Consider the following 57,671-nt stretch of genomic DNA (forward strand, 5'->3'; position numbering starts at 1 on the left):
CCTCTTCCCCGTTTTGAAATCTTTGAAAAAATTTTAAGCGGAAATCCAAAGGGATTGGGTGGATTTTATTTCATCTTTTCTCATTCTTATGTTATAATATATAGAAATGTCTCATCACGCGGCAGAGGGGCAGACTCCTGCCGGAACGGAAAGGATGAACCACGTTGAAAATAAAAGATCTATTACAAAACAAAAAAGTGACTTTTTCCTGCGAGATTTTCCCCCCTAAAGCGGGTGCGGATATGAGCAGGATGGATGAAATCATTCGGGATATTGCGGCATTACATCCCGATTTTATCAGTGTCACCTACGGCGCGGGCGGCAGCACCTCCAAACGAACGGTGGAAATTGCATCAAAAATCCAGGATACATACGGAATTCCCGCTATGGCGCACCTGACCTGTGTCTCCTCCACCAAAGAGGAGGTTGTAACCATGCTGGACCGTATCGAGGAAAACCATATTGAGAATATCCTTGCGCTGCGCGGCGACATCCCACAGGATATGGACTTCCCTTCCCCCCAGCATTACCGCTATGCCTGCGAGCTGATCCAAGACATCCGCAGCCAGAAGGGAGACCGCTTCTGCATCGGCGGCGCCTGCTATCCGGAGGGCCATGTGGAATGCGAGCACAAGGAAGACGACATCGACTATTTGAAACAGAAGGTGGAGAGCGGCTGCGATTTCCTTACCACCCAGATGTTTTTTGATAATAATGTGTTTTACAACTTTTTGTACCGCATCATGGCAAAGGGCATCCAGGTGCCGGTTGTCGCAGGCGTGATGCCGGTAACCAACAGCCGGCAGATCAAGCGCTCCTGCGAGCTTTCGGGGACAACGCTCCCGCCGCGCTTCAAGGCCATTGCCGATACATTTTCCGACAAGCCGCTGGCGATGAAACAGGCAGGGATTGCCTACGCGACGGAACAGATTATTGACTTGCTTTCCAACGGGGTTAACCATATTCACCTGTATACGATGAACAATCCGGAGATTGCCGCAAAGATTATGGACAACCTCTCCGGCATTCTGCGGGACGAAGAAGCATGAAAATAGACCAGCGGGAGGTCCTGCGTTACTTAGGGTATAAGGGCTCGGAACCGGATGCGGAAATTTTGCACACCATTGCGGACTGTGCGCGGGAATTGGAAGAGTCCGCAACGCCGCATCACATTTTGCAGGCAGTAGAACTTTCCCGGCCAAATGCGGATACGCTGGAATTTGCCGGTATGATTGTGCATAGCAGGGATCTGTTCCAACATCTTTCCGGCTGCGAAGAAGCGGTTTTGTTTGCAGCCACTTTGGGTGCACCGGTCGATTTGCGGCTAGAGCGCTGTGCCAAAGTGTCGATGAGCCGCGCGGTGGTGATGCAAGCCTGTGCCGCCTCCCTGATTGAATCTTACTGCGACGAATGCCAAGAACCAATCGCACAGGAAGCGGCCAGCCGCGGCCTATATTTGCGCCCGCGCTATAGCCCCGGATACGGCGATTTCGACATCTCTTATCAAAGGGAATTTTTAACGGTCTTGGATTGCCCAAAGCGGATTGGGCTGACTATGACCGACAGCTTCATGTTGGCGCCGTCCAAATCCGTGACTGCGGTGATTGGTTTGACTGCGGAGGCGCAGAGCTGTCATATTGCGAAATGCATGACATGTAAAGCGAAATCTTGTCCATTCAGAAAGGATTGAAACTATGGGGGTTTTGGAGCTTCTCGGAAAGCGCATCGTCTTTTTTGACGGCGCTATGGGGACCATTTTACAGCAAAACGGCTTGGGGGCTGGGGAACTGCCCGAGCTTTGGAATCTGGAAAGGCCGGATCTGATCGAGCAGATTCATCGCGACTACCTCGCTGCCGGTGCAGATATTGTAAAGACCAACACGTTCGGGGGAAATGCGATCAAATTGCGCGGATGCGGCCGCTCGGTTCAGGAGATCGTGGAAGCGGCGGTTTCCCATGCACGGCACGCGGTGGAATCCTGCGGCCGGGATGCATATGTTGCGATGGACATCGGTCCCACGGGAAAACTCCTGCGCCCATTGGGGGACCTTTCCTTTGAGGAAGCCTACGAAGCCTTTAAAGAGGCGGCACAATGCGGAGAGAAAGCCGGCGCTGACCTTATCTTAATTGAAACCATGAGCGATACGTATGAAGCAAAGGCGGCGCTGCTGGCGGCAAAAGAGAACACCTCCCTCCCCGTGTTTGTCACGATGATCTTTGATGAGAAAGGCAAGCTTCTCACCGGCGGCGACATTGCCGCAGCAGTCGCTCTTTTGGAAGGGCTGGGCGCTGACGCCATTGGCTTCAATTGCGGCCTCGGGCCTGAACAGATGCGCACTCTCTTCCCCCAACTTCTGGACTGCTGTTCCATCCCTATGATTGTAAACCCCAATGCGGGGCTCCCACGCAGTGTGGATGGGCGCACGGTATTTGACGTAGGTCCGGAAGAATTTGCCGCCGTGATGGAGGAACTGGTCCGCGAGGGCGCTTGGCTTGCGGGCGGCTGTTGTGGAACCACCCCGGCGCACATTGCGGCAATGATCCAGCGCTGCAAAACGATCTTCCCCGCCCCCCTGCAACCGAAAGAACGCACGGTGATCTCCTCCTATTCCAAGGCGGTCTGCTTTGGAAAGCGGCCGCTGTTGATCGGGGAGCGCATCAATCCGACTGGGAAATCACGTTTCAAACAGGCCCTGCGCGAAAATGATATGGATTACATCCTCCGCGAGGGCATCGCCCAGCAACAGGCTGGCGCGCATATTCTCGACGTGAACGTTGGCCTGCCGGAGATCGACGAAACGGCGATGATGTGCCGTGCGGTCACAGAACTGCAAAGCGTTGTTGACCTTCCCTTACAGATCGACACCTCCAATGCGGAGACCATGGAACAGGCCATGCGCCTTTACAACGGCAAGCCGCTGATCAATTCGGTCAACGGAAAGCAGGAGAGCATGCGTAGCATCTTCCCGCTGGTGAAAAAATACGGCGGCGTGGTGATCGCCCTGACGTTGGACGAGTCGGGGATTCCCGAAACCCCGGAGGGAAGGCTTGCTGTGGCAAAAAAGATCGTAGAGACAGCGGCCACATACGGGATTCCAAAGCGGGACATCGTTGTGGACGCGCTGGTTATGACCATCAGCGCCGGACAGGAAGCGGCAGCGGTGACGTTGGAAGCGCTGCGGTTGATCGAAAATACTTTAGGCGTACACACTTCGCTGGGGGTTTCCAACATATCGTTTGGATTGCCGCAGCGCGATAATGTCAATGCTGCGTTTTTTACTATGGCGCTGCAAAGCGGATTGAGCGCCGCAATTGTCAATCCGAATTCGGCGGCTATGCGCAAAGCCTATGATGCATACTGTGCCCTGAGCGGTGTTGACCAACAATGTATGGACTACATCGCCCGGTATTCCGAGCAGCCTTCGGAGTCTGCGCCAAAGGCTTCTGGCATGGAGATGAGCTTAGGACAGGCGATCATCAGCGGCTTGAAAGAGAGCGCACACGCCGCCGCAGAACAGGAATTGCTGACGAAAGAGCCGCTTGCGGTCATCAACGAATCGCTGATCCCCGCATTGGATCGCGTCGGCAAGGATTTTGAAACAGGGAAACTCTTCCTTCCGCAACTGTTGATGAGCGCGGATGCAGCTAAAGCCGCTTTCGAAGTAGTGCGGACAAAATTGGACAGTATGGAAACGTCCACAGCGAGTGTCAAAAAGGATAAGATTGTGCTGGCGACGGTCAAAGGCGATATCCACGACATCGGCAAAAACATTGTGAAGGTATTGCTGGAAAATTACAGCTACGATGTGATCGACCTTGGAAAGGACGTACCGCCGGAGAAAGTCGTAGAGGCCGTGGTACAAAACGAGGTCAAGCTGGTAGGCTTGAGTGCCTTGATGACCACGACGGTGGTAAATATGGAGGAAACCATCCGGGAATTGCACAAGAATGCTCCCGACTGCAAAGTGATGGTTGGCGGCGCGGTCCTGACGCAGGAATATGCCGATATGATCCATGCGGATCACTATTCCAAAGACGCGATGGACTCGGTCCGGTACGCCCATGTGATCTTCGGCGACCCTTCGGGGGAGGAATAACATGGCTTCCAGTGAATCCTTTTTGCAGTTTATCTTGAGCTAGCTCGATGGTTTAGAGGGGAATTTCCAGCCGGAAAATGATGGGAGAGTACTCCTCTACGTCTGCGGGAAGGGGATCGGCGGGATCTACGATGACCGTTTTCTGATAAAGCGGACGGTTCCCGGTGAAGCGCTTCTGTCCCAAGGATGCGAAGCCCTCCCCTACCCCGGCGCTAAACCGATGCTGTTGGTCGAGGAGGTTGACGACCGGGAATTCTTACAGCGCCTTGTCCTCTGCACGTACGAAGCGCTGCCAGAGGCGAAAAAGCGCCCATAATGAAGAATTTGTGCTGTCCGGCGGAAGGGTTAAAATTTTCGCTGGGCAGCGTTTTTTATGGTTATAGTTGTGGTTGTGACCCTACTTTCCAGATTTTTCAGCCGGCAATCTTCGGTTTGCTTTTCCGTGTCCGTTGTGATAAAATGCAAACGATCTTTTTTCGAGTTTTGCTATAAGGAGGAACATTGCATGGGGCCTTACGATACCCGGAATATGGAGCTGCATGAGAAACAGGGCGTAGCCTATCTGACCTTTCCAGCCTTCTCTGCTGTTCCATTTGTGCGGCACGCGTTTTCCACCCGGGTGGGAGGCGTAAGCCGCGGGGAATTTTCTTCCATGAATTTGAGCTTTCATCGCGGCGATCCGGATGAGACAGTACTGACGAATTACCATCGGTTTTGCGACGCCGCGGGCTTTTCATTCGACTCCCTGGTGGCTTCGGCCCAGGATCACCACACAGAGATCCGGCGCGTCACCAAGCGGGAGTGCGGTATTGGAATCTGGCGCCCTCGCGATCAGGAAAGCGTGGACGGGTTGCTCACGGATGAACCCGGGGTCACGCTGGTGACGTATTATGCGGACTGCGTGCCGCTTTACTTTTTGGATCCTGTCCATCGGGCCATCGGCCTTGCGCATGCCGGTTGGCGCGGGACGGTCGCGGGGATGGGCATCAAGATGGTGGAGGCGATGGCGCATAAGTTTGGCAGCCGGCCGGAGGAATTGCTCGCCGCTATCGGCCCCTCCATCGGTCCCTGCTGCTACGAAGTGGACCAACCGGTGGCGGATGCATTCGCCGCGAGGACGGATTGGAAACCGGAATGCTTTTTGCGGGATTGCGGCGACGGAAAATATATGCTCAACCTGTGGGAAGCAAACCGCCGTGCATTGCTGCGCGCTGGCCTTTTAGAGGCGCACATCTCTGTTGCGGAACTTTGCACCCAATGCCATGCCGATTGGCTCTTTTCCCATCGTGCCAGCGGCGGCAAACGGGGCGGTATGGCAGCATTTTTGGCTTTAAAGGAGGATGCGGAATGCCGGAGCTGATCGAACAGTGTACCCTCTGTCCCCGCATGTGCGGTGCCCGGCGCGATGCGAAATCGGGCAACGGCTTTTGCCGCATGGGAGTGAAGCCGGTCGTAGCCAGGGCAGCCCTCCACGCCTGGGAAGAGCCCTGCATCAGTGGCAACAAAGGATCGGGGACCGTATTCTTTACAGGCTGTTCCCTGCAATGCGTTTTCTGCCAGAATGAGCAGATCAGCGTGCGCCGCGAGGTGGGTCGTTCCTTAACCCCGCAGGAACTTTCCGACGTATTTTTTCACTTGGTAGACCAAGGGGCGCACAACATCAATCTGGTCAACCCAACACATTTTGCTGTTGGAATCGCAGAGGCCCTGCGGCTTCGCCCTCTTCCCGTGCCCGTGGTGTATAATACCAGTGGTTATGAGCGGGTGGAGACTTTGCGGATGCTGGATGGGTTGGTCTCTGTCTATTTGCCGGACTACAAGTACCGCGACTCCGCATTGGCGCAGCGCCTCTCCGGGGCGGCCGATTATCCGGAGCGTGCGGCGGAGGCCATCTTGGAAATGGCGCGGCAGACTGGCCCGGCCATTTTTGACGGAGATGGAATGCTCCAGCGCGGGACGATTGTGCGGCATTTGATCCTTCCAGGCCATACGCGCAATTCGATCGAGGTTCTCGACTGGATCAAAAACAATTTGCCGGAAGGCGTGCTCGTGAGCTTGATGGCGCAATATGTTCCCTGCGGGCGGGCAGCAGAGTTTCCGGAGATCAACCGCCGGATCACCAAACGGGAATACGAGAAGGTACAGCAGCATCTGTTCGACCTGGGGCTGGATGGGTATGTACAAGAGCGCACATCGGCACAAAAAGGGTTTATCCCCCCGTTTGATTTAGAGGGGCTTCCCCCTCTTGGCGCGCAAGAAACATGAGAAAATTTGGCTGTTGCTAGAAGGGACGGATGGCATGGAAAAAACAACCTTTCGGACGCCGCGCCGGAGCGAACGCCGGGCCTGGAGGAGAAAGCGGCTGGGTCTGCCCAGTTATTCGACGGCTGAGGAAATCTGGAATGCGATTTCCCACGGTCTGGGCGCGGCCTTCGCCATTGCAGCGCTGGTAATCCTGCTGGTGCAGGGACAACACAATGCGCTCACCGTGGTGAGCGTTTCCATCTACGGAAGCACCATGGTTCTTCTGTATACGGTATCCACGCTGTACCATGCATTGGGAGTGGGGCGTGCTAAGAAGGTGTTTCAGGTGCTGGATCACTGCACCATCTATCTATTGATCGCCGGCACGTATACCCCTGTCTCGCTCCTTTGTATCGGCGGTTCAACCGGATGGTCCCTGTTTGGCTTTGTCTGGGCGGTTTCCCTCTTGGGAATCGTACTCAACGCCGTCGATATGAAGCGTTTTCGCGTGATTTCTATGATCTGTTACCTGGGGCTCGGCTGGTGCGTGCTCTTTTTCCTTCGCCCGCTGATTGAGAGCCTCGACAGAATTTCCCTGCTCTTTTTGGTGACCGGCGGAGTGCTCTATACAGTCGGGGCGATTTTATATGGCGTCGGCCGAAAAGTAAAATATATGCACTCTATTTGGCATTTTTTCTGTGTCGCAGGCAGCTTTTTCCACTTTTTGGTGATTTATAACATCGCAGTTGTGTAGCGCTTATTTTTGTTCGTCAAAAATTTACAATTCCTTTACGAAGCTTCGGGAGAGCTGCGGTATACTAAATGCAAGCTCTACCGGAGCTTTTTGTTCAATGGCATTGGAAGGAGGTTCCCAAAATGGAACTTTTGCAGAGAGAAATGTCCTTCGAATCTCATGCAGACGGCGAACGCATTTTTGTCCGGATTGTGGAACCCGCGGATCGGACAACCGTGAAGGGCGTTCTACAGATTGCACATGGAATGGCGGAACACAGCCTTCTGTATATGGATTTTGCCACATATGTGGCGTCCAACGGGTTTGCAGTGGCGATTAACGACCATTTAGGCCACGGAAAAAGCGTTTCCACAGGTGGTTCTTATGGATACTTTGGTGAGAACGGCTGTGAAAACCTATTGCAGGATATGCACAAGCTGTATGAAATCATGCGGCACGATTACCCGGATATCCCCTATCTCCTGTTGGGACACAGCATGGGATCGTTTTTAGCAAGGGCCTATAGCGCCCGATATGGCGAAGAGCTTTCCGCAGTGGCCTTCCTCGGCACCTGCGGTCCCATCCAAAGAAGTCTTCTGACGGGGCGGCGGACATTTGCGGAGGCAAAGCGGAGAAAATTCGGCCCCAAAGCGCACGATGCTGCGTTTGCAAGGTATTCTACAGGGCGGTTCAACCGTGTATTTGCGCCAAACCGCACCAAACACGACTGGCTCAGCGGCGACGACCGCTTTGTTGACCAATACAACAACGACCCGCTCTGCGGGTTCGATCTGACCATTTCCGGCTATTGCGATATTCTCCAGCTGCAAGAACAAATCAGCTCTCCCCGCTGGTATCGCAGCGTCCCGCGGAACATCCCCATTCTGTTGATGAGCGGGGACCGCGACCCGCTGGGAAACTTCGGAAAAGGGATCCGTCAGCTGGCGCAAAGGCTTGTGCGCACGGGCCATGATGTCCAATTGATCCTCTATCCTGGGGCGCGTCATGTTGTGTTGGGTGAGTCCAATCGCCAAGAGGTCTATCAAGATCTTTTACAATTCTGTGAGGCCGTTACAGCCATGCCGGAAACCCTGCCGAAGGCGGCTTCTGAATAAGAGAAATGCACATATAAAAAGAGCTTGCCTCTTCCCTTTTTGGGATAGAAGCAAGCTCTTTCTGTTTTGCTGCGCTTTATTTCAGGTTCCAGTTCATTTTCCTCAAACCATTGAACGTCAAGGACACTTCCCCTGTAGTCTCCTGCACCGGGATCGTATACGTGAAGAGGGTCCCAATGTCGTTGGATTCGCCCTGTGTCGCCGTAAATGTTTCATCGCCGTAGGAACCCGTCAATTCTGCCTTTAAGATGGCCAGATGTGCGGTACCGTCCGAAACAATTTGGTATTCTTCCTGTGTTGCAGATACAAGAAGCGCATAATTTTGGAAGAAGTCGTATTTCGGCGTCGCCATAAAGGTGACCAAGTACCCATCGTCCGCCTTCTCCACACTGGATACTTCGATGGAGCAGTCCCCGTCATTATAGACGCTGACACCGCTGTTGCTCTCCAGATTGTCGAGATTGATTGTAAAAGATGCAGGTGTTTCCAACGTCTCCACGTTATATGTATAGGATTCCACGGTTTGTACAATCATGCCGAACCCATTTGTGTGCGTACGGTAAATTGCAATTGCGAAGAACATCAATAGCAGGACGATACCGCACATGTAGGCTTTTTTATTCAATTTCCGGCGGGGTTTTCCGTTTTCATCCAGCTCCGGTTCTTCAGGTTTGTCCGTGGCTTCTGGTGATTCCAGGGAGGTATTTCGTTCTTCCAATTCTTCATTTGTCTCCTGGAGCTCTTCAGGAGTCCATTGGTCTTGCGTGTTTTTTTCGTCCAAATTATTCACCAACTTATCTTTGAATTTCACTTCCGGTGCATTCGGCACAAAAGCGTCTTGTGAAACATTATATCATAAATGCGCTGCATTCTCTATATATTTTTTATGAATGTCCAGATGTCCGAATGGGATGTCCTTTCGGACACCAATCGAGGCAGCGTAAGGAGTATGCTGGGAATGTATGGAACCTTTTCAATGAAACGAATACTGGCGTTATTTTTGGTTTTGGTCGGGGCGGCGGCGGGCGTTTTTACCTATGTACAGATGGGTCACGTGAAAGCAACAAACGCCCAGGTACAGCCGGAGGGAATTCAACTTCCCATCATCATGTACCATAGCATGCTTCGGAATGGGAGTGGGGAATACACGATTTCGCCGGAGACCTTTGAAGAGGACCTCCGCTATTTGAAGGACAACGGCTACACAACGATCCACATGCAGGATCTTCTGGATTATGTCAACAAGCAAGTCCCTTTGCCAGAAAAGCCGGTCATGCTCACCTTTGACGATGGATACTACAACAACTACTTATATGCGTATCCATTGGCAAAAAAATATGAAAGTAAAATTGTCATTTCCCCCATCGGCTATTATACGGACCAATTTAGCAAGGCGGACGCCAACCATGCGACCTATTCGCATATGACCTGGGATCAAATTAAGGAAATGATGGATTCCGGCTATGTGGAATTTCAAAACCACACCTACAACCTCCATTCGAGCGACGGGAAGCGTTTAGGGGCCAAAAAACTGCGCGGGGAAAGCCTGGAGGATTATACGGCGCTCTTGACCAAAGACATCACCCAAATGCAACAGGAAATGCAGGAACACACCGGATATACTCCTACGACCTTTGTTTATCCGTTTGGTGCTATCAGTGACGCGGCCGTGCCAATTGTACGCAGTTTAGGCTTTTCTGCAACGCTTGGTTGCGCCAGCAAGGTCAATCAGATTACACAGAACCCAGAGTGTCTATATGAATTGGGGCGCTTCCTGCGACCACCGGGGAAAAGCAGCGCAGATTTCTTCCGAAAGATCGCCCCGCCTCAAGCAAGCGCATCCTGAACCGGATATTGTGAAAGAGAACCTTGATTACCATTGATGGGAGGAATCACACCATGCCGATTATCTATCTGAGTCCGTCCTTACAGCCCTTCAACAAATACGTAAACGGTGGCGACGAGCAATACTACATGAATTTAATTGCAGACGCCATGGAACCCTATCTGCGTGCAAATGGTATCCAGTATGTACGCAGCAGCCGGGACATGACATTGGGGCAAGCCATCCGGCAATCGAATGAGGGCTATTATGACTTACATCTTGCCCTGCACTCCAACGCTGCGCCGGAGAGCCTGTCTGGGCAACTCCAAGGGACCGACGTATACTACTATCCGGCCAGTGTCCGAGGGAAGCAGGCTGCGACCATCATTGCCGACAATTTCAAGAATATTTATCCGCAGCCGAACTTGGTGAAAACCGTCCCCACAACCCGGCTGGCAGAGATCACCAAGACAAATGCTCCTTCTGTATTGATTGAGGTCGCCTACCACGACAATCCGGAGGACGCCGATTGGATCCGAAACAACATCGACCGGATTGCAGCAAATATCGTCCAGAGCCTCACGCAGTATTTCGGTCTGCCGTTTATCGACAATCCGCAGCCTCCGCGTCAAGGGACCGTACAAACGCAGGGAGGAAACCTGAACATCCGCGCAAGGCCCAGCCGCGATGCGCAGGTGATCGGGCAGGCGCCCAATGGGGCGACGGTTACCATCAACGGCGAATGGCAAGGATGGGATGTCATTAGCTACAATGGAATTGTAGGCTATGTAGACAGTTCCTATATTGTGTAGACGAAAGGCACATCCTCTTTAATCCCAGCAGAAAAGGCCGCTTCTCGGAGCACATGCAGCGGGAAGCGGCCTCTCTTTGTTTTTCGATTATGCTTCTGCAAGCATCTGCAGGATCTTCTGCTTCGGGCGGACGCCAACGGAGGACGCGACCGGCTTTCCATCCTGCATCACGATCAAGGTCGGAATGCTCATCACCTGGAACTGCTGCGCCAACTCCGGGCAATCGTCGATATTTACCTTGCAGACCTTCAGTCCATCGGGGGCTTCCTCCGCGATTTCATCAACGATGGGAGAAAGCATTTTGCACGGTCCGCACCAACTAGCCCAGAAGTCGATCAGCACCTTGCCTTGTGCGGTCTCTGTGTTGAAATTATCCTTTGTCAATTCGATTACTGCCATTTTTATACCTCCTATTTCCTTATCGTTTCTCCATTTATTGCGATCATACATGGGTATGATCTTTTGTTAAGAGCGCCTTTCTTCAAGGGTTTGCTGCACAATGTCATGCATCATGCTGTCCGTGAGGGTGCCCGTAACATAGCCAAAGACGTTCCCTTCTTTATCGATCATGAAGGTGGTCGGGAATGCCGTTACGCCATATGCGGCAAAGATCTCCCCGGTCGTATCCATCACAACTGGATAGGTGTAACCATTGTCTGAGAGGAACTGCGTGACCTCCTCGATTGTGCCGTCCTGATTATACGGGACGTCGTCGGTCTTGGGGTTTGCAACGCCAAGGATCACAACCTCGTCGCTGTTTTGATTGAATTCCTCGTACATCGCCTGGATATCGGGCATCTCCTGCTTACAAGGGCCGCACCAGGTCGCCCAGAAGTTAAGGAACACCACCTGGCCCTTGTAATCGGAAAGCGTATGGGGCTCTCCGTTTTGGTCGGTCAGTGTAAAATCCGGAGCTGGGATTTCTGGAATTTCTTCCTCTGAATTCTCCGTCTCAGAAGACGCTGGAGCGCTGCTGTCCGTCTGTGAGGCTTCGCTGTTTGCCGGAGGCACCGCGGATGTACTTTCCGAAGAAGCTGTGCTGTCCCCCGTCCCACCAAAGCTGGACAGGTATCCAGTGACGCCGTTCATCCAGCCAGTAATCATCATGACGCCCATTAAGATCATCAGGATTCCGCCGGCCTTCACGGTGTACTTGACGACCTTCTGATGCTTTTTAAAGAAGTCCAGCAGCGTGCTGGTAAACAGGCCCACCGCGAGGAACGGGATCACGAAACCCAAAGTGTAGACGCCGATCAAGGCAAAACCGGTTGCCGCCGAGTTTGCAGAAGAGGCCATCAGCAAAACACTCGCCAAGGCAGGCCCTACGCAGGGGGTCCATGCAAAACTAAAGGTGAATCCAAGCACCAGAGCGACTAACGGATTCATTGCCAGCCGGTCAAGACGGAACGGCAACCGGTGTTCATTGCTGAGGAACCGGGAGCCAAAGATTCCGAGCTGGTACAAACCAAACAGAATCACGATCACGCCACCGATGCGCGCAAGCAGCATCCGGTTTCCACTGAAGAAACGCCCTGCCGCGGTAAAACCGAAGCCCAAAAGGAAGAACGCAAAGCTGATGCCTATTACAAAAAATAAAGTGTTCAGAAGGACCTTTTTGCGCTGGTAGTGGACCGTCCCATCCGGGTCGACGGTTTTTGTGCCGCCCGCCAAGTAACCGATATAGAGCGGGACCAGCGGAAGTACACACGGGGAAAAGAAGCTCAAAATACCCTGTAAGAAAACAGTAATAGCGGATATGCTTGTTTCAACTGAAAAGCCCATACAGGACCTCCTCTTCGATGAATTTTAAGGTCTATGCAAGGAGTTCTTTTGTTGCCAGCGAGAATGAAAAACCGCTTTGAGCGGTGACCATACTACAGATCCTCTGTTTATGGAATTTTCTGAGACCCCTGGCCAAAAATATGATCTTCGATTTTTTGAATGGTGATGCTGTCCAAATGCGTCCGGCAGAGTTCATCAAGCTGTCCATAGATATCATCCATAATGGCAGCCATACCGGAAGCAATCAAACACTTCATATCGGTATCCCCACTTTGCCAATTGGCAGAGACAAAACGCATATCCAACGCCTCACTGATCTGACGGAGCGTCACGGCGGCGGGGTCTAGGATAAAATGGTATCCGCCGTCAATCCCCTCTTTCGTATCGACCAACCCAGCTTTTTTTAATTTTGCCATAATTTTACGGATACGCGCTGGATTGGTGCATACATTTTTCGCCAGTTCTTCACTGGAAAGTGTGGTTCCCATATGGTTTAAAAAGACAAGCGTATGGACGGCCACACTAAATTCGCTATTCAAAATCCCACCTCCTTTTCCTCCCCATAGATGGTTCTGAATATGGAGGGGCCGCCACCTAAGCAGGATCAGAACCTGTTCATGGAAGACACGATGATAAACCGTCCTAACTGTTCTCAATTTAATTTCAGTTTCTAACTGTTAGTATAATGAGAACAGTTAGATTTGTCAATCCTTATTTTTCAAATGGGATCGATCCAAATTTTTAAGAAATCCGGCAAAAGATCGCCAAGAATACCATTATCGAAATGTCACGACGCAAAATATGTGATTTTTTAAAAAATTCACGATCGTTTAAACGATAAGTGCATGGTGATAACCATTTTAAAACCTTTTGAAAGCAAAAACAGGACATCCCGAAAACGGGATGTCCTGTCCCCTCCTCAAAATATTATCCAATTGCTTTTCTAATTCTCACGAGATCTAAGACGTTTACCGCACCGTCTTCATTGCAATCTGCCCGGGCAAACTGCTGTTCCGTCAACTCTACGTTTCCTAAGATATACTCCTCTACCAGATCCATATCAGACTTCGACACCTGGCCGTCGCCATCGACATCACCAAACACGGGCTCCCCTGCTGTTACAGGAATCTCGATGAATACCGTCTCGCCTTCGTTCTGCACATCGTAGTATTCACCAGAGCTGCTCAACCTCTGATAGGTCAAGGTGATAGTGGTACTGCCAGCATCTTTCGATGTTACAGTCACATTTCCACCGTCCACGGATACATCTGCAATGTCCTCGTCCGCAACAGTTGCCTGCACACGGTTCAACACATTTGCCAACGGTAACTTTGCTCCTGACGCGCTTTCGATATCCACAGAGAAGGAAGCGGAGTTTCCTTCCTCGATATCGATGAAAAGGGTGTCCACATCTGCACGCATTGTGTACGGCGCTGTGCCGGATGGCACCGGCCGGTCGCTTGTGCTCTGATCCACCCAGATAACTGGGTTGCCATCCGCATCCAATTTCGTCTCATCGATATACATCCGATCTGTATACAACCTTCTGCCACCCGTCGTCGAAGAACGGCCGTGATAGACGTAATAGCTCTCCGTCCCATCGGGTGTTGTAATAAAGCTTCCATGTCCGGTCGAATATACGCTCAACTCTTCATCCTGCGACAGGATCGGATTCAGATCATACTTATCCCACGGGCCGAGCGGGTTATCCGCAACCGCATAGCCAACACCGTAGTTTTCGTTCTCATAGTTGTTGCAGGAGTAAAGAATATAGTAGATCGCTTCGTCTTCCCCATCGCCGTCCTTGTCATAGTAGTACTTCAACGTCGTGGAGCCTTCTGCCCATCTACGGTCTTTCTTTCCGCCATTATACTTCTCATAGTCGTTGACGTGCGCGTTTTCCCATTCTTGCTTTTCACCGGCATAGTTAATAATCGGAACATATCCGTCTTTCCGGACATCTTCTGTATCTTCCGGCGACTTATTTGCGTTGATGTACTCCTCTTTCACAGTCGGCATCGTGCTTCCCGTCGGATCATCCCACCAATCGGTGTTCAATTCTACCGCGTAGATATTGGATTCCTCGATATATTTACCTAGATCCTCGTCCCATACCCAGTTCCGGTATGCATTTCTTGAATAGTACAGATACATCCGGCCGTCGTCATCGAAGAAAACATTGGCATCGATGGTCGGGATATAAGTACCCTTGGGCGCAGTCATACCCTCTTCCAGGCTTGCCGGCGGTTTCATCTGTTTCTCATCCATAATCAAGTTGACGTCATAATAATCTGGGTCATAGGGATAATAATCGATCGGTTCGTCGTCAATGATATGGAATGGCCCTTCCGGCGTTTCAGACACGGCCACGCCGATCTTACAAGCCTCTTCGAAGTCGGCATAGGCAAACGCCTCTTCACGCAATTCGGGCTTCAACATTGCGGAATAGAAGATATAAAACAGGCCGGTCTCTTCATTCTTATAGACTTCTGGCGCCCAGAACCAGGTGGACCCCCATTGGTTCGGGTCATTTCTTTGGATTGCCCCATTGGAAGCTTTTTCCCAGGTTACCAGATCCGGTGACCGGTAAACGCCAAAATAGTAGCCGCTGTTTGCCCCATCCGTGCTATAAGCATAGTAATAGCCACTGTCGTCATCATAAAGGACATACGGATCCGCTGCCGGGATCGTTGCGTTGTTGTAATAGGTTGCATTTGTCTCGGAGTCTGAAGCGGTGCCTGGAAGCTCTGAAGTGGCCGAAACGGCTGGGATCGCCGCTGTTACAGCAATCATAACCGCTAACAGAGCTCCTACACTTTTTTTCCATCGTTTCATGCAATTCTTCCTTTCTGTTTGTTTTGTCTTTTTTCGGAACATTTCAACCAAACTGTTTTCTTACTTGCCAAACATAAAACATATCAAAAGAAATTGGTTCCGCCATATCATATCATAGAACCAACGTCTTTTTCAGTTGCATTATAGTATAAATTTGTTAAAATATCAATATATTAAAAAATATTTTTATAAATATTTTAAATATATAATATCGAATAACCTGTTCGTTTCCATTCATCACGACTAGCGGAAACAAAAAAACACGCCCCTTGCTTCCGGCCAACCGGAGGCAAGGGGCGCTCGTCCATTATTTTGTTTCGGTTCCCTTGCAAACAGGAACCCAGACCTCAAAAGTCGCCTGTTTGGGATCTGGCGTGAAATAGACCTCTACATCGGGGCCGTCGGCAAATTCATAACCCGACGTCGGAAGCCATTCGGTAGCGATACGCTTTTCCAGCTCCTGGATAGCGCCGGGCATCGGACCGCTCCCAGGGAAAATCGCCCAAGTGAACGCTGGGATGGTATACGCATCAAACTCCCCGGACGGCGCATCGCTTGCCACAGCAATCCAATACCGCCAATCCTCTTTTTCCCCGCATGCGCAGACACCGAGCACACCGGAGAGTTGGCCGTTCATCAGGGGAAGCAGCTTTGGGAGGATCCCTCCGGAAGCAATCTCTTCCCAAAGCTTTGGAACCGTTTGGAAGTTCCTCTCAATCTCCTTTTCCATAGGTGCGTGGATGCCCACAATACGGAATGCTTCTTTGTGTTCAATTCGATAATTCAATGCAACCTCTCCTTTGATCGTGATGACGAAGCTGATCGGTTGGAAAGAACACAACTGCACCCCTGGCTCTTTGGCGCTGGAAGGTGCAACCCCGTGTATCCCACGGAATGCACGGTTAAAGGCCGTCGGGGAATCATACCCGTATTTCAAAGCGACGTCGAGCACTTTCGCACCATTTTGCAGATCTAGCGCCGCCTTGGTCATCCGCCGGCGGCGAATATATTCGGAAAGTGGGATTCCCGCCAGATAGGTGAACATCCGTTGAAAGTGGTAGGTGGAGCAGCAGGCAAGTTGTGCCGCCCGTTCCAGGTGGATTTCTCCCTCCAGGTTTGCTTCGATATACGCCAATGCTTGGTTGAGCTGTTTGACCCAATCCATTTCGATCAACTCCTTGTTCTTTAGGATAGCGGAAACTCCATCGCTTTTCCTCTGAGGGAATGCACCAAAAAAGAGAGGGTTCCTATTTTCAATATCATAGCACATCCCATGCATGGTCTCAAACAGATGAAAGAACATGGATGCATACACAAAATTTTCCTCGATGAATTTTATAGGATTTCTCTAAAAGCTATTCTGTTGATATTTACAAAAACAAAACTATAATTTCGTACGAAAGTTAATTGATATTCGCACGGAAAAGAGTTATAATGAGGCCAACAAATCTTACCCGTACAATCCAGATTGGTAAAGGAGAAAAAATCACATGGTTATCGATGTATATGCCTTTCCGGGCTTTCTCAAGGAAATCTGCCAAGATCCAGACCGCGTCGCATTCCGCCGCGAGCAGTACTTCCTATACAAGCAGCATGTCTGGCCCATGGAATTGTTTATGAAGCAGCTCAACGCCGCCGGAATCGACAAGTGTGTCATCAGCGCTGAGGATGTGACCACCCGCGCAGGGGACACCATTGTCTCCAACGAAGAAATTCGCACCCTGGTGGATCTACAGCCGGAGCGTTTGATTGGCTTTGCCAGCGTAGACCCGCAGCGCCCCGACGCCGTCGAGGTTTTGGAAAAGGCCTTCACAGAACTGCATCTCGCTGGCCTCAAGCTGAGCCCTGCCATGCAGCGCTTCTATCCGAACGATTTTAACTTAATGGACCCGGTCTATCAAATCTGCCTGAAATACAACAAGCCCATCCTGTTCCAGTCCGGCATGACCTGGATCAAAGACAGCCCGTCCACCTATTCCCGGCCGGTATTGTTTGAAGACGTAGCCATGCGCTACCCGGATTTGCGCATTTGCCTTGGCCACTTCGGTTGGCCCTATATTATGGAGACGGCCATGCTGCTGCTCAAATATCCGAATGTCTATGCGGACACAGCGCTGCTCTATTTCGATTCCCCCAAGCAGTTCTTCCACACCACCTTCAACGTCCAGATGGGTGAATACTGGATCGACCGCATGTTGGCGGACAAGGTGATGTTCGGCAGCACCTATCCCCGCATTGAGCAAAAGCGCATGATCGGCGCTGTGGACGTTTTGAACCTGCGGCCGAAGCAGAAGGCCATGGTGCTGGGCGGGAACGCCCTGCGTTTCTTAGGAATGGAGGAGAAAGAAAATGGTTAAACATTACCAATTCAGCGTCCTGACCGACGACGAATATTCATACCATTATATCGGCGAGCAGGTCAAGGCATATGTCAAGGAATCCGGCATTACCAGCGGGATTGTCACCACCGTAGTGGCGCACACGAACTGCGGCATTGTGGTCACTGAGCCGTTGGAATGCATCATGGACGACTTCAAGGTCCTTTTACATAAACTTGTGGACGACGATGCCCAATACTCCCATGCGCATTTTTTACCCACCTATGGACGCACCAGCGCCAACGCCTACGGCCATCTGCGGAGCCTACTGACGGGAAACAGCTGCATCTTCCCCATCCAAAACGGCAGCATGATTATGGGGGCGGCGCAGGAAATCGTCCTCATGGAATTTGACGGGCCGCAGGAACGCACAGTCTTTGTCGATGTGATCGGCGAATAAGGAGGGATCGATTATGGAGCAAAATCTCTTTGCTTATATCGGGGAACCGGACCAGCTGATGAGCGTGCGTGACGCCCGCTTGCTGGATGGCAGGCAGGACGGCGTGCGCATGATCCAGGTGGACAACGGCGGCGCGCTGGAATGCACCCTTCTTCCCGGCCGCGCGATGGATTTGTACCAGGTGCGCTACAAGGGCGCCAACCTCAACTACATCGCGCCGTGCGGCATCACCGCACCCGCGTACTATGACGCCCGCGGTACGGAGTGGCTGCGCGGCTTCTACGTCGGTTTCCTGACCACCTGCGGCTTGCAGCACATCGGCTCTCCGGCGGAGATCGCTGGAGAATCGCGCGGCCTGCATGGAAGGGAGGCAAACTGCCCTGCCGAGGACGTCCGCGTCACACGCAGCCGGACGGCGGATTCCATGAGTCTGACGGTAGAAGGGTCTATGCGGGAAGCGCGCATCTTTGGAGAAAACCTGCGTCTGCGCCGCACCTACGCATTTTCCTACGGTGAGGACGCCTTTACCCTGACGGACACCGTGACCAACTGCGGCTTTGGGGCACGTCCGTTTTTGCTCTCCTACCACATCAATTTCGGCTACCCGCTCCTCTGCGAGGACACAAAGATTGTCCTAGACAGTCTCGGCGTGGAACCGCGCGACGCCCACGCTGAGGAGGAAATGGAGCATTGGCGGGAAATTGAACCGCCGGCGTATCCCTACCAGGAGTGCTGCTATTTCCATGAACTGGCGCAGGATGCGCAGGGGCAAAGCGGTTATACCGTTTATAATCCGGTTCGGCGCATTGGCGTTCGGGTCTCATGGAACCATGCCGACCTCCCCTACTTCTGCCAGTGGAAAATGCTGGGAAAGGGCGAATATGTGCTCGGCATGGAGCCGCTCAACGCGCCCCTGGACGGAAAGAAAATCGGTGAAGAGGGGTGCTTGGCACCCATCCTGCAACCCGGTGAAAGCAAAACCTATTCCCTGCATTTTTCCTTTATTGAGGAGTTGTAAGATAGACCTATTTCGTGTAAAATTTAATTGAGAAAGGGCGAAACGTATGGCATACGATCTTGTGACAGTCAGTGCAATCCTGTGCGAAATTATGCGCAAGGAATTGGATAAACCGCTGGACAAACCAGCGGACTTTACCGGTCCCTATGCAAGCGGCGATACGCCGATCACGGTAAACATCGCTGCAAAGCTGGGCGCAAAGACAGCGGTCATCGGCAGCGTGGGCCCGGACCCCTTTGGCAAGTGCTTTAAGGCGCAGATGGTCTCCAGCGGCGTCGATGTGAGCATGGTCAAGGACATTCCCGGCGCTTCCACCGGCTGCGCGTTTGTCTGCTATTATTCGGACGGCAGCCGCGATTTCCTGTACCACAGCCGCCACGCCGCAGCCGGGATGACCCACGCCGAGGATCTCGACATGGAGAAACTACAGGGAACCAAGTGGTTCCATCTCACCGGCTACAACATGAGCGTGAGCAAGAGCTTGCAGGAGACGTGCTACCGCATTGTCGACGAGCTGCCGGAGGGTAGCCGCATCAGCTTTGACCCCAACATCCGCCCCGAATCCCTCAGCGTGGAGGAAGTGCGGGAGCTCTGCCGGCCGGTCATTGAGAAGGCGAGCATCATTTTCCCCAGCAAGACAGAGGCTGCCCTGTTTACCGGATGCGCCACCGACGAGGAAGGATGCCGTCTCTGGGCGGACCAGGGAAAACTGGTCGTTTTGAAAAACGGCAGCGAGGGGTGCATCATCTACCAGGGAAACGAGAAAATCCCGGTTCCCAGCTTCCAGGTGGAGGAAGTTGACCCCACCGGCGCCGGTGATACCTTCTGCGGGGCGTTCCTGACCGCTCTGATCGAAGGCAAGCCTCTTTCGGAGTGCGGGCGTTTTGCCTGTGCAGCCGGCGCGATGAGCGTACGCAAACAAGGCCCTATGGAGGGCGCTCCCAGCCGTGCAGAGTTGGAAGCGTTTCTCAAGGCCCATTCATAAACGATTGATTTTGTATAGAAAGGATGGAATCGATATGACGAGGACCCAGCGAATCAAGGACTACATCCGCTCCTATCCCCCAGAGATCTGCATGGAGCGCGGACGTATCTATACAGAGGAATTCTTTTCCCACCCGGAGCGCCCGCTGGTCATCCGCCGCGCGGAAGCTTTTGCGCGCTACCTGCGGGAAATGACCATCTATATCGGCGACGACGACCTGCTTGTGGGCAACACCGCCAGCAAGCCGCTGGCAGCCGCCCTGTTCCCGGAATTTGCGGTGGACTGGATCGAAGAGGAGCTCGATACGTTTGAGAAGCGCGACCGCCAGCGCTTTATCGTACCGCCGAAGCTGCACGATGAGATCCTGGCCATGTGCGAAAAATGGAAGGGCTACACCCACTACGACCGGGTGGGCTACAATTTGAAGAGCACCATTGGAGAATATCTGATCGGCGAGCAGCATCCGAGCGTCAACGAGACGATGATTATTGAGCACAACCAGAACGGCGACGGCCATATCATCCCGGATTATGTGAAGTTGCTCGATATCGGCCTGGAGGGTGTCATCGACGAGGCACAGCGCAACCTCGCCCTCCTGCGCGAAGATGATCCGGAATACTTAGAGAAGAAGGCGTTCCTGGAGAGCGTCGTGATTTGTATGCAGGGCGCGCTCGACTATGCCGACCGCCTAGCAAAGCTGGCCTTTGAAAAGGCGAAATCCGCGCCGACGCCGGAACGCCGTGCGGAATTGACGGAGATCGCCCGCATCTGTGCAAAGGTGCCGCGCAAGGCGCCGGATACCTTCTACGAGGCGTTACAGTTTGTCCTGTTTATCCACCTAATGATCCAGATGGAATCGAACGGCCACAGCATTTCCATGGGCCGCATGGACAGCTATTTGAAGAAATATTACGACCGCGACCGTGCGGCCGGCCGGATTGACGCAGCCTTTGCCCAGCAGCTCTGCGAGTGCTTCCTTCTTAAATGCTTTGAGGCCAACAAGCTGCGCGACTGGGGCACCACCGAAAACCTCGGCGGCAACCAGCTTTTCCAGACCATTACGCTGGGCGGCCAGACCCAGGATGGGAAGACAGCGGTCAACGAACTGTCGTACATTTTCTTGGAGGCGCTCGGCAATACCAATATGAATATTCCAACCGTGATCGTCAGCATGGGCAGCACCACACCTCTGGAATTCTATGAAGCAGCTTTGCGCGCGTTGGTGCGTCACGGCGGCGGGATGCCGGCGTTCTTCAACGACGATGTCGCGGTCGATATGATGGTGCGTGCGGGGATCCCGCTGAGCGACGCCCGCAATTGGGCCGGTATGGGCTGCAGCGAAGTGCGCATTCCCGGCAAACACGGCACAGGCGTTACGCCGGTCTATGTCAATGTAATGAAGCTGTTGGAGTTGGCGCTCCACAACGGATACAACCCCAATACGGGCAAATGTTTGTGCCCGTCCAGCCGTCCCTTTGTTGAGTGCCGCAATCTCAAGGAGGTTATCGCTCATTGGGAGGAACAGCTCGACTTCTATCTCCCCTTTATCCCGCGGATCGAACGGGCCATCGCGGAGAGCTACTATACGCTGACCCCGACGCCATTCCTCTCCGGCGTGGTGGATTACCGCATTGAGATGGGCAAAGACATCTCCTGGGGACGCGGACCCAATTACAACGACACCATCGTGCATGCGCACGGCTACCCAAATGCCGCCAACGCCTTGGAAGCGCTGGACCGCGTGTGCTTTAAAGATCAGAAATATACCCTGAAAGAGGTTATGGAGGCCATCGACGAGAACTTCGCCAGCGACAAGGGAATGGCGATCCGCAAGGCCCTGTTGAATGCGCCAAAATTCGGCAACGACGACGACGAGGTGGACGATCTCTGCCGCGACCTCTTTACCATTTTGCCGGCGAAGATGCGCCAGTTTACCCCGCTGCGCGGCGGGCAGTTCGGCTGCACGGCCCAAACGGTCGTTATGAACGTGACCGACGGTGCAGTGGTCGGCGCTACGCCCGATGGACGACGCGCAGGCGAAAGCCTGGCCGACAATATGTCCCCCACCCCTGGCACGGATTTGCAGGGGATCACCGGCGTCTTCAACAGCCTCGCCAAGATCGACCACGCCCTGATGGACAACGGCTCCATCTTAAACATCCGTTTCCATCCTTCGGCGCTGAACAGCCCGGAGAAGATCGAAAAGATCGCCCAAGCCATCGCGGTCTATTTTGAGAAGGGCGGATTCCAGGTGCAGTTCAATGTGGTCGGCCGCGAAGTGCTGCTCGACGCACAGCAGCATCCGGAAAATTATCGCTCCTTGGTGGTTAAGGTGGCCGGCTTTAGCTGCTTCTACTGCGAGCTGGAAAAGAAATGGCAGGATCACCTGATCGCCCGCACAGAATACGATGCATTCGCTTAATCGGAGGTTTTTATGACAGGTCATTTGTTCAATATCCAGCGGTTTAGTCTGGACGACGGTCCCGGTATCCGCACGGTTGTCTTTCTCAAAGGCTGCAACCAGGTTTGTCTCTGGTGTCACAATCCGGAATCGCTCCTCCCGGCGCCGCAGGTTTTGCGCAAAGACAGCCTGTGTACGAGATGCGGCCGGTGCGAGGAGGTCTGCCCGCACGGGGCGGTTTTCCACAACGATGCGGGCTTCCTCACCGACCATACCAAATGCGTGCGCTGCGGCCACTGCATCGACCTGTGTCCGAGTGACGCGCTGATGCTGGTAGGCTATGACAAAACGGTGGAGGAAGTCGTCAAGCTGGTCTGTAAGGACCGGGATTTCTACCAGCGCACCGGGGGTGGGGTCACGTTCTCCGGAGGGGAACCGGCTGTTCAGAGTGAATTTCTTCTGCAATGCCTGGAAGCCTGCCGGGAACAGGGAATTCAGACCGCTATTGAGACCAACGGCAACTATCCGTTAGAGCTGACCGCGCGCCTTTCCCCTTTGCTCGACTATGTGATGGTGGACGTCAAGCACACGGACGACGAAAAGCACCGCCGGTTCACAGGGGTATCCAACCGGCAGTCGCTCGCTTCCGCCCAGTATTACCTGGCACATAATGCCACCGATTTGCGGGTTCCCGTCATCCCCACTTTCAACGACACGGCGGACGAATTGCAGGATATTCTCCGCTTCGCACGGGAGTCCGGTGCCAAAAAGGTAACCCTGCTCCCCTATCATACATTTGGCATCAGCAAATACACCAATCTCAGCATGCCTTATACCCTGGGCAGTGAACCACTGTCCGTCGCTGCGGTGCAGGCGATGGTCGATACGCTGGACACGGGCGGGCTTGCTGTGGAAGTAAACGAACGATAGCCGGATTGGAGAATGGACATGATCGAACGCCATGTAAAGATGATTGAATTGGTCGCGGAACGCGGCGAAATTGAGACAGGGCAGCTTGCCCGCCTGCTGAATACCAGCGAAGTGACTGTGCGCAATGATTTAAACACCCTGTCTAAAAAGGGAATCCTGGCCCGGCGGCGCGGCTATGCGACCCTCCCCAACCCGGACGACACGAATTATCATATGGCTCTGCACTATGAGGCAAAGCTGAAGATCGCGGCGGCCGCAGCCCAGAGGGTGCGGGACGGCGAGACAATCATTGTCGGCACCGGAAGCACCTGTGCCATGTTTGCCGCACAGGTGGCCGAAACTCGGCGCAATGTCACCATCCTGACCAACTCCGCCTATGTTGCGGCGAACCTCTGCAAGGAGCCGGATGGACGGATCATTCTGCTGGGCGGCAGTTATCAGAAGCACTCCCAATGCATGGTGGGGCCGTTGGTCAAGCGGTGCTTGCAAGATTTCCACGTAAACACCGCGTTTGTCGGCGCGGACGGGTTTACTGTTGCGGGTGGATTCTTCGGCGTAGATATGGAGCGCGCAGAGGCGCTGCGCGAGATGGTCCATTGTGCAGATCGCATCTGTATGCTGCTGGACGGTTCCAAGTTGGGAAAAAGTGGGACGGTATCTTTTTTGAGTACCTCCAGCGTTTCCGAGTTGATTACCGATGCCAGCGCAGATTCTGAAATCTGCGAAGGCCTACGCAAACGGAATGTACAGGTGACAGTTGTCTGATCTCAATCAAAAAGAAGAGTCCTCAGGGAAACGCAACGGTTTGCCTGAGGACTTTTTTCGGGAATCAAATATCTGTCTTTTCTTTATAGCTTCTTTCGCGCGGCGGCGAATCCAAAAACGGTGCCGCAAGCGCCACCCACCAGATGCATAAAATGCGCTACATTGTCCTGAACAAAGAGAGCGGCGTACACCTCCTGTCCTAGATATAGGATGGCAACCAGGATCAGCGTCAGGGGGACTCTCCCCTCTTTCATCCCCGCCAAGGAGGAAAGCATAACGAGCATAAACACAATACCGCTTGCTCCCAACAGCGCGGTGACTGGAAAAAAGATGCATTGCAGCAGGCCCGAGATCAGCGCGGTCAACAGAATGCCAGTCAGGAGGACTTTGCTTCCATATTTCTCTTCCATAGGTGGGCCGATCACCAAGAAAAGGAGCATATTTCCCGCAAAATGCTCATATCCCGCATGTCCTAGAACATGGCCAAACAGACGGACGTATCCGAGCGGGTCAGTCAACGGTGACCGGTAGACGGAGAAGAAAGCCTGCGTTGTCCATCCGCCGGTCAGAGCGCCCAACAGCAGCGCCGCCAGAGAGAGAAAGAAAAAGGTCAAAACGACCGGTGTATTGTAATGAATCCGTTTCAAAACCGCCATACAAATTCCTCCTTATATAAATGGAAAAATGCTTCCGGTGCAAGAATGCCTGTAACGGCTGTGTGGCCAGATCACATGAACCCTTAGTAGAGGCTCTTTTTCTGATGGTATTTGAGAAACACGCTTGTCTTCCAGGAGTATTGTACCATAAAGATGGACGGTATGTCTCTATGGATTGTATGGACATGGGTAAAAAGAAACCCGCATTCATGCAAACATCCCCTATTTGCGGGAAAAACTAGAATCTTTTTGTCAAAAAATTTGTTTTAGGACTTGCATTGTTTGAAAGAACATGCTATAATAAATATCGCCGTCAAGGGAGATGCCTTTGGCGGCAGAAATATGGGCCTGTAGCTCAGCTGGGAGAGCGTTCGGTTCGCATCCGAGAGGTCGTGGGTTCGAATCCCTTCAGGTCCACCAAATAAGCACCGCAATTTTGATACAAAGCGTATCAGGATTGCGGTGCTTTCTTTTTGCCTGAAAGTCCTGATTTCAAGGGGTTTCTGGCTTTTATCGGCCCCATCCGCTGCCAGACAAAGCGATAGCTTGCCGCTAACCCAGTCCGCAAAGGCGCTGGGGAGCAGCAGGCTATCGTTTGTTTTATGGGTATCGTTTAATTTGCGGACTATCGTTTCATCTTTGCCGGTTAAAAGGAATTCTAATGGAGATTTAATTGGCAGAAAAATGTTCGTCCACAATCGCATTTAACTGAGAAGCAATTTCGGAGAATTCTTGATTTAAGTCAAGCGTTCGGACGCTAATCTTGTTGCCACTCATCTGGTACCTGTTATCCGGCTGAATAGCTTCATCAGTTGCCGCATAGAGTAACATACCAGAAACTGTATGCGGCCTACTGCCAAACTCCGCATCCTTGTTCTTGACATAGGTAAAAATCTGATACAGATTGCTGGAATGAAGCGTGTGGACATTGTATTGAGTTTGCGTGGTATGCGTGTAATACTTGGCATCGATGATCAATACCTCATTTCCTCTTGTGAGCATGATGTCACTCTGCATGACCGGCAGCATTGTCCCAATCCCATCATCCAAGACCCATGGAATCTGTGAAGCCGTTGCCGTCACTTGCGGACATTCCTTGGCATAGTATTCGAGGATAAATTTCTCATACAGGCGGTTCATACGCTGCTCATCGACGAAGGAAGCCAACTTATATTCTCCGGAGTCTGTGGTCAGAAGCATTCCTTCCAGAATAAGTTGACACAGACTGATGAGCATACGATAGGTATTGTTGTTCCTCTGGAAACGAATGGCTGACCAGCGGATCGTGGCAGGGTCGATTGTATCAACATTCGAGAAGAACAGCATTTCCTTTTTCAGGTCGCTCTTGTACACCTGATCTACCCTCGTGTGTCGGAGCAGAAGCATGACTGTTGTTTTGAGTATTTGATTCAGGAGATTGTTTTCAGAAAGCTCATCATATTCACAGGACAGAACCCGCTTCCTGGCAAGCTGGTTCTGAATGGTCCCTGGCATATCAATCTTGCCACGGACTACAGCAACATCCTCTTTTCGATTCAAATACTCCCGATACAGGCCTTGTTTCAGCTGTCTGCTGATGCCTTTCGCCAGAATCGCAGCAAAGAGGTTATGCGTATTCTCGAACTCTTCGGTAGCAACATCCTCATAACCGCCTTGATTCAGCGTCGTGAAGGCATACGAAAGCATATAGTATATGTTTTTTATGAAGATGCTCTTATCCTTAATCATTGAAACACACCTTGCAAGATATTCTCCCAACGCTGGAGCTTGTTGGCGTCGTCGAACCAGTATTCACTGAGCATCGGAAGAATGTCATAGTCGACGATGGAGTGTAGCCACTCCTCGGTGCAAACATCCCTTCCGCAGAAATAGCTGTGGCCTATGCAGAATCCTTTACCCAGCGACTTATCAAGAGAGATTTCACGGTTCAGATCCTTCACCTTGTCAACAAGTTCATTCAGCGTCTCGTTGTTAAGACCGTTCTGGTAATGAATGAACCCCTCGGAATCAAAGCCCGGTTCCACTTCAAAGAAGCTGAAGCGGCGACGTAGCGCATAGTCGATCATAGCGAGGCTGCGGTCTGCTGTGTTCATCATGCCGATGATGTAGAGGTTCTTCGGTACGGAGAATGAGAGCCCATTATAGGCAAGAGTCGCTTTTGTGCCTCTATAGTCCTTTTCGATCAGCATCAACAACTCACCGAAGATCTTACTCATGTTGCCACGGTTAATTTCGTCGATGATGAAGAAGAACTCTTTGTCAGGCTGGTTTGCGGCCTTCTGGCAGAAGCGATAGAAAATGCCATACTTCAGCTCAAAACCGTCCTCTACCGGTTTATATCCCATCATGAAGTCTTCGTAGGAATAGTTCTGGTGGAACTGAACGAACTCGATACGGCTGTCGTCCTTTTCGCCCATCATGGACCACGCCAGACGTCTTGCGGCGAAAGTCTTACCAACACCGGGAGCTCCTTGCAGGATGATATTCTTCTTGTTGCGAAGGACGGCCACGAGGTTTTCATAGCGTTTTTCGGTCATATAGACTTCATCGAGGAAGTCACTCTTTTTGTAGGCGTCGATAGAGGCTTCCGGGGAGACCGGATTTTCCTCACGGATCATATCGAGGATAAAGTCATATTCTCCTCTGGTGAGTTTGAACAGGCTGCCCTGCGGATTCTGGAAATACTCCATTCGCTCAAGTTCCGGGCACCCTTTCAATGTAGCATAATCAATCGGTGAAGTCAGGCCTTCAACTTTTTCGAAGAACAACTTCTCGCCATCCTGTTCTGCGCTTACACGACCGATAGCAACGATCTGTTTTACAGGATTGGATTCGTATCCGATGATCATGTCACCAGCTTTCGCATCAAGGAAGTTCTGGAAGATACGGCGTTTATTACCGTTCTCGTTGTAAAGCGTATAGGACTGAACCTCACCAACAGCAATGTCAGCAAAGCTCCAGATTTTTGGATTGGCATTCAACCACCAATAGCCGCAGTCCTGTTCACCAGGAGCCGTTGCGGCATACAGTTCGATCCCACTGAGGTCAGCTTTATCGAGAGCGGCTGAAAGTTCGTCCCTCAGTTTCCAAATAAAGCTACCGTCCTCATCTTTCCCTGCGTCACGACCCATATAGAGGATAGTCCACCACTGTATAGAGCCATCGTCTCTGGAATTTGGGTTGATGCCAGTGGCCTCACAGACTCTCCGTGCCAGCGCAACAGAGCCAGAATTATAAAAGTTCTTTGTCTCGCCATATTTCACCGAAAGCTGCGTACAGGAGGCCATTCCACCGTAGTCCTTCATACGCTTCATGATTTCAAGGGCACCGATAGTAAAGACCGAGTCATCCTTTAGCAGTTTCCCCCAATCATCAACAGAAAGGCCTGGGTCATAATCTGCACCATACCAATCAGCAGTTACTGCAGCAGTGGTATCTTTCTGAGCATAGTACCTGCTAATGTAGAAACCGACATCAATAGTCAGCGTTTTCAGCTCTGGGTCAGGATAGCAGGTATCTGTCAGCTGAGATTGAAAAAGGTTCACCAATTCCGTGTCTTCTTTCAGTGCCGCACTGATTTCATCGTACAGCTTCAAGAAATTACGGATATTGTCGGCATAAGCCCCCTTCTTGAAACGATAATCCGCCTCCAGTTCACTGGCAACTGTTTTTACCTCACCGAATTTATAGATATAGTACTTATCAGGAAAACGGAGCCAAAGGTAGGTGCTGATGGCATTTTCATACTGGTAGTGCTGTGCAGCCCCGTTTCCATACTTCTCTAAAAGAACGGTAGATTGCATTTTGAACGCATTCACACGTTCGTACACATCTTTGTTTTCGTCATATAGAGACAAAAACATGGCACGCACTTCTTCAGGCGCAGATTTGGCGAAACCAACAATCATGCCTTTCGGGAAATTATTAGCAGAAGCCAACAGGTTATAGGTCTTATCCAAAGAGCGATTTAACATTTCCGCAAAGTCAGGAGCGTTCACGTCCCAATGATCCTGGAACCATTTTACAGCTTCCCACTTATATTTTTCCTCACCCCATTGTTTGGAAACAAAGTTCTGCTTATATTGAACAAGTACATCCTTTAAGCGAAAGCGATCAATCATATTTTCTCCCTCCTTTACGCATTACGCAAGCTCTTGTAGATTTCTTCCGCAAAGATACCCAGAACCTGCCGTTTCATTTCATCATTAGAGAGTAGCAGAGAGAAGAAATCCTGGTTTTGCGAAAGTCCCTCGATCAATGCATCATCAATATCGTCAAAATAAGTGAACTCAAAGTCTTTTTGCGTATTGTTTTTAGCACTGGTCTTCAGCTTATCCGACTTCATCAAAATATCGCGGATTTGCAGCATGGCTTTGACCACCACATCATTATCATACGATTTCCCAGTTCGGCTGTTGATTTCATCGATGATTTCTGACAGCCGCTGTTCCTTATCCTCTGTCAGGCCGAAGTGCTCTGCCGTGGGCAGCTTCACTGCCGGTTTTGCTACCAAGTTGGGGGAAACGTGTTCCTCACCCTTTTTCTGCACAAAGTTGGATGCTTGGATTTTCCCATCCAGATTAAAGCCGGGGCCGGGATGCTTGATATTGATGTATGCCAGCAGGTATGCGATGAAGTTATACTTCTTGTGCAGGTCGTGATCCTCGAAACAGGATACCTGCAAGAGGAACTCATAGTAGCGGACAAAGCTGCGCATGGCCGCTACTGCCTCGCGCTGTTCTTCATATTCGTAGTGGTCAAGCAACTTTTTGCTCTTTTGCAAGAAGAAAGTAAGGCGCTGCTTCTGCTTGCTGGTAACCTTTTCGGAGTACAGGATTTCGTTGGCGCTTTCAATATCCGCCGGATCAAAAAGCGCGTAAGCGTCGATCTTGGCCTCCAGGTCGTAAATGGCGCTGGGCGTCACGGAGTTGGACAGTAGTGTGGTCGTGTAATAAGGCGCAAATGCGGCTTTCATATCCTCGTAGCTGTTTACGAAGTCCAAGACAAAAGTCTTTTTATCGTAAGGCGGGCAAATACGATTCAACCGGGACAGCGTTTGAACCGCATTCACGCCGCGCAGCTTTTTCAGCACATACATGGCACACAGTTTCGGTTGGTCGAATCCCGTTTGATATTTGTTGGCGACCAGAAGCACCTGATAGGCATCGGTGTTAAATTCCTTTGTGAGCCGATCTTCTGGGAAGCCGTTCAAGGAAGCCTCTGTATATTCCGTTTCATCATCCGGGAGTTTTACTTTGCCGGAAAAGGCTACCAGAGCATGGATGCCCTCATACCCCTTTTTCGCAATGTAATCCTCAAATGCTTGCCGGTATTTCACCGCAGCCTGCCGGGACGCAGTAATGACCATTGCTTTGGCCTGTCCGCCCAACTCTTTCATAACGGTGGTGCGGAAATGCTCGACAATGACCTCGATGCGCTGCCCGATGTTGACATCATGCAATTCTACAAAACGGGCAATCTGGCGTTTGGCTGCATTGGTCTTACAGCGGGGGTCTTCTTCAATCTCCTTGTTGATTTGGTAGAAGGTTTTGTATTCTGTGAAGTTTTGCAACACATCCAGAATAAAACCCTCCTCGATTGCCTGCTTCATAGAGTAGACGTGGAAAGCCTCGCGCTGGCCTTTGGTGTTCAGTCGGCCAAAGAGCTGGATGGTGGTGGGTTTTGGCGTAGCGGTGAATGCAAACATCGAGACGTTCGGCTGCTTGCCGTTGCGCTGGATTTCATCGGTGATCATGTCCTCCACATCGTTTTCGACCGGCTCACCAGCGCCCAGAGCCATCGTCACCGCAGCCATGTCTTTACCGGCGGTGGAAGAATGGGCTTCGTCGATGATAACGGCAAAACGCTTGTCCTTCAGACCCTTTACGCTATCCACAATATAGGGAAACTTCTGAATGGTGGTAGCGATGATTTTTGTGTTGCCGTTCAATGCAATCGCCAAGTCGGCGGAGTTGCACTTGTCATCCATGACCCGGATCAAACCAGCCTTGTGCTCCATACCCATGATGGCCTTCTGGAGCTGGCGGTCAACCACCACACGGTCAGTCACAATGATGACATTATCGAAAATGATTTTATTGTCCGCATCATGCAGCGAAGTCAGCCGGTGCGCCAACCAAGCGATGGAGTTTGTCTTGCCGGAACCGGCGCTGTGTTGGATCAGGTAGTTCTGCGCAGTGCGATTCACACGGACATCAGCGAGAAGTTTACGGATGACATCCAGCTGGTGGTAGCGCGGAAAAATCAAGTTCTCTGACCGCTTTACTTTGCCTGTATGGTCATCGACCTTTTCCTTCACCTCAACAAAAATAAATTTGCTGATGAGGGCAAGGACGGTATCTTTGGTCAGGATATCCTCCCACATATAGGACACACTGTATCGGTCTTCAAAAGCGGGGTTGCCCGCACCTGCGGTCACACCCTCGCCGTTACCCATGTTGAAGGGCAGGAAGAAGGTGGCGTCTCCCGCCAGCTTGGTGGTCATATAGACCTCTTCCAAGTCCATCGCAAAGTTCACAAGGCACCCCGCCTTGAACAGGAACAGACGGGTCTTGGGATTGCGCTCGGTGCGGTACTGGTAAATAGCGTCCTGATAGGACTGTCCAGCGGTGTTGCATTTGAGCTCAAAGGAGATGATGGCAAGGCCGTTCAGGAAGATGACTACATCAATGCGCTCTTTGTCGCTGGCCCAGACCTCCTCCATCACGGAGAAGATGTTCTGGCTGTATTTCTTCATCAGTTCCGGGTTGAAGGTGGTAGCAGGCTTGGTGTACATCAAATCCAGTTGGCGGTTGGAGATTTCGATGCCATGTTTCAGCACCTCAATCAGACTGCCACGGGCCTTGGTGACTTCTGCGTTGATAAAGCTGACGATGGTGTCCTCCAGATCAGCCTTGTAAATCTTACGCAGATACTCCATTGTGTCCGACTGGGTGTCATTCAGAAAATTAAACAGCATCTCCCGGTCCATGGCGAAGGAACGGTCAAAATGAGCGGCCTTGCGGACGACATAGCCATTGTCTTTCTCTAAGCGCTCCAAGAAGAACTTTTGGTAATCCTTTTCAGAGAGGATATTAGTCATTTGAATAAACCTCTCTTTCTGATCGATTTCGGCTTATCTCACGTTTCGTTTTGCTGGAATAGTTAATACCGAAATGATTTCCATCTTGGCTGGTAATTACGGGAATAATTTCACCTTCTGTTATTGCATATACTTCACACCATGTAGTCATCCCGTCTGCTTTAGTCGCAAGCGCGATGGTCCCAGCTTTCTTTATATGGCGGAAGGCCTCTTCCAATTCTCTGTTCTTGATGATGTTTATGCATTGATTTTCTTTTGTATAGGATCGTACCGCAAACATCAGATTTGGGTGTTCACTCCATCCGGCCTCACTGTTAACACGCTTATATTCGGCAGAGGAAATGTGGAGTTCCGTTCCTATGCCAAGAGTTGACGTAACATATTCAACTTTCATGACAAAGGCACCTCCTTTTTCCCGGTTACATACTCGTAAATAAGCGATTTTTTGTAGGCTTCCAAGGTGGAGAACTGTTCTTTTTTAGCGGCAATCACTTCATCCGTTCTACGCAAGATGGAATCAATATAATCCACGATTGCTTCCTGTTCCTCCAATGGAGGAATTGGATAGAACAACTCCGAGAGTTTGTTCCACCGCAGATCACAGGAGCGAACGCGGATTCCGGTGGCCAGCGCCAGGAATACATCACTATAAGCCATACTGCGGAGAAAGTACATAATGTATCGTTTATTCTGTTTAGTATCCAGGACATTCAATACGGGTGACGCCTTTCCCCTTGAATCGGAGATACCAATGGCACCGGCAAAGCCGTCCATTCCATGAACGACCAGGTCGCCAACATCAATGCCCTGGTAACCAATTTCTTTGTCTGCCATTGTGAAACCATCCTCACGGCGATTGCTGCGGAGCGTGACCTCACCATCCCGGAAGCAGGTAATCACACCATCATCATCACGAACCGGCTTCTGGATGTACTTCAGAATATATTTACCTCGAATACAGTCCCAATGGGCTGGCATCATTCCAATCCACTGAATGCCGCTATCCTTCATCTCCGCATCCGGGTTCAGCCCCTTGGTGACCGTTTCAGTGATAACAGATCGCTTGTATTGCTCCAGGGTGTCAATCTGGGTCTGGATATCGGCGGTGAGGGCGTCAATTTCGGCGCATTTTGTGTCGAGATAATCTGCAATCCTTCTTTGCTCATCGAGAGACGGCATTGGTATTGTTATTTTCTTCATGTCTTGCCAACCAGTTGTCCACAAGTCATCTACGATACCATGCCCCCAACGGTAATTTTCGTCGCCAAATTGAGTGGTATGGAAAAGCCATTCGTAATATGTAGGCACCATTTCATTTCTTGGCACCATAACAATGTTAATTAGGGAAACTGAACCATCATAAGGCGAAATCCCGCATGAACCGCGTCTATCGGAGCGACTGTTAATTGCAAAATCACCAACACGCACCAGTTTGCGATTATCACCATCATTTGTTTTTGCTGCTGTTTCTAACTGTGGAAGTATCCCTTTATTTGTCACGGAAAGTGGAGGATAATCTTTATCGCTTACTTTTTCGTTCCTAATGGAATACAATCCACCAATTTTTGCAAGTGCCCAGTCGGCGGGTATTTCGCCGAGCCATTTAAGCCCACTATCTTTCATCTCTCTCATACCATCACCGCCTCATTCAAATAACTTTGCCACACGTTCAGACACCGAAAGTTCCAACTCCATAAACTTTGCTTCCAGTTCCTCGCTGGGCGCCGGCTGCTGATACTTGTAGAAATAGCGGGTGAAGGGGATCTCCGCGCCGGTCTTGACGACCGGTTTCTTTTTGGAGAGATCCTCTTCAAAAAACGCTTTGGCGTCGGGGATATGCGGTAGCACCTCCCGGGCCATATAGTCCTCGATGCGTTCGCCCCACTTTACGATTTCGGTGTCCTTGGTCTCCTTGTCGTAGAGCACATTGCCCTTGCGGTCCCGCTGAATCTCGGCGGACTTGTCCATGACCGAGAGGCCATCGGCAATTTTATCCAGCAGCTTCTTGTCGGCTGTCACATTCGCCAGCACTTTGGTGAGCACCGGCATGAATGCCGCCGGGGAAGGATAAACCTCCTTAGAGATCGCAGCGTGCAAGGCGGCGACAATGGCTTCATAGACCGGCTGATTGTTCTGGTAGTTCTCCAGTTTTTTCAGGTCTTTGCCGGTGGGTTCCTCCATATTTTCGATCTCGTCTACCTTCGCCTGGTCATATAAGGAGGACAGGGAACCCTTGGAGAGCATGGCCTCGATGCGCTCGGCAGTGATGGCATAGCTGCGCTGGAGGGGCTGCATCACCGTGTATTCCCGGTAGATGAACTCCTCATTGGGATAGATTTTGCAGTATTCGTTTTCCGCAAATTCGGCATAAAGCTTTGTGATGGCTGTGCGGTCTTCGGGCGAGATTTCATTTTTCTTATCGCCCAGGGCTTTACGCAGCTTCTTGAAGAAGCTGGACGCATCGATCAGTTGGATTTTTCCCTTGCGCTCCGTGCGTTTGTTCTTGGACAGCACCCAAATGTAGGTTGCAATGCCTGTGTTATAGAAAAGGTCCACCGGCAGGGCAATGATGGCCTCAATCAAGTCGCTTTCCAGCATCCAGCGGCGGATCTGGCTTTCGCCGGAAGATGTGCCGCCGGAAAACAGCGGGCTGCCATTTTCAATGATAGCGGCGCGGCCGAAGTTGTCGTCCATCTTATCAATGGCAGATTGCAGGAACAGCATCTGCATATCGCCGGAGCCGGGCAGGCCCGCGCCCCAGCGGCCATCAAAGCCCTTCTTGTATTCCTCCTGGACAGCGGCCTCCACACCTTCTGCCGCATCCTTTCCGCCCCACGGGGTGCCGAAAGGCGGATTCTCGATGACAAACCGCATTTTGGAATTCTCGAAGCGGTCGGCAATCATGGTGTCCTGGTAGCAGATGTTCTCCGCATTCTGTCCCTTGATCATCATTTCTGCCAGGCAGATGGCGTAAGATTCCGGGTTGATCTCCTGACCAAACAGGCGCACGTCCGCAGACGGGTTATAGCGTTTGATGAAATTGTAGCTGGTGGAGAGCATACCGCCCGTTCCGCAGGCCTGGTCCAATACGGTGATGACTTTGCCATCATCGAAGATGTCGTCGCAGCCCTCTGCCAACAGGATATTGACCATCAGCTTGATGATATCCCGGCCAGTATAGTGGTCGCCAGCCTCGGCATTTTCAGAAAACTTGCGAATCAGGTCTTCAAAAATATAGCCCATCTTTACATTGTCGATGGTACGGGGGTTCAAGTCCAGTTCGGAGAATGCCTTGACCACCGAGAGCAGACGGTTATTCTTGTCCATCTTGTCAATCTGCTTGTCAAAATCCAGGCTGCGGATGATGTCCTGGATATTGGCAGAGAAACCCTGGATATAGGCCTTAAAGTTTGCCGCCAGATGGTCGGAGTCATTGACCAGCTCCGCCAGATCGAATTCGCTGGTGTTGTAGAACTGGAAGCCAGACAGGCGGTACATGGCCTTAGCCGGATAACCGGGGTTGGCCTTATACGTTTCCACGACCTTGGCCTTGGTGGGAGCCAAGGCACACTCAAAGCGGCGGATGATGACCATCGGGATGATGACATCCTTGTATTTGTCACTCTGGTATGTACCGCGCAGTTTGTTTGCAATAGACCAGATGAAGTTTACCTCTGTGGATACATCGACGGGGGAATCGTCCCACATCGCGTCAATTATCTTTTTATCAGCCATGCTGATTACCTCACTTTTCACTTGGCAAAATTTTGCTACCCTTATTATACATATTCATCCGTCCGATAATCAGGACTTGAGCTGTTTGCCAGTCATCATTTTGTAGTGCTGGCTCTGATCGAGGGCATCAAAGATCATCTTGAATACCCGCTTGTATGCCTCTACATCCTCACAATCCTCAACATAGTTCAGGCCGTCGCTGATGCCATTCGGATTGTTGATGTATGCCAACAAGGAAGACGCCAGCTGGTAATCGGTCATATCCGGTTTCTCACCCTCGGCCTGCTTAATGAACTTACTCCGATGTTCATCCAGTACGATCTCTCGAAGATCGCTCCCTTCATAGCCGCAAAGCTGCAAGAAGTAGTATTCGAGAATACGACGCATCACGTTCAAGGCCGGGATAGTAGACTGGATGTCCCGGAGCTCATCCCACAGCGTAGCATAGGAGTTCTGGACCGGATTGTAGTTCTCATCCTCGGTCGGAATTTCCTTGCTCTGACGCTTGCAAAGCTTGATGGTGGAGATATTATCGTTCTTCCGAATCATGTAGAACGACGTGCAGTTATAATAACTGACCTGCTGGTAAGTGACTTCCCGATGGAAGTACACGTTGTGCGTCAGTACAAACAGCTGCTTGATGTAGTCGCCAGGAACCTTCGGATTCAGGTACTCGGTATTGTTCCGGCAGACGTTGATCATCTCACGGACGATCGCACTGACGAGGAACAAGGCTGTGCTATCCATGCTGGATACCGGGTCATCAATAACGACGATCTTCTCTTTGAGTTCCTCGCTGCTCATGCTACCACGAACCTGATGGTAGAAGTACAGGAATGCGATGAAGTTACGCTCACCCTCACTGAGGTTTTCGGCCACGGAGCCATCCTCGCGGATAACCTCATATACATTTTCTACGCCGACCTTGGCACGAATGCTGAAGCCTTGGAAACCAGAGTCCCGCAGGATTTTATTGATACTGTCAATGGCAGCTTCCGTGTTTGCGTTATGCTTGTTCAGGACAGAAATCTCTGTGGTAAGATCTCCGATTTCCTTTTTGAGCTTCTTTCCACGTTCTGTGACATCCTCTATTTCCTTCTGGAGACGAGCCACTTCGTCATGATAACTTTTCACATCAGCGGCAAGCATGAACGCAAGATACTGCATGATTTCCGTCTTGCACTTCGTCTTACTGGACCGCTTGGCAGAAACAACGTCGTTATTTTCCTTGATCTGCTTATTGATCTCGTTGATCATGGCACCGATCTCAAGCAGGAGCGTGTCAGTGTCCTCAAGTGAGATAGTCTTCGAAGGCTCTTTGACCTTTTCAGCTATACGCTGGCGATTGATTTCAAAGTTGCTCTCCAGCAAGGCGAGTTTTTCCTGATAAGCCATCAGATCAATCGTCGGCATAACGTCGCTGGCATTTGCCTGAATCGCCCGGACAATCTCTCTGGTCTCTCTTTCATATATAGTCTGGAACTGACCAAGATCACGAATGTCCTGCTGGTACTGAGCGTCAAATGTAGCAGCTATATCTGCCTCAAAGTTCGCAGGGAGCCTCTGCTGGCAGTACGGGCATTTTCCGCCAGCTGCACCAGCATAATGGGTATGGCCATCACGAACCCAGTCAGAAGCAGTGTCACCAAGGGACTTCATGAATTTTGCGAAAGGCGTATCGCTGCTACTGACAATCATCCTGTCGAGCAGATCCTTTCCGGGGAGGCTACCGTAGGTGGTAGCAGCTGCTTTTTTGAACTCTGGATACGCTCTGGCCGAATCATCGAAGGCAACGTCATAAAGACGCTCCAACTCTGCCAGATCGTGGTCAATCGGTTTCACTTCACCGAGAACGGCTTCTGCAAAGTTCTTTTTCTGCTTCTTACCGTCCATGCACTTTTCAAAGCGACGACGAATACTGGCCGTCTTAGAAAAGCATGTGTCCTGGAACTGCGTCAGTGCAGATGCGAGACCGTCTGACTTCTTTTTGTACTCATCAAGCGCGGTCTGACGAGCATCCATTTTCTGCTTTTTCTGATCTGTGAGTTCAGCGATTTTCTTTTTGGCCTCGATATCCTCTTCACCAAAGATAAAGACGCCTTTGAGATCACCGTAATTTACAAAGTTGTCGTTGATGAAATCCTGATTATAAACGAGCACATCAAAGTCGTCGGCGGTTTTGCCATCGGCCCAGACAACACCATCATCCTCTGCTATAGCATGGGCGATAGAAGATTTCCCTGCACCGTTATTACCATAGAAAAAGTTGACGAATGTGAGTCCGTCTATCAAGACATCTGTAAAGGTTGCTCTATTGAGCGTAATATTCGCAATTGCCGAAGGAACCTTACGTTGCATCCGTTTTTCACCCTCCTATTTCCATATCTAATCTCACTCCTGAATTTTCCCTTCGCGAACCCATTCATCCACTTCGGAAATTTTAAATTTATATCTTTTTCCGGCCCTGTACACTGGCAGCTTTCCTTCTTTTATCCATGTGCGAACTGTATCTTGACTAATGCTTAGATGTTCAGCCACATCTTCCAGATTAACCCATTTCTCGACTTGCATTTCTTCATACTCGCGACTCATCGTACTACCTCCATTTTTGCATAACCATGAAGTTTAAAGTTTGAACACCCTGTATCCTGCCCTTTCAAGAACTTCCACCAGATTGATTCGCTTGATTGCCCAATGCGTCCGACTAAGTTCGGTAAATGCACGCGCACCTCCGATACACAAATCTTCAGAGAGGTCAATCAATACTTGCTGTGGCAGCTGATTCAATATCTGGAAATAGACCTTAATACCATTATCCTGAATCTTTATGTCCTTCACATAGCCGTAATAAGCGATGTGGTCCGGATCTGTTGTAGCAAAATGATGGTTCTCGCTACAAAAAAGTGCCGGATAGGTTTTTATTATTGCAATGGCCTCTGGCGTTAATGCTGCACACTGATCTTTGATCTCCTGTGAAGTGCTTTCTGTTAGAGCTCTATTTTTCGGAACGATAAACGATGATTCTGTATACTGTTCCGTTCCGATTACAAAGAAGTTGAAGCAATCATAATTAAATGTCAGTCCCTGTGTAACAAGCGGAGCTCCGCCTACAGGACAACCTGGCAGAATAAGTACGGTCTGGTTTATTGTCCCATCATAATTTTGAACATACGCAATCTGCGTACTATCGTTTCCATACTGATTCAAGTTTGCCTGAATAGGCTGCTTCGGCAGGTCCGGTTGAGAAAGATTATTGCCGGTTTTCGCAATCTGTGTATCATTACTCATTGCATCAATCCTCCTCCTTCTTTTTGCTGCCGTAGTAATTCTCAATATGTCCTATTTGAGTGCCGTTGTTACCATATTGATTGAAATTGAACACGAAGGGATTATTCACCGTCTGCTGAACCTGCTGATCAGATGTGCCCTCAATAATGACGGTCTCGACCGGCTCCGCATCCATTTCTGCTTTCTCTACGATATCTGCATAACTAATCGTTAGACTTTCGAGAATCCCTTTACCCATGTGTGCGATGTATTTTCTTTGACCGCCTCCTGCCGACGGACACCAAACATCATAGGTCGCCTTACCAATACCGTTGTCCTTTCGATTTACAACAATATAATGCAAAACGCCGAGCAGGAATGACGGAAAGCATACTTCTTTAAGGTCGCCAAGTGCGGCCTTTTTCTTTTTCTCTCCATTTTGTCCGATAAAGAACTCGTCGCCAGCCTTAATGGTCTGATCCTGTTGAATAAGATCAACGATTGCTCGAACCAGATTAACATCCTTATGTACCGTCTCACTCATATCAAGGAAGTCATTCACGAATCCAATCATTCGATTCAGAACGGATTGATAGGCCGTTTTCACTTTGGAATCAAATGCCGATATTACCTGTTCATCATCAAAAGGCAGGTATGTGCTGTTCGATATTTTGCAGGCTTTGTAGTTGTTCACTGTGCCTTTCAGATTCTCCTTGCCGGGATCTGTGTAATCAGGATTGATTACCTTGATCAGACCCACCAGCACTTCTGGATCGGACAGGCCATCGCTATCACCAGAATAATGTTCTCTCGCTTTCATTCGTTGCCGGAGGGCTTGCAATATCAACGTGAAAAAGGTGCCTCCGCACAGGCGAGGATATTCATTTGTTGCCACAGGTGATCCCTCCAAATCTCAGCTGTTTTTCAAGATGACGGAAGCTTATTGCATCAGGTAATCCGTATCAAACCCCATTAATTCATATTATATCGCAAGAAATACAAAAACACAATCTCTTCCTGTGCTCGTTTGACAATGAGCACAGGAAGTTTCTGCTTTCGACCTAATTAACCTTATCAACTATGGCGGTTGACGCTTTCAACGATTAGATATGCCCTGTGAAAACCGCAAGACCTATTTGTTGGATTTCGCAAAGTTGTAAGTTGTTGAGGTGAGGTCGTGATAAGTCGATCGACAGCCAAGGTTTGAAAATGAGCCAAAGGCTCCCGTTAAAAAAAACGGCGAGTTTTTTGGCCTTTTGTGGTGCCCTTTTCTCGTCGGGAAAGGGCATTCACTATGTCTGCGTACCGCTATCACTTTTCCAACGGCGAAACTATCTCCATCGAAATCCCCGATGATTGGGGCGAAATCCTCATCGACCTGGATCGTCAGGGGTACAACAATGACCACAAGGAGACCCGCCGGCATTACTCGCTGGAGGGTAAGGTCTACGAGGGCATGGACTACGCCGTAGAGGATTCCGGCCTGGAAGCCCTTTTTGCCGGCCCCACCGATGAGGAGCGGCTTCATGCCGTCATCCGGCAGCTCTCTCCCGACCAGCAGGAAATGGTCCGGGCCATCTATTTTGAAAACGTGAGCGTCAACGACTACGCCGCCCGGATGGGCGTGACGCAGTCCGCCATTTCCCACCGTTTGCAGACGGTGAAGAAAAAATTGAAAAAACTTCTGGGTTGACCCTCATATCCGCCCGTTCTCCTGGCCGTATGTCGGAAGGAGCAAGAAAAGCAGCCTTCCAGAAAGGATGAACGCCATGAGACACAAGCTGAAGATCAGCGTGTCCAAGGAGCCGCAGACCGGCGGGGTGGTCAGATGCCGCAGTGTGACCCTGCGGGAGAAGATGCTCACCCGGCTCCTGGGACGCAAAGAGCGGATGATGATTCTTATTCCCGGCAACACCGTGGAATCTTTGGACATCATCGAACTGCCGGAGGGAGGTGCAACGTTTGAGTAAGATCAAGCTCCTCCTGGATGTGGTGGAGGATATGCGCTCCCTTGCCGACAGTCTCCAGGCATTGGCGGACGCCATGACCCAGAGAGACGCGCCGGAAACCGAGCCGGTACAGAAGACCGCTTTGCCCCCTCCCAAGGAACCGGCGGTCACGCTGGAGCAGGTTCGGGCGGTGCTGGCCGAAAAGAGCCATGATGGGAAAACCGAAGCGGTCCGGGAGCTGCTGCAGAAGTACGGCGCTCCAAAGCTGTCGGCGGTGGACCCCAAGCAATACCCGGCTTTGCTGAAGGATGCGGAGGTGCTCTGATGCCGCCCTCCAAACACGCCGTTCTCTCCGCCAGCGGCGCCCATCGCTGGCTCCATTGCAACCCCTCGGCGCGGTTGGAGCTGGAGTTCGCCGACCGGGAGACGGAAGCCGCAGCGGAAGGAACCGCCGCCCATGCTCTCGCCGAGCACAAGCTCAAAAAGGCGCTGAAGTTGCGTTCCCGGAAACCAGTCAGCCCGTATGATTGCGATGAAATGGACGCCTACACCGATGGGTATGTGGAGTTCGTGCTGGAGCAGCTGGAGGAAGCTAAGACACTCTGTGCCGACCCTCTTGTCCTCATCGAACAGCGGCTGGACTTCTCCTGTTATGTTCCGGACGGGTTCGGCACCGGTGACTGCCTGATTGTGGCGGACAAGCTCCTGCACATCATTGATTTCAAGTACGGGCAGGGCGTCCTGGTGGACGCAGAGGAAAATCCTCAGATGATGCTGTACGCCCTGGGCGCGCTCCGGCAGTTCGACCATCTCTACGACATCGCCCAGGTTGCCATGAGCATTTACCAGCCCCGCCGGGAGAATGTGTCCACTTGGACGATCACCGTGGAGCAGCTCATGGATTGGTCGGAACACACCCTCAAGCCCAAGGCGGAAATGGCCTACCAAGGTGAAGGAGACTATGTCCCCGGTCCCTGGTGTACCTTCTGCAAGGCGGCGGTGAAGTGCCGCGCCAGAGCGGAAACCAAGCTCCAGCTTGCCAAGTATGAGTTCGGCATGCCGCCGCTCCTCACCGATGCGGAAATCGAGGACATACTCTCCCGGCTGCCGGGCCTGACCAAGTGGGCCGGTGAGATCGAAGCCTACGCCCAGGACGCCGCCATTCACCATGGCAAGGTGTGGCACGGCTTCAAGCTGGTGGAGAGCCGCACAAACCGCAAGTACACAGACGAGGAAGCCGTGATCCGCACCGCAAACGCCGCTGGGTACCACGACATCTTCAAAAAATCCCTCATCCCCATTACCGAGATGGAGAAGCTCATGGGCAAAAAGACCTTTGCCGAGGTGCTCGGTGGTCTGGTCGAGAAGCCCAAGGGCAGGCCGACCCTTGTTCCGGTATCCGACAAGCGCCCGGCTATCACTGCAATGGATGCCACCCAAGAATTTACTGAAATTACGGAGGTATAACAATATGTCTGCCAATCACAATAATCCGACCAAAGTGGTCACCGGTGTTGTCCGCCTGTCCTACGCCAACATCTGGGAGCCGGCCTCCATCAACGGAAGCAACCCCAAGTACAGCGTTTCCCTCATCATCCCCAAGACCGACACCAAGACCATCGATGCCATCAACGCCGCCGTGGACGCCGCCATCAAGGACGGAGCCGCCAAGTTCGGCGGTAAGATCCCCAACAAGGCCGCGTTGAAGCTCCCCCTGCGGGATGGTGATCTGGAACGGGACGATGAAGCCTACAAGGGCGCCTACTTCGTCAACGCCAACAGCACCACCGCGCCCCAGATCGTGGACCGCTCCGTGCAGCCCATCCTGGATCGCGCCGAGGTCTACTCCGGCTGCTACGCCCGTGTGTCCGTCAACTTCTACGCCTTCAACTCCAACGGCAACCGCGGCATTGCTTGCGGTCTGGGCAACATCCAGAAGGTGCGGGACGGTGAACCTCTGGGCGGTCGTTCTTCCGCCGCGGATGACTTCGCCACCGATGTGGACGATGACTTCCTTTCCTAACAACCATCCGGCAAGGGTGGCGGAGGGCAACCTCTGCCGCCCTTATGCCGCAGGAAAGGAGACCTTATGAAAACCTTATCTATCGACATTGAAACCTACTCCCCGGAGCCGCTGGTCAAGTGCGGCGTGTACCGCTACTGCCAGGCACCGGAGTTTGAAGTGCTGCTGTTCGGCTATTCGGTGGACAGCAGCCCCGCCCAAGTGGTGGATCTCGCCGCCGGTGAGCGCATCCCTGCCGATGTACTGGCGGCGCTGACCGACCCGGCTGTGTCCAAGTGGGCCTTCAACGCCCAGTTCGAGCGGGTGTGTCTTTCCCGGTACCTGGGGTACCCGGTCGGACGATATCTGGACCCTGACTCCTGGTACTGCACCATGGTGTGGTCGGCTACTCTGGGACTGCCACTCTCTCTGGAAGGGGTGGGCGCCGTGCTGGGTCTGGAGAAGCAGAAGCTCAAGGAAGGCAAAGACCTGGTGCGCTATTTCTGTACGCCGACTAAGGCCAGGGATGGCTCCACCTTCCGCAGGCTTCCCGCAGACGCCCCGGAGAAGTGGGCCGCCTTCAAATCCTATAACCTCCGGGATGTGGAGACGGAAATGTCCATTCAGCAGAAGCTGTCCCGCTTTCCGGTTTCGCCGGAAGAGTGGGACAACTACCATCTCGACCAGCGCATCAACGACCGGGGTATCCTGCTGGACCGCACACTTGTGTCCCAGGCCATCCGTTGTGATGAGCGGTTCAAGCGCACCCATCTGGAGCAGGCCCGCTCCGTCACAGGGCTGGAGAACCCCAACAGCCCCGCCCAGCTCAAAGCATGGCTGGCAGAAAAGGGCGTGGAAGCCGAATCCCTCTCCAAAGCGTCCGTTCTGGAGCTGCTTTCCCATGCGGAGGGAGAGGTGGAACTGGCCCTTTCCCTGCGGCAGGAGCTGGCCAAGAGCAGCGTCAAGAAATACACCGCCATGGAGTCGGTGGTCTGCCAGGATGACCGCGCCCGCGGCCTGATCCAGTTTTATGGGGCCAATCGAACCGGCAGATTTGCCGGGCGGCTCATTCAGGTGCAAAACCTCCCGCAGAACCACCTCCCGGATCTGAAGCAGGCCCGGACACTGGTGCGGGATGGGCGCTTTGACGCCTTGGAGCTGCTCTACGATTCTGTCCCGCTGGTGCTCTCTGAGCTGATCCGCACCGCCTTTATCCCTAAGCCGGGATGCCGCTTCTTCGTAGCGGACTTTTCGGCCATCGAAGCGCGGGTCATCGCCTGGATTGCCGGAGAGCAGTGGCGGCAGGAAGTGTTCGCCCAGGGCGGAGACATCTACTGCGCTTCCGCCAGCCAGATGTTCCATGTCCCCGTGGTCAAACACGGCGTCAACGGCCATCTCCGGCAGAAGGGCAAAATCGCGGAGCTGGCCCTGGGCTACGGCGGCTCGGTGGGGGCGCTGAAGGCCATGGGTGCGCTGAACTACGGCCTGACCGAGGCGGAGCTGAAGCCCCTGGTGGACGCCTGGCGGCAGTCCAATCCCCGCATCGTGAAGTTCTGGTGGGACGTGGACCGCGCCGCCGCCACCTGCGTCCGGGACAGAGTCCCCGCCGAGACACACGGCATCCGCTTCCTCTACCAGAGCGGCATGATGTTCATCGTGCTCCCCTCCGGCAGAAGGCTGGTGTATGTGAAGCCCAAGATGGGCGTCAATCGATACGGCAACGAATCCGTCACCTATGAGGGTGTCGGCGAACAGAAAAAGTGGCTGCGGCTGGAGAGCTACGGCCCCAAATTCGTGGAGAACATCGTCCAGGCCACAGCCCGCGACATCCTGGTGGAAGCTATGCGCCGGCTGGAAGCGGCGGGGTACCAAATCGTGATGCACGTCCATGACGAAGCGGTCATTGAAGCCTCGGCGGACACATCCCTGGATGACATCTGCGCCATCATGGGCCAGCCCCCTGCCTGGGCGGAAGGGCTGCTGCTCCGAGCAGACGGTTACCCTGTGCATTTATCCCGATGATCTGACCGCCAAAGCGATGCTGTGGTTTTGGGAGCTCAGAGATGTGGGCGTCATTGGCGTGGGGCTTTTGGTCTCTATCCTGGCGCTGACCCAGACCGGGATTTTTATCCCGTTGGTGCTTACGGCGGTCTACGCCTTCCTCAGCATCCGGTTTGAAGGGACCAGCATTCTGGATTTCATCCGCTATGCGATCACCTTCCTGATTACCAAACAGCAATTCTATGAATGGAGAATGTGATATGTTCCACGCCGACACACTCTATGACAACGAGGAAAACTTCGGCCTGCCGGAAATCGAGGAGCGGGATCTGTCCGCCTCCCTGACGCTCCGGTGGAGCCGGAAGCGCAAGCGGTGGGAGTGCCGCAACGCCTTCTTCTGGCAGGATGCCAAGAACAAGTGGAGCTGCCGCAGCCAGGACGGCAGATATTATTATGGCTTCCGCAGCCTGCGGTCCCTGCTGAAAAGCTATGTGGGCGGCCTTCTGTGCGAGAAAGCCGGCTGCTACAACGCAAAGAATGCCAGAGCAAAATACTGGTTCAGCCAGCATCCCCGGCGGGTGACCTGCCGTGTCACCATGCGCTGCACCGGCTTTTTCCCGCTTTGCTTCGCAAATGGAGGAATGGAGATATGAGCAGGAAGAAAGAAGCGAATGCCGCTCAGTCGACCCGGTAGATCATGGGGATCGACAGCATTAAGGACTATTGCATCGCTACCCGTATGGGTAATTTGGTCTTCTTCATCATCAAGCCCACCAACATCAGCGTCCTGTCCGATTCCAGCATCAGCGCAAGGATCTATGCCCTGCTGAATGTGGTCAAGGGGCAGGCAGAAATCGAAATGCTGGCCCTCAATTCAAAGGAATCCTTTGAGCAAAACAAGAACTTCTACCAGGAGCGTATGGGCAGCGAGGAGCTTCCTGCCATCCGCCGGCTTTTGGAGCAGGACAGCACATACCTGGATCGTATTCAGGTGCTGATGGCCTCCAGCCGGGAGTTCTATATCATCATTCGGCTTCGGAACGAAAAAGAAACGGATGTATTCCCATATCCTAACGGAAACGGTGGTAACGGAGACCCGATACCGCACCGAGACCCGAACAGGAACCACCACCTACACAGACCCCGATACGGGCGAGACCGTAACCGAGACCTACGAGTACGAAGTTGAGGTTCCTTACACCTACTATACAGAGACGGAACCATGGATATCCGATTAAAAAATCATCAAATGATAGGAAGAAGTGAAACAGTATGAGGGAAAGCCCGCCGAAAGTCATTACGATTCCCGCAAAGCCGGAGGCCGCAGCCCAGCAGACTGTCAAGCGGCAGCTCCGTGTGGCTGCATACTGCCGTGTCTCCACCGACGATGAGGAGCAGCTCACCAGCTATGAAGCCCAGCAGAACTACTACACCGACAAGATCATGACTAACCGTGACTGGACTATGGCCGGAATCTTTGCTGACGAGGGCATCACAGGTACCTCAGCCCGCAAACGCCCTGAATTTCTGAAAATGATCCGGATGTGCAAGCAAAAGAAGATTGACATCGTCCTGACCAAGTCCATCTCCCGCTTCGCCAGAAATACGGTGGACTGCCTGAATTATATCCGCGCCCTGCGGGAGCTGGGCATTGCGGTCATTTTCGAAAAGGAGAACATCAACACCCTGGAATCGGACAGCGAGATTCTCATCACCATGCTGGGCGCCTTCGCTCAGGCAGAGAGCGAGAGCATCAGCGCCAATGTCCGTTGGGGAAAACGCCAGGCCATGCGGGAAGGAAAAGTCATCATTCAGTACGACCGCCTCTATGCCTACGAAAAGGGCGAGGACGGAAATCCTAAAATCATCCCGGAGCAGGCCGAAGTGGTTCGATCCATCTACGACCAGTACCTGACCGGCGCCAGCCTTCGGATGATCAAGGAGCGGCTGGAAGCTGAACAGATCCCCAATGCGGCAGGCAGCGCGCAGTGGACGATCTCAGCCATCCGCAACATTCTAACCAACGAAAAATACTGTGGAGACGTTCTCCTGCAAAAGACCTATATCAGCGACTGTATCAGCCGGAAGGTCATCCGCAATACCGGGCAGCTCCCTATGTATCTGATTCAAAACCATCATGAAGGTATCGTGGAGCGTAAAACCTTCGACGCGGTACAGGCAGAGATGGCGCGGCGCAGCGCAGGAAAGAGCCCATCCAAAAAGAACGCGCCCACAGGCAAGACATCTTACGCCAGCAAATACGCCCTCTCTGAGCGCCTGGTCTGCGGTGAATGCGGGACGCTGTACCGCCGATGTACCTGGTCAAAGCGAGGTAAAAAGAGAGTTGTATGGCGCTGTGTCAGCCGGTTGGACTACGGGACGAAATACTGCCACAACTCCCCTACGCTGGATGAGGAGTCGCTTCAACGCTCGATCCTCGCCGCGATCAATTCCGTTATGAGTCAAAAGAGTGCGCTCATCCGGCAGATCACATCCGCCATGGAATTGGAGCTGGCCCCTGTACCCGGTGAGAGCATGAGCCTTGCGGCAATTGAACAGCGGCTGGACGAGCTGAACAGCCTGACGCGCGAGCTGGTGGCAGAAGCCGCACGAATTAAGGATGCCGAAGCATACACCACCCAGCCGCGAGAAATTATGAATGAGGCTGCCGAATTAAAAGAGAAGCGAGCCTACATAGAAGAACAGCGGCAAAATAACGCACAGGCAGTCCAGCGCATAGAGGATGCGGCAGCCGCTATGGAACAAGCATCCTGCCACATCTGTGAATGGGATGAAACCCTCATCCGGCAGTTAGTAGATACGGTCAAAGTCCTCTCCGCACAAAAAATCACGGTATACCTCCGGGGCGGCATTCAAGTCGACCAGGATATGATATAATGAGCGAAAGAAGGTGAATCCATCATGATCTATGCCACAGGCGATACCCATGGCAACTTCCAACGATTTGCTCCAGAACACTTCCCAGAGCAGGCTCAGATGACCAGGGATGATTTTATGATCATCTGCGGCGACTTCGGTGGTGTATGGGAAGGCGGCAAAAAGGATGCCCGCAGCCTGGACCGGCTGGAAAACCTGCCGTTCACCACGCTGTTTGTCAGCGGCAACCACGAAAACTTCGACCTGCTGGGGAAATACCCCGTAGAGGAATGGAACGGCGGGAAAATCCAACGCATTCGGCCCCATGTGATCCATCTGATGCGCAGGCAGGTCTTTGACCTGCAGGGATATTCCTTCTTCACCATGGGCGGCGCCAGGAGTCACGATATTGACGATGGTATTCTGAACCCCAATGCGCCGGATTTTGAAGAACAGTATTGGGCTCTCCGAAGAATGGGCGCCCGCTTCCGGGTCAACCATCGCTCCTGGTGGAAACAGGAGCTTCCCAGTAAGTCCGAGTATGAAGAAGCTCGGTGCAATCTGGAACGCATTCACTATGAGGTGGACTATGTGATCACACACTGCGCCCCAAACAGCATCGTGGACATATTGGGAAACGGTGGATACGTTCACGACCACCTGACCGGCTTCCTGGAGGAAGTCAAAGAACGGGCTAAGTTCCACTACTGGCTGTTCGGACATTACCACGACAACAAAATCATCGACGACCGCTTCGTCCTGCTCTGGGAGCAGATGGTACAAGTGGTGTGAACAGGCCAAAGAGAAACGCAGGAGGCGCCTCCTGTGCTTCTCTTTGGCCTGTTTTGAAATAAGGCAGGTTCTGCCGGAAAGGAGAAGCCATGAACATCCGCAAAAACATTGATTATTCCGCCATGTTTGCAGCCCTGGACGCCGCGCTGAACGCTGAGCTGCCCCAGATGAAACTCTGCTGCGAACTGGGCCGCATCGTCTGCTCCAGGCCGGAGAAAGGCGCGGCTGTGGCCGCAGCCGAACACCTGCACAGCCGTTTCCCCGATGCTTCCGGCTTCTCCCCGCGCAATCTGCGCCGGATGCGGGACTTCTACCGGACGTATGGCGGGAAGCCTGAATTGCTGAAGCTGGCCATGGAAATCGGCTGGACACAGAATGTAGTCATTCTGGAGGCAGAGCTGGACCTGGATGAACGGCGCTGGTATTTGTGTGCCGCCAGGCAGTTCCGCTGGTCGAAGGCAGACCTCCAGAGCAATATTGCGGCAGGGGCTCATCTGGAAGTCCATCTCGACGAATTGGAGGTTCCGTGCTATACTGAATGCAAAGAAAGCAAATTGGAGCATACAGAACATGATCAAGATACTTTTCCTCTGCCACGGCAACATTTGCAGAAGTCCGATAGCCGAGTTCATTATGAAGGACTTGGTGAAGAAAGCCGGTCTGGAACAAAGTATTCAGGTCGAATCAGCAGCCACCAGCACCGAGGAGATTGGCAATCCTGTATATCCGCCAGCCCGCCGCAAGCTGTTCGAGCATGGCGTCGATTGTTCCGGCAAGAGAGCCCGTCAGCTACTGAACAGCGACTACGAGAAATACAACCTCCTGATTGGCATGGATCATGCCAACCTGCGGAGTATGTACCGCATCTGCGGCGGCGATTTTGCCGACAAGATGCACCTGTTGATGAACTTCACCGACCGCCCCGGCGAGGTGGCCGATCCGTGGTACACCGGCGATTTCGATGCGACTTGGCGGGATGTGGAGGAAGGGTGTCAGGGACTTCTTCAAAAAATAATCAACAAGGAGGTGTAAGTGCGTGGACAAACTGGTTGTCAGGGGAACCGAAATCAGTGTACAGTGGAATTCCAGCCGGGATGACTTTATCAGCTTGACGGATATTGCCAAGCTCAAGGATAGTGACAATCCCCGATACATTATTCAAAACTGGCTTCGCAATCGGAATACGATTGAGTTTCTTGGTGTCTGGGAGTCCCTTTACAACCCGGAATTTAACCGTGTCGAATTCGATGCGTTTAGGAGTCAGGCCGGTCTGAACAGTTTTGTGCTGACTCCCCAAAAGTGGATAGAGGCAACCGGCGCTATCGGTATCGTCTCAAAAGCTGGTCGATACGGTGGCACTTATGCACACAAAGAGATCGCCTTTGAGTTTGCCTCCTGGATTTCTGTTGAATTCAAGCTGTATCTGGTCAAGGAATTTGAGCGGCTCAAGACCGAGGAGATGAAGCAACTCGGCTGGGACATCAAGCGAAACCTGGCTAAGATCAATTACCGCATCCATACGGACGCCATCAAGGAGAATCTGATTCCGCCGGAGCTTTCCGCAAAGCAGGTCTCCATGGTGTATGCCAGTGAAGCCGATGTTCTGAACATGGCCCTGTTCGGTATGACTGCAAAACAGTGGCGGGACAGCCATCCGGATCTGAAAGGAAATATCCGAGACTACGCCAATGTCTCGCAGCTGGTCTGCTTGTCCAATTTGGAAAATCTGAATGCGGTGTTCATCAACGAGGGGATGTCTCAGGCCGAGCGGCTGGCAAAGCTCAATGCCATCGCTATCAGCCAGATGGAGATTTTGACGCAGGATCACCGAATCGAAGCTCTGGAGGCTCACAGCGGAGAACTGTCTCCTGTGGAGTAAAAAATAATATACCGAAAGCTTGCGAATGGGCGAAGGCCGTGGCATCTATAGTGTTGCAATGTTCCAAAGAAAGCCTTGATTTCAAGGGCTTTCGGGTTTTTTGAGATATTGGCCTTTGCCCGATAGAACAATAGCCCGCCGCCGATCCAGCCTTCAAAGGAGATGGATGACCGCAGGCTATCGTTTAATTTATTGGGTTATAGCTTTAAACCCCAAGCCTGTAATGAATATTGTTTAACCACTTGCCCTTGTACTTAAAATCTTTGGATTGGCGATAAAGTATTGTTTATCTGTCAACAATTTGGTGAACGCCGTGAATGTTATAGTTTCCGTTATACTCTATGTTCCAATCGCGAATAACTGTGGCCATTAAGTAAAGATTATCATAGAGCCCTATTTTTGTGGCGAGAGAGACGATGACTGCGTACAGGGCAGAAAAAGCCAAGAATGTCATAATACAATCCGCCTTTCTACAGGGCGTACGCGTACTTTGCCGGATTCAACGATAAGCAAGAGAATAACTTCCGACATCATCTGTTATTAGGATGCTTGCCCGCTTTCGTCTGTTTCGAGACTATCCCAAAGTTTGTGTAAACCTCCTGCATGGTGTAGAATAGAAGCACCGTACAGGAGGTTTTAAATATGGCCAGAAAGAACCGCACCCCGGAAGAAAATGCCCGTCGAGAAAAAATCCGCGAGCTGCTGCAAATGGCAAACATCGGCAGCATGGACGATATCCAAAACCTGTTCAAGGAAACCATTGCCGAATTCATGGAGAATGGCCTAGAGGCAGAACTGGATGACGAGCTGGGCTACAGCAAGTACGACTACAAGAACAAGGATACAGACAACAGCCGCAATGGCCACAGCAGCAAAACGCTGCGCACCAGCTTCGGCGATGTGGATGTGTCAGTTCCTCGAGATCGCAAGGGGGAATTTGAACCCCAGGTGCTGAAAAAGAACCAGACCAGCATCAGTCAGGACATCGAGGAGAAAATCCTGTCCATGTACGCCAAGGGCATGACCACCAGCGATATTGAGGCGCATATTCAGGATATTTACGGCATATCTGTCTCAGACAGCACGGTCAGCCGGATCACGGACAAGATTCTGCCCATCGTCAAAGAGTGGCAGCAGCGGCCTCTGGAACCGATCTATGCTGTGGTATTTCTGGATGCCATCCACTACCATGTCCGCAGCGAAGGGCAGATTGTGAAGAAAGCAGTCTACATTGCGATTGGCGTCAGTCTGGATGGCCGGAAAGATGTCCTGGGCATGTGGGTTGGCGAAAACGAGAGCGCCAAGTTCTGGGCAACTGTACTGAACGGGCTGAAAAACCGAGGGATAGAAGATATTTTCATCGCCTGTACCGACAATTTGACAGGGTTTGACGCAGCGATCCATGCAGTTTTTCCTCAGACAGAGATCCAGAACTGCATCATCCACCAGCTGCGTAATTCCAGCAAGTACGTGTCTTACAAGGATCTGAAAGCCCTTATGGCCGATCTGAAGGCGGTTTATGCCGCTGTGGACGAGCAGGCAGCCATGGACGCTCTGGACGCCTTTGGGGAGCGCTGGGACAAGAAATACCCGAAAATCACCCAGTCCTGGCGATCCAACTGGGCCAATCTCAGCACCTATTTCAAGTATCCCCAGGAGGTACGGCGCCTGATCTATACCACCAACGCCATTGAAGGATTTAACCGCCAGCTGCGCAAGGTGACAAAAGCCAAATCCGTGTTTCCGACTGATGACAGCCTGCTGAAAATGCTGTATTTGGCCATGATGGACATTACCAAAAAATGGACTGGACGCCGTCAAGACTGGAGCCTGATCCATGCCCAGATGGCGATCTATTTTGCCGATCGCATGCCGGAGTAACACCGCCGGGGGCGGACGTCAAGGGTAAAATGAACGGCTTCGCCGCCCTTGACATCCACCCCCACCGGCGTTATGTTGTTGGCAAGGCGGCAACCGGACAAGCCTGCTGCCGCAACAAATAAACTTTGCTCTATTCGCACCCTAAATGGAGTTTACACAGAATTTGGGATGGACCCCTTACGTCCCTTCGACGCCCGGCTCATTTTAAATAATATCATCCATAGTTCTGCCGCAACCGACCATAGAAAGTGTAAGTATGATTGCCGTAGTTTTTTATTATGAGTTTCTATCTTGATATGGCGTATTTTTAACACCTCTGGTATTTAATCTGTTCACCATATAATCAAGTGTTCTTTTCCATATCCTTTTAAACCACGCAGTATGTCCAAACCATTTTACGAGAGTGGGACTAATAGTGTAATAGACCCGAATAAACGTGCGTCCATACCAAGTGGTTGCCAGCGTCCGGTCTCGAAAACGGCGAAGTGTCCAAACTTCAGGACAATCATAAGATCCGTACACAGCAGTGGCGATATAACATCCGTCGGGAATTTCTTTCTTACATTTAGCAACAATTTCCGGCAAATGAGAACGCACTTCACTCCAGCATTTTGACATAATAAAAGAATTTTCAGTATCTTCATCAGCCGCAATTATTGTCCTTCCAGCAGCAAAATAGGCACCATACAGCATCTGGAGATCTTTTTTTTCATAAGGATAGACTTTTCTTTCCTTTCCCAACTTACCGATAATGTTCAGACTTCTGTAAAATATGTCCCTCCTTCTCTCTAGAGCATCAATGGAAGAAGAGGGGTTCAATAATCTAAAGTTCTCTCTCAGATTTTGGGCATCCTCAATTCCAAGCAGAAGTCTGCATCGAATTATATCATGAGTCGGGAGTTTCATGAGGAACGTTTTCATTTCCTCAATCTGAGTTTTCGAAAGAAAATGTATGTAAGACCATATGAAATGGATTTGCCCGCTGTCCGCCTGCTCCATTAATTCTTTTTCGAGATTTATATATTCGTCTTCCAATGATGAGCAGAGTTTAATGGCAGACCATGCATAATCCAATTCTGTAAAAATCGACCTCAAATCCCATGTATGTGTATGTTCAATCGCTTTTATATATGCAGTAAAATGGCCCCACCAACCTCTGATGTCGCCTGGATACTCTTTAGAAATTGTATCATAGAGTTTTTTCGCATCGCCAAACTTTCCGAGAGAAATAAATGTTTCTGCGTTCTTCAACAGTCTTTCCAGTTCTACATTTCCTGTGGCAATTTCGACAGAGTCTTTTGCTCTCTGGACTTTTTCCTGAAGCCGTTCTTTTGGATACCGCATTCCACAGTTTTCGCAAACCGCAAATTCACCGCTTGCATCCATCGATAATATTCCGCCGCAAATATCGCAAACCAAAGCTTTCAGTCTCCTTTTTCCTCAGTACTTGTTTTAGAATTTAACATCTTTATTTCTCTCATCCAGGTGAGAATTTATACATTATAATATCATAAAGCACTAAAGCTGTCTATTCTAATTTGGGTCAGGTAGAATAAGTTTCGCAAAAACAAAAAGGGACATGGTTTGCAGATCTCTGGTAAAATGAAGTCGCAACACACCATTCTGAAAGGAGACAGCAAACCATGTCCGAGAAGATTGTATAGCTAAACGAGGAAGTAATCAAGGGGTGGCTCAAGGAACTTCTGCGCGGAAGCGTAGAGGAAACCCTCAACGAACTGCTGGAGGCCGAGACTCAAAACCCGATCCAGACAACCCGGTATATGCGCAATGAGCAGCGCTAGGGCTGCCGCAGCGGACACCACAGCCGCAGCCTCACCACCACTTCCAGGGACGTCACCCTCAAGGTGCCAAATCTAGAGGATTGGCGGAACCGCCCCTACAAGGCGGACTCGATTCGTGTGTCTAGGTGGATGGGATCTACCTGCGCCGCAACTTGGGCGGAGAGTTTGAAAATGTGGCTATTCTGGTGACGATTGCAGTCAGTGATAGCGGATACCGTGAGGCTTTGGACACCGCTGAGGGCATGAAGTAGGACAAGACCAACTGGGTCAGCTTCTTCCAATGGCTCCGCAGCCGTGGTCTGGATGGTGTAAAACTCATTGTTGGCGACAGGCGTCTTGGCATGTTGGAGACTGTGGAAGACGTGTTTCCTGAGGTCAAGTACCAGCGGTGTACCGTCCATTATGTGATAGAACGGCTGAACGAGGAGGTCTGCCGCAGCATACGTGTGGTTGGCAGCTTTCCGAACGGCAACTCTCGGCCTGTACCTGCCCAGGCACACAGCGGGGCGACAAGAAGAATAGGATGCTTGCCCGCTTTCGTCTGTTTCCTTGCTTTTAGGGACTTTCTCAAAATGTGTATTTCCAAAAATAAGACCACCGTTACTGAAACTGCCTTCGTTACCTACAGAGATTCTCATGGTCGTGGCGCCTGTGATATCAATTTCTAAGGAAATTGGCTGACTTTCTTCTGTGATTCCATCAGTATAATAAACAAGCTTCTCATCCAGATAAACTGAGAACCACATATTCTTTCCTATACTTGCTGAGTCTACAACGAATGCTGTACCTGTAAACTTTGTAAAGTTCTGATTCAAAGCGACTAGAATGTACCCATCTGTTGAACCCTCAATTCGGACGCCGTCATCGTAGATATTTCCCCAACGATCTTTTACGACCTCGTTGTATATTTCAATCTCATCGGACGAAACGATGGTTATATTTTCTAGAGTTATGGGCATTTCTTCCAGGATATCTTCATATGCTTCGTTGATTTCCTGACTAGACGTGTACACAGTTTGGGCTTCTTGAAGTATACCGATTGCACCATCCCAATCCCCGCCATCAGCTGCCGCATAAGCTTCGTGCACAATAGTTTGAATTTTAAGATCGTCCAAACCATTTAGTTGTTCTGTTAAGACCTCATCTTCTGGCAGATAGTCCAAAGCGATTGTAAGCGCAGATTCTGCAGCGGAAAAGTCCCCAGAAGCAGAGTATTCTTCGACCTGAGCCAGCACTTCATTTCTATATTGATCTACTGCTTCGGAAAGGCCCTGCTGTGCTTCCTCTGATTCTGCATCAAGATTTAATGCACGCTGATAACACTGGATTGCATTTAAGTAATCTCCACTCTGACTGGCCGTGTGCCCGTCTGCGATATTGACAGCAACGCTATTTTTTTCAGACATTTCTTGAAGAAGTGAACTCTGTAGGGAAGATAGCTCCTGGCTGAGAATTGCAAAGCTCGTTAAAGCATCTAACTGTTCGACAGCCTCTCCATAAGGGATCTCTCCGTTTTCATAACGGCTTACAACATCTTCAGCGTATTGAACCAATGCTTCGAGTGTAGAATCTTCTAATGGTTCCCCCGAGCATTTCGCTGTGTAAAGTACATATGCGTTTGCAATATCCCCTGATGATATGGCCCGATTGATTTGGGCTGAGGGCTGTACGTAAACACTTACGATGACAATAATTGCGATGATTACAAGTAGAGCTGCAGCGGTCAGAATAATCATTTTCCGCTTCTTCAGAAGACTGCCTTGCTTTGGTATGCCTTCCGACAATGGATATGACACAGGTTCTTTTTGAATGGTCGCGCCACATTTTCCGCAAAACTTATTATCTGCGTCTAATTGGCTCCCACATTTTGGACAAATCATATGCGTTCCTCCCCAACATGCTTTTATATGTGAGCTCCTCATACAAAAAGTTTTTTATATTTTATAACACAATACGAGTTTTGTCAACTCTTATCGCGTCTAATCGGACATAGAAGAATAAATTCCTTTAAAATTGTAGGGGGTGATCTTGTGAGCTTCGGTGAAAAATTGCGTATTCTGCTGGAAGAACACACGATGACACAAAAACAATTGGCAAAGGAATTGAATATCGCACCGTCAACAGTGGGAAGTTATATACAAAACACGAGAGAACCAGATTTCGACACATTAAAATCGATCGCTGGTTTTTTTCAGGTTTCCACTGATTATTTACTGGACAACCCGACAAAGCAGTGGAACGGGGCGCGGGAAGAAGAGCTGATTCGGATCTTTCGCGCCATGACTGGGGAACAACAGGAAATTTGCTTGGAACAGTGCCGGGTATTTGTGCGCTTAAACGCGCAAAAGAAAAAACGTCAGTAAAAAGAACTGGCGTTTGTAGCTGGCTTATGGGTGTTCTGTATAACATCAGTATCCCGGCGATGGTGGCGGTTTCAATGTTGACCCAGCTGACCGCCCTACTATTGTATTATTACCTGTCCACTAAATCCGCAAAAGGGAATTAACACATAGTAAAATGCAATGATAAGTGAACCCCCTAGACACAAAGTGACTCCCCTAACGCAAAAGGGGATTCACTTGTATCATAATTAGGGTCATTTGCCAATTAGACCTCGACGCATAAGTTGCGTTGGAGGCTCTTTTTCATATTGTTTGTATGTTTCCATCGTTTTCTATTGTAAAGGGAAACCTACGCCGATAATGCGTAATTAGTTTGGGTGTTGCGATCGGAGTCTTCCATGCGGATGAATCCAATTTGCCCATCGTTCAGACGCCATACAGTGTGTTCCCTGTTGACGAGTTTTCTTTTGGAGGCACGTTATGAATCAACAAAATTTTGATGCAATCAAGATCGCTTTCTTTGACATTGATGGCACTTTGGTTGATATGAATAAAAAAGTGATAACCCCCAGAATGTTGGACACATTGATTCAACTGAAGCAAAAAGGCCTGCGGATTTGTATTGCAACGGGGAGAGCACCGATGACAATCCCCCACTTTCCAGGTGTGGACTTCGACGCATATCTGGCATTTAACGCCTCCTATTGTTATACAAAGGATACCGATATTTTCCGCAATCCGATCCCCACTTCTGATGTGCAGACAATTATCGAAAATGCAACGCGCATCCACCGGCCGGTTTCGCTTGCCAGCGCGACCAGATTGGGAGCAAACGGCAAGGACCAGGATTTGGTGGAGTATTATGCTTTTTCCAAACAAGAGGTAGAAATCGCAGAGGATTTCGAAGCTCTAGCGAAAGAAGAGATTTACCAAATTATGATGGGATGCTATGAAAACGAGTATGCCAGCGTTTTAAACGGTGTGAAGGGTGCGAAGATCACAGCCTGGTGGTCCCGCGCTGTGGACATCATCCCTGCAAACGGTGGAAAAGGGATGGGTATTGAAA

At 51.3% G+C, this 57,671-nt stretch carries 51 protein-coding genes, 1 tRNA gene and 3 pseudogenes (1 of these 55 only partly in view); 35 read left to right on the forward strand and 20 right to left on the reverse strand.

The annotated features are described in order from the left end of the window. Nucleotides 1–164: 164 nt before the first annotated feature. Genes metF through I2E77_RS03060 form a run of 3 tightly spaced genes read left to right on the forward strand, consistent with a single transcriptional unit; the run spans nt 165 to nt 4,097 of the window. Nucleotides 165–1,049 (forward strand): methylenetetrahydrofolate reductase [NAD(P)H], encoded by an 885-nt coding sequence (metF, locus tag I2E77_RS03050; protein WP_087232060.1) that lies wholly within the window; start codon nt 165–167, stop codon nt 1,047–1,049. Continuing rightward, a complete protein-coding gene (locus I2E77_RS03055) occupies nt 1,046–1,690 on the forward strand; it encodes a vitamin B12 dependent-methionine synthase activation domain-containing protein (RefSeq protein WP_195450599.1) in 645 nt (214 codons plus the stop codon). Before metF ends, I2E77_RS03055 begins: the two co-directional genes overlap by 4 nt. A 4-nt stretch (nt 1,691–1,694) precedes the next feature. After that, entirely contained in the window at nt 1,695–4,097 is a 2,403-nt protein-coding gene (locus I2E77_RS03060; protein ID WP_191405925.1) for a homocysteine S-methyltransferase family protein, read from the forward strand. A gap of 52 nt (nt 4,098–4,149) precedes the next feature. Here the strand turns inward: I2E77_RS03060 and I2E77_RS14055 are convergent, their stop codons facing one another. Then, on the reverse strand, nt 4,150–4,281 hold the full coding sequence (locus I2E77_RS14055; protein ID WP_273701023.1) for a hypothetical protein: 132 nt from the start codon (nt 4,279–4,281) through the stop codon (nt 4,150–4,152). Nucleotides 4,282–4,602: 321 nt separating this feature from the next. Here I2E77_RS14055 and pgeF point away from each other — a divergent pair, with 321 nt between their 5' ends. From pgeF to I2E77_RS03085, 4 genes are all read left to right on the forward strand, one after another. Next, nucleotides 4,603–5,457, forward strand: coding sequence for a peptidoglycan editing factor PgeF (gene pgeF, locus I2E77_RS03070; RefSeq protein ID WP_195450600.1), 855 nt, complete (start codon nt 4,603–4,605; stop codon nt 5,455–5,457). Next, the gene (locus tag I2E77_RS03075) at nt 5,445–6,362 is read left to right on the forward strand and encodes a radical SAM protein (RefSeq protein ID WP_243252508.1); all 918 of its coding nucleotides are present in this window, start codon (nt 5,445–5,447) and stop codon (nt 6,360–6,362) included. Before pgeF ends, I2E77_RS03075 begins: the two co-directional genes overlap by 13 nt. Nucleotides 6,363–6,396: 34 nt before the next feature. After that, a complete protein-coding gene (trhA, locus tag I2E77_RS03080) occupies nt 6,397–7,095 on the forward strand; it encodes a PAQR family membrane homeostasis protein TrhA (RefSeq protein ID WP_195450601.1) in 699 nt (232 codons plus the stop codon). Between the two features lie 122 nt (nt 7,096–7,217). Then, nucleotides 7,218–8,189 (forward strand): alpha/beta fold hydrolase, encoded by a 972-nt coding sequence (locus I2E77_RS03085; RefSeq protein WP_195450602.1) that lies wholly within the window; start codon nt 7,218–7,220, stop codon nt 8,187–8,189. A 76-nt stretch (nt 8,190–8,265) separates the two neighbouring features. On the opposite strand, the gene I2E77_RS03090 is transcribed toward I2E77_RS03085, so the two are convergent. After that, nucleotides 8,266–8,907 carry a hypothetical protein gene (locus I2E77_RS03090; protein ID WP_191362665.1) on the reverse strand — a complete coding sequence of 214 codons (642 nt, stop codon included), beginning with the start codon at nt 8,905–8,907 and terminating at the stop codon, nt 8,266–8,268. A 258-nt stretch (nt 8,908–9,165) separates the two neighbouring features. Between I2E77_RS03090 and I2E77_RS03095 the strand changes: the two genes are divergently transcribed. Both I2E77_RS03095 and I2E77_RS03100 read left to right on the forward strand, forming a co-directional pair. Then, on the forward strand, nt 9,166–10,035 hold the full coding sequence (locus tag I2E77_RS03095; protein WP_243252509.1) for a polysaccharide deacetylase family protein: 870 nt from the start codon (nt 9,166–9,168) through the stop codon (nt 10,033–10,035). Between the two features lie 53 nt (nt 10,036–10,088). Further along, nucleotides 10,089–10,826 carry an N-acetylmuramoyl-L-alanine amidase gene (locus I2E77_RS03100; RefSeq protein WP_191395405.1) on the forward strand — a complete coding sequence of 246 codons (738 nt, stop codon included), beginning with the start codon at nt 10,089–10,091 and terminating at the stop codon, nt 10,824–10,826. Between the two features lie 87 nt (nt 10,827–10,913). Here the strand turns inward: I2E77_RS03100 and trxA are convergent, their stop codons facing one another. The 5 genes from trxA to I2E77_RS03125 form a co-directional block, all read right to left on the reverse strand. Beyond that, the gene (gene trxA / locus I2E77_RS03105; RefSeq protein WP_087232084.1) at nt 10,914–11,225 is read right to left on the reverse strand and encodes a thioredoxin; all 312 of its coding nucleotides are present in this window, start codon (nt 11,223–11,225) and stop codon (nt 10,914–10,916) included. Between the two features lie 66 nt (nt 11,226–11,291). Further along, nucleotides 11,292–12,608 carry a redoxin domain-containing protein gene (locus I2E77_RS03110; protein WP_195450604.1) on the reverse strand — a complete coding sequence of 439 codons (1,317 nt, stop codon included), beginning with the start codon at nt 12,606–12,608 and terminating at the stop codon, nt 11,292–11,294. Nucleotides 12,609–12,715: 107 nt separating this feature from the next. After that, complete coding sequence (locus I2E77_RS03115) at nt 12,716–13,147, reverse strand: RrF2 family transcriptional regulator (protein ID WP_191362661.1); 432 nt, start codon at nt 13,145–13,147, stop codon at nt 12,716–12,718. A 388-nt stretch (nt 13,148–13,535) separates the two neighbouring features. After that, nucleotides 13,536–15,443, reverse strand: coding sequence for a family 43 glycosylhydrolase (locus I2E77_RS03120; protein ID WP_172749608.1), 1,908 nt, complete (start codon nt 15,441–15,443; stop codon nt 13,536–13,538). Nucleotides 15,444–15,750: 307 nt separating this feature from the next. Then, on the reverse strand, nt 15,751–16,608 hold the full coding sequence (locus tag I2E77_RS03125; protein WP_191448422.1) for an AraC family transcriptional regulator: 858 nt from the start codon (nt 16,606–16,608) through the stop codon (nt 15,751–15,753). 325 nt (nt 16,609–16,933) lie between these two features. Between I2E77_RS03125 and I2E77_RS03130 the strand changes: the two genes are divergently transcribed. From I2E77_RS03130 to I2E77_RS03160, 7 genes are read left to right on the forward strand one after another with little or no spacing between them, the layout of a single operon-like run. Beyond that, complete coding sequence (locus I2E77_RS03130) at nt 16,934–17,800, forward strand: amidohydrolase family protein (RefSeq protein WP_195450605.1); 867 nt, start codon at nt 16,934–16,936, stop codon at nt 17,798–17,800. Then, nucleotides 17,793–18,221: a secondary thiamine-phosphate synthase enzyme YjbQ gene (locus tag I2E77_RS03135; protein ID WP_087232102.1), complete on the forward strand. Its 429-nt coding sequence runs from the start codon at nt 17,793–17,795 to the stop codon at nt 18,219–18,221. Before I2E77_RS03130 ends, I2E77_RS03135 begins: the two co-directional genes overlap by 8 nt. A gap of 13 nt (nt 18,222–18,234) precedes the next feature. After that, the gene (locus I2E77_RS03140) at nt 18,235–19,239 is read left to right on the forward strand and encodes an aldose 1-epimerase family protein (RefSeq protein WP_191362656.1); all 1,005 of its coding nucleotides are present in this window, start codon (nt 18,235–18,237) and stop codon (nt 19,237–19,239) included. A gap of 46 nt (nt 19,240–19,285) precedes the next feature. Beyond that, nucleotides 19,286–20,224, forward strand: coding sequence for a sugar kinase (locus I2E77_RS03145; protein ID WP_087232107.1), 939 nt, complete (start codon nt 19,286–19,288; stop codon nt 20,222–20,224). Between the two features lie 34 nt (nt 20,225–20,258). Further along, nucleotides 20,259–22,646: a glycyl radical protein gene (locus I2E77_RS03150; protein ID WP_195450606.1), complete on the forward strand. Its 2,388-nt coding sequence runs from the start codon at nt 20,259–20,261 to the stop codon at nt 22,644–22,646. A 12-nt stretch (nt 22,647–22,658) separates the two neighbouring features. Further along, a complete protein-coding gene (locus I2E77_RS03155) occupies nt 22,659–23,555 on the forward strand; it encodes a glycyl-radical enzyme activating protein (RefSeq protein WP_195450607.1) in 897 nt (298 codons plus the stop codon). A 12-nt stretch (nt 23,556–23,567) separates the two neighbouring features. Then, nucleotides 23,568–24,320, forward strand: coding sequence for a DeoR/GlpR family DNA-binding transcription regulator (locus I2E77_RS03160; protein ID WP_087232116.1), 753 nt, complete (start codon nt 23,568–23,570; stop codon nt 24,318–24,320). A gap of 83 nt (nt 24,321–24,403) precedes the next feature. On the opposite strand, the gene I2E77_RS03165 is transcribed toward I2E77_RS03160, so the two are convergent. Then, nucleotides 24,404–24,976, reverse strand: coding sequence for a rhomboid family intramembrane serine protease (locus tag I2E77_RS03165; RefSeq protein ID WP_191362653.1), 573 nt, complete (start codon nt 24,974–24,976; stop codon nt 24,404–24,406). A gap of 344 nt (nt 24,977–25,320) precedes the next feature. Between I2E77_RS03165 and I2E77_RS03170 the strand changes: the two genes are divergently transcribed. Then, nucleotides 25,321–25,396, forward strand: a tRNA-Ala gene (locus tag I2E77_RS03170). Nucleotides 25,397–25,645: 249 nt separating this feature from the next. Here the strand turns inward: I2E77_RS03170 and mcrC are convergent. The 10 genes from mcrC to I2E77_RS03220 all read right to left on the reverse strand — a co-directional run bounded on the left by mcrC (nt 25,646) and on the right by I2E77_RS03220 (nt 39,975). Next, complete coding sequence (mcrC, locus tag I2E77_RS03175; RefSeq protein ID WP_195450608.1) at nt 25,646–26,704, reverse strand: 5-methylcytosine-specific restriction endonuclease system specificity protein McrC; 1,059 nt, start codon at nt 26,702–26,704, stop codon at nt 25,646–25,648. Further along, nucleotides 26,701–29,097 (reverse strand): AAA family ATPase, encoded by a 2,397-nt coding sequence (locus I2E77_RS03180; protein WP_195450609.1) that lies wholly within the window; start codon nt 29,095–29,097, stop codon nt 26,701–26,703. Before I2E77_RS03180 ends, mcrC begins: the two co-directional genes overlap by 4 nt. Before the next feature lie 14 nt (nt 29,098–29,111). Next, on the reverse strand, nt 29,112–32,078 hold the full coding sequence (locus I2E77_RS03185; protein ID WP_195450610.1) for a type I restriction endonuclease subunit R: 2,967 nt from the start codon (nt 32,076–32,078) through the stop codon (nt 29,112–29,114). After that, nucleotides 32,071–32,472: a hypothetical protein gene (locus I2E77_RS03190; protein WP_195450611.1), complete on the reverse strand. Its 402-nt coding sequence runs from the start codon at nt 32,470–32,472 to the stop codon at nt 32,071–32,073. Before I2E77_RS03190 ends, I2E77_RS03185 begins: the two co-directional genes overlap by 8 nt. Beyond that, nucleotides 32,469–33,710 (reverse strand): restriction endonuclease subunit S, encoded by a 1,242-nt coding sequence (locus I2E77_RS03195; protein ID WP_195450612.1) that lies wholly within the window; start codon nt 33,708–33,710, stop codon nt 32,469–32,471. Before I2E77_RS03195 ends, I2E77_RS03190 begins: the two co-directional genes overlap by 4 nt. 12 nt (nt 33,711–33,722) lie before the next feature. Further along, the gene (locus tag I2E77_RS03200; protein WP_195450613.1) at nt 33,723–35,813 is read right to left on the reverse strand and encodes a type I restriction-modification system subunit M; all 2,091 of its coding nucleotides are present in this window, start codon (nt 35,811–35,813) and stop codon (nt 33,723–33,725) included. 69 nt (nt 35,814–35,882) lie between these two features. Continuing rightward, entirely contained in the window at nt 35,883–38,171 is a 2,289-nt protein-coding gene (locus I2E77_RS03205) for an AAA family ATPase (RefSeq protein ID WP_195450614.1), read from the reverse strand. Between the two features lie 33 nt (nt 38,172–38,204). Next, nucleotides 38,205–38,405, reverse strand: coding sequence for a helix-turn-helix domain-containing protein (locus I2E77_RS03210; protein WP_117142110.1), 201 nt, complete (start codon nt 38,403–38,405; stop codon nt 38,205–38,207). Between the two features lie 33 nt (nt 38,406–38,438). Further along, entirely contained in the window at nt 38,439–39,101 is a 663-nt protein-coding gene (locus tag I2E77_RS03215) for a hypothetical protein (RefSeq protein ID WP_195450615.1), read from the reverse strand. A gap of 4 nt (nt 39,102–39,105) precedes the next feature. Beyond that, nucleotides 39,106–39,975: a hypothetical protein gene (locus tag I2E77_RS03220; protein WP_195450616.1), complete on the reverse strand. Its 870-nt coding sequence runs from the start codon at nt 39,973–39,975 to the stop codon at nt 39,106–39,108. Nucleotides 39,976–40,374: 399 nt separating this feature from the next. On the opposite strand from I2E77_RS03220, the gene I2E77_RS03225 reads away from it, so the two are divergent. The 15 genes and pseudogenes from I2E77_RS03225 (at nt 40,375) to I2E77_RS03295 (ending at nt 52,461) form a co-directional block, all read left to right on the forward strand. Continuing rightward, the gene (locus tag I2E77_RS03225) at nt 40,375–40,773 is read left to right on the forward strand and encodes a sigma-70 family RNA polymerase sigma factor (RefSeq protein ID WP_195450617.1); all 399 of its coding nucleotides are present in this window, start codon (nt 40,375–40,377) and stop codon (nt 40,771–40,773) included. 76 nt (nt 40,774–40,849) lie between these two features. After that, nucleotides 40,850–41,050 carry a hypothetical protein gene (locus I2E77_RS03230; RefSeq protein WP_195450618.1) on the forward strand — a complete coding sequence of 67 codons (201 nt, stop codon included), beginning with the start codon at nt 40,850–40,852 and terminating at the stop codon, nt 41,048–41,050. Further along, entirely contained in the window at nt 41,043–41,354 is a 312-nt protein-coding gene (locus tag I2E77_RS03235; protein ID WP_195450619.1) for an rRNA biogenesis protein rrp5, read from the forward strand. The genes I2E77_RS03230 and I2E77_RS03235 overlap by 8 nt, the downstream gene beginning before the upstream one ends. Next, the gene (locus I2E77_RS03240; RefSeq protein ID WP_195450620.1) at nt 41,354–42,496 is read left to right on the forward strand and encodes a DUF2800 domain-containing protein; all 1,143 of its coding nucleotides are present in this window, start codon (nt 41,354–41,356) and stop codon (nt 42,494–42,496) included. Before I2E77_RS03235 ends, I2E77_RS03240 begins: the two co-directional genes overlap by 1 nt. A gap of 4 nt (nt 42,497–42,500) precedes the next feature. Continuing rightward, nucleotides 42,501–43,052, forward strand: coding sequence for a DUF2815 family protein (locus I2E77_RS03245; RefSeq protein WP_195450621.1), 552 nt, complete (start codon nt 42,501–42,503; stop codon nt 43,050–43,052). A gap of 66 nt (nt 43,053–43,118) precedes the next feature. After that, entirely contained in the window at nt 43,119–45,053 is a 1,935-nt protein-coding gene (locus I2E77_RS03250; protein WP_195450622.1) for a DNA polymerase, read from the forward strand. Then, on the forward strand, nt 45,034–45,291 hold the full coding sequence (locus I2E77_RS03255; protein WP_195450660.1) for a hypothetical protein: 258 nt from the start codon (nt 45,034–45,036) through the stop codon (nt 45,289–45,291). The genes I2E77_RS03250 and I2E77_RS03255 overlap by 20 nt, the downstream gene beginning before the upstream one ends. A gap of 1 nt (nt 45,292) precedes the next feature. Further along, nucleotides 45,293–45,685, forward strand: coding sequence for a hypothetical protein (locus I2E77_RS03260; protein WP_195450623.1), 393 nt, complete (start codon nt 45,293–45,295; stop codon nt 45,683–45,685). A 44-nt stretch (nt 45,686–45,729) separates the two neighbouring features. Continuing rightward, nucleotides 45,730–46,221: a hypothetical protein gene (locus I2E77_RS03265; RefSeq protein ID WP_195450624.1), complete on the forward strand. Its 492-nt coding sequence runs from the start codon at nt 45,730–45,732 to the stop codon at nt 46,219–46,221. A gap of 83 nt (nt 46,222–46,304) precedes the next feature. Beyond that, nucleotides 46,305–47,930 carry a recombinase family protein gene (locus tag I2E77_RS03270; RefSeq protein ID WP_195450625.1) on the forward strand — a complete coding sequence of 542 codons (1,626 nt, stop codon included), beginning with the start codon at nt 46,305–46,307 and terminating at the stop codon, nt 47,928–47,930. A gap of 24 nt (nt 47,931–47,954) precedes the next feature. Then, nucleotides 47,955–48,701 carry a metallophosphoesterase family protein gene (locus tag I2E77_RS03275; protein ID WP_207738175.1) on the forward strand — a complete coding sequence of 249 codons (747 nt, stop codon included), beginning with the start codon at nt 47,955–47,957 and terminating at the stop codon, nt 48,699–48,701. Between the two features lie 167 nt (nt 48,702–48,868). Beyond that, nucleotides 48,869–49,180, forward strand: a pseudogene (locus tag I2E77_RS14220) (DUF1016 N-terminal domain-containing protein); the annotation flags it as partial. A 91-nt stretch (nt 49,181–49,271) separates the two neighbouring features. Further along, nucleotides 49,272–49,733, forward strand: a complete 462-nt coding sequence (locus I2E77_RS03285; protein WP_195450626.1) for a low molecular weight protein-tyrosine-phosphatase — start codon at nt 49,272–49,274, stop codon at nt 49,731–49,733. A gap of 4 nt (nt 49,734–49,737) precedes the next feature. Next, the gene (locus tag I2E77_RS03290; protein WP_195450627.1) at nt 49,738–50,580 is read left to right on the forward strand and encodes a KilA-N domain-containing protein; all 843 of its coding nucleotides are present in this window, start codon (nt 49,738–49,740) and stop codon (nt 50,578–50,580) included. Nucleotides 50,581–51,222: 642 nt separating this feature from the next. Beyond that, nucleotides 51,223–52,461 carry an IS256 family transposase gene (locus tag I2E77_RS03295; RefSeq protein ID WP_195450628.1) on the forward strand — a complete coding sequence of 413 codons (1,239 nt, stop codon included), beginning with the start codon at nt 51,223–51,225 and terminating at the stop codon, nt 52,459–52,461. Nucleotides 52,462–52,737: 276 nt separating this feature from the next. On the opposite strand, the gene I2E77_RS03300 is transcribed toward I2E77_RS03295, so the two are convergent. Continuing rightward, nucleotides 52,738–53,880 (reverse strand): CFI-box-CTERM domain-containing protein, encoded by a 1,143-nt coding sequence (locus I2E77_RS03300; protein ID WP_195450629.1) that lies wholly within the window; start codon nt 53,878–53,880, stop codon nt 52,738–52,740. Nucleotides 53,881–54,140: 260 nt separating this feature from the next. On the opposite strand from I2E77_RS03300, the pseudogene I2E77_RS03305 reads away from it, so the two are divergent. Further along, nucleotides 54,141–54,667, forward strand: a pseudogene (locus tag I2E77_RS03305) (transposase); the annotation flags it as partial. A gap of 216 nt (nt 54,668–54,883) precedes the next feature. Here I2E77_RS03305 and I2E77_RS03310 read toward each other — a convergent pair. Beyond that, a pseudogene (locus I2E77_RS03310) lies at nt 54,884–56,185 on the reverse strand (NPCBM/NEW2 domain-containing protein); the annotation flags it as partial. 108 nt (nt 56,186–56,293) lie between these two features. Between I2E77_RS03310 and I2E77_RS03315 the strand changes: the two are divergent. Together I2E77_RS03315 and I2E77_RS03320 are read left to right on the forward strand one after the other, a co-directional pair. Continuing rightward, nucleotides 56,294–56,626: a helix-turn-helix domain-containing protein gene (locus I2E77_RS03315; protein WP_330608893.1), complete on the forward strand. Its 333-nt coding sequence runs from the start codon at nt 56,294–56,296 to the stop codon at nt 56,624–56,626. Between the two features lie 459 nt (nt 56,627–57,085). Next, nucleotides 57,086–57,671, forward strand: the 5' portion of a protein-coding gene (locus I2E77_RS03320; RefSeq protein WP_195450630.1) for a Cof-type HAD-IIB family hydrolase. Its footprint extends 206 nt past the window's final position; only the first 586 of its 792 coding nucleotides appear in the window; its start codon is at nt 57,086–57,088; the stop codon falls past the right edge of the window.

The sequence above is a fragment of the Anaeromassilibacillus sp. 1001302B_160321_C8 genome, assembly GCF_015554745.1.
GTDB classification, from domain to species: domain Bacteria; phylum Bacillota; class Clostridia; order Oscillospirales; family Acutalibacteraceae; genus Anaeromassilibacillus; species Anaeromassilibacillus stercoravium.

Excerpts from the sequence above, each read along its gene's own strand:
- trhA (WP_195450601.1), top strand. The coding sequence starts at position 6,397 with ATGGAAAAAACAACCTTTCGGACGCCGCGCCGGAGCGAACGCCGGGCC.
- I2E77_RS03120 (WP_172749608.1), bottom strand. The coding sequence starts at position 15,443 with ATGAAACGATGGAAAAAAAGTGTAGGAGCTCTGTTAGCGGTTATGATT.
- I2E77_RS03240 (WP_195450620.1), top strand. The coding sequence starts at position 41,354 with ATGCCGCCCTCCAAACACGCCGTTCTCTCCGCCAGCGGCGCCCATCGC.
- I2E77_RS03190 (WP_195450611.1), bottom strand. The coding sequence starts at position 32,472 with ATGAAAGTTGAATATGTTACGTCAACTCTTGGCATAGGAACGGAACTC.
- I2E77_RS03260 (WP_195450623.1), top strand. The coding sequence starts at position 45,293 with ATGTTCCACGCCGACACACTCTATGACAACGAGGAAAACTTCGGCCTG.
- I2E77_RS03270 (WP_195450625.1), top strand. The coding sequence starts at position 46,305 with ATGAGGGAAAGCCCGCCGAAAGTCATTACGATTCCCGCAAAGCCGGAG.
- I2E77_RS03125 (WP_191448422.1), bottom strand. The coding sequence starts at position 16,608 with ATGGATTGGGTCAAACAGCTCAACCAAGCATTGGCGTATATCGAAGCA.
- pgeF (WP_195450600.1), top strand. The coding sequence starts at position 4,603 with ATGGGGCCTTACGATACCCGGAATATGGAGCTGCATGAGAAACAGGGC.
- I2E77_RS03150 (WP_195450606.1), top strand. The coding sequence starts at position 20,259 with ATGACGAGGACCCAGCGAATCAAGGACTACATCCGCTCCTATCCCCCA.
- I2E77_RS03160 (WP_087232116.1), top strand. The coding sequence starts at position 23,568 with ATGGACATGATCGAACGCCATGTAAAGATGATTGAATTGGTCGCGGAA.
- I2E77_RS03110 (WP_195450604.1), bottom strand. The coding sequence starts at position 12,608 with ATGGGCTTTTCAGTTGAAACAAGCATATCCGCTATTACTGTTTTCTTA.
- I2E77_RS03275 (WP_207738175.1), top strand. The coding sequence starts at position 47,955 with ATGATCTATGCCACAGGCGATACCCATGGCAACTTCCAACGATTTGCT.
- I2E77_RS03060 (WP_191405925.1), top strand. The coding sequence starts at position 1,695 with ATGGGGGTTTTGGAGCTTCTCGGAAAGCGCATCGTCTTTTTTGACGGC.
- I2E77_RS03205 (WP_195450614.1), bottom strand. The coding sequence starts at position 38,171 with ATGCAACGTAAGGTTCCTTCGGCAATTGCGAATATTACGCTCAATAGA.
- I2E77_RS03155 (WP_195450607.1), top strand. The coding sequence starts at position 22,659 with ATGACAGGTCATTTGTTCAATATCCAGCGGTTTAGTCTGGACGACGGT.
- I2E77_RS03135 (WP_087232102.1), top strand. The coding sequence starts at position 17,793 with ATGGTTAAACATTACCAATTCAGCGTCCTGACCGACGACGAATATTCA.
- I2E77_RS03250 (WP_195450622.1), top strand. The coding sequence starts at position 43,119 with ATGAAAACCTTATCTATCGACATTGAAACCTACTCCCCGGAGCCGCTG.
- trxA (WP_087232084.1), bottom strand. The coding sequence starts at position 11,225 with ATGGCAGTAATCGAATTGACAAAGGATAATTTCAACACAGAGACCGCA.
- I2E77_RS03295 (WP_195450628.1), top strand. The coding sequence starts at position 51,223 with ATGGCCAGAAAGAACCGCACCCCGGAAGAAAATGCCCGTCGAGAAAAA.
- I2E77_RS03075 (WP_243252508.1), top strand. The coding sequence starts at position 5,445 with ATGCCGGAGCTGATCGAACAGTGTACCCTCTGTCCCCGCATGTGCGGT.
- I2E77_RS03195 (WP_195450612.1), bottom strand. The coding sequence starts at position 33,710 with ATGAGAGAGATGAAAGATAGTGGGCTTAAATGGCTCGGCGAAATACCC.
- mcrC (WP_195450608.1), bottom strand. The coding sequence starts at position 26,704 with ATGATTAAGGATAAGAGCATCTTCATAAAAAACATATACTATATGCTT.
- I2E77_RS03130 (WP_195450605.1), top strand. The coding sequence starts at position 16,934 with ATGGTTATCGATGTATATGCCTTTCCGGGCTTTCTCAAGGAAATCTGC.
- I2E77_RS03145 (WP_087232107.1), top strand. The coding sequence starts at position 19,286 with ATGGCATACGATCTTGTGACAGTCAGTGCAATCCTGTGCGAAATTATG.
- I2E77_RS03285 (WP_195450626.1), top strand. The coding sequence starts at position 49,272 with ATGATCAAGATACTTTTCCTCTGCCACGGCAACATTTGCAGAAGTCCG.
- I2E77_RS03055 (WP_195450599.1), top strand. The coding sequence starts at position 1,046 with ATGAAAATAGACCAGCGGGAGGTCCTGCGTTACTTAGGGTATAAGGGC.
- I2E77_RS03185 (WP_195450610.1), bottom strand. The coding sequence starts at position 32,078 with ATGACTAATATCCTCTCTGAAAAGGATTACCAAAAGTTCTTCTTGGAG.
- I2E77_RS03215 (WP_195450615.1), bottom strand. The coding sequence starts at position 39,101 with ATGAGTAATGATACACAGATTGCGAAAACCGGCAATAATCTTTCTCAA.
- I2E77_RS03210 (WP_117142110.1), bottom strand. The coding sequence starts at position 38,405 with ATGAGTCGCGAGTATGAAGAAATGCAAGTCGAGAAATGGGTTAATCTG.
- I2E77_RS03265 (WP_195450624.1), top strand. The coding sequence starts at position 45,730 with ATGGGGATCGACAGCATTAAGGACTATTGCATCGCTACCCGTATGGGT.
- I2E77_RS03095 (WP_243252509.1), top strand. The coding sequence starts at position 9,166 with ATGAAACGAATACTGGCGTTATTTTTGGTTTTGGTCGGGGCGGCGGCG.
- I2E77_RS03245 (WP_195450621.1), top strand. The coding sequence starts at position 42,501 with ATGTCTGCCAATCACAATAATCCGACCAAAGTGGTCACCGGTGTTGTC.
- I2E77_RS03225 (WP_195450617.1), top strand. The coding sequence starts at position 40,375 with ATGTCTGCGTACCGCTATCACTTTTCCAACGGCGAAACTATCTCCATC.
- I2E77_RS03180 (WP_195450609.1), bottom strand. The coding sequence starts at position 29,097 with ATGATTGATCGCTTTCGCTTAAAGGATGTACTTGTTCAATATAAGCAG.
- I2E77_RS03085 (WP_195450602.1), top strand. The coding sequence starts at position 7,218 with ATGGAACTTTTGCAGAGAGAAATGTCCTTCGAATCTCATGCAGACGGC.
- I2E77_RS03165 (WP_191362653.1), bottom strand. The coding sequence starts at position 24,976 with ATGGCGGTTTTGAAACGGATTCATTACAATACACCGGTCGTTTTGACC.
- I2E77_RS03200 (WP_195450613.1), bottom strand. The coding sequence starts at position 35,813 with ATGGCTGATAAAAAGATAATTGACGCGATGTGGGACGATTCCCCCGTC.
- I2E77_RS03230 (WP_195450618.1), top strand. The coding sequence starts at position 40,850 with ATGAGACACAAGCTGAAGATCAGCGTGTCCAAGGAGCCGCAGACCGGC.
- I2E77_RS03140 (WP_191362656.1), top strand. The coding sequence starts at position 18,235 with ATGGAGCAAAATCTCTTTGCTTATATCGGGGAACCGGACCAGCTGATG.
- I2E77_RS03100 (WP_191395405.1), top strand. The coding sequence starts at position 10,089 with ATGCCGATTATCTATCTGAGTCCGTCCTTACAGCCCTTCAACAAATAC.